This is a genomic window from Pseudomonas sp. 7P_10.2_Bac1, from assembly GCF_025465935.1.
Taxonomy (GTDB): domain Bacteria; phylum Pseudomonadota; class Gammaproteobacteria; order Pseudomonadales; family Pseudomonadaceae; genus Aquipseudomonas.
On record NZ_JANLNV010000078.1, the window covers coordinates 1 to 57,671 of the forward strand.

Consider the following 57,671-nt stretch of genomic DNA (forward strand, 5'->3'; position numbering starts at 1 on the left):
TATTTTAAAAAAAAAAAAACCCCCCCCCCCCCCCCCCCCGCTTCTACAGTCCGTTTAACGTTTAAATCCACTGTCGGGCCGGCTGCACAGATCTACCAGCCAGTCGACAAACACCCGCACCCGCGGTGACAGTTGTCGATGCGGCGGATACAACGCCGTCAATGCCAGACGCGGCGGCAAGCAATCACTTAGTACCTCTTGCAAGCGCCCCTCGCGCACCTGCTGCGCCACGTGATAACGCGGCGTTTGCACCAATCCATAACCGGCCACGCACGCAGCCAGGTAGCCCTCGGCACTGTTGACCGACACCTGTTTGGGCAGGTTGATCAACCGTATGCCATCGCCAAGCTGAAACTCCAAGCCATAGCGCTTGCCCGAGGCGCTGGAAAAATACTCAATCATGCGATGACCGTTCAAGTCGTCCAGCGATTGCGGGACGCCATGGGCACGCAAATAATCCGGGCTGGCGCAGGTCATCTGCTCCATCTGCACCAACGGTCGCGCCACCAGCGAATCATCCAGCGTCAGGCCGCCACGAATCACGCAATCGATGCCCTCGCGAATCAAATCCACGGGGCGATCATTGAGACCGATTTCCAACTCAATCTGCGGATAACGGTCGGTAAACTCCGGCAAAGCCGGAAACACCACCAAACGGCCGACCGCAGCCGGCATTTCGATCCTCAACGTGCCCTTGGGCTGACTCCCCCGGAACAATCCCTCCGACTCTTCAAGGTCTGCCAGCAACCTGACACAGCGCTGGTAGTACGCAGCGCCATCCAGCGTAGGGCTTACCTGGCGTGTGGTGCGATGCAGCAACTGCACACCCAAATGCGATTCCAGTTGTTTGATCAGAACCGTTACCGATGCCCGGGGCATTTGCAGGCTGTCAGCGGCCTTGGCAAAACCACCCAGTTCGACGATACGGGTGAAAACCAGCATCGCGTTAAATCGGTCCATGCCTTACCCCTAATTATTTAGATAATCCGAACAGTGATAGTGGTTCTACCCGGTTTATCCCCCGCGTGTCGAGGTAAAGAATAGTGTCACCCCCACACAGGAGCACCTCATATGTACACTCGCCAACTTGGCACTAATGGCCCGCACGTCAGCGCTATCGGCCTGGGCTGCATGGGCATGACCGATTTTTACACCACCGGCAGCGATACCCGCGAAGCCGTGGCTACCCTGCACCGCGCCCTGGAATTGGGCATCAACCTGCTCGACACCGCCGATATGTACGGCCCTCACACCAACGAAACACTGATCGGCCAGGCCATTCGCGGCAAACGCGACCAGGTTTTTCTGGCGAGCAAATTCGGCATCGTTCGAGACCCGGCCAACCCCGCGGCCCGCGGCATCAGCGGGCGTCCCGAATACATCCGCGAATCGATCGAAGGCAGCTTGAAACGCCTTGGGGTCGACACCCTTGACCTGTATTACCAACACCGCATGGACCCGAACGTACCGATTGAAGAAACCGTCGGCGCCATGGCCGAATTGGTCAAGGCGGGCAAGGTGCGTTATCTGGGTCTGAGCGAAGCCTCGGCAGCAACGCTTGAACGCGCGCACAAGGTGCATCCGATCAGCGCGCTGCAAAGTGAATACTCTCTGTGGAGCCGTGACCCGGAAGAAAACGGCTGCCTGGCCGCTTGCGAGCGCCTGGGTATTGCCTTCGTGCCCTACAGCCCGCTGGGCCGAGGCTTTTTGACCGGCGCGCTGAAAAGCCCGGAGGACTTTGCCGAAGACGACTTCCGGCGCACCAACCCGCGTTTTCAAGGTGAGAACTTTGCCAAGAACCTGCGGCTGGTCGAGCAAATCAAAGCCCTGGCAGCCGAAAAAGGCGTGACCGCCGGGCAATTGGCATTAGCCTGGGTATTGGCTCAGGGCGACTATCTAATCCCGATTCCGGGCACCAAACAACGCAAATACCTGGAAGAGAACGTTGCAGCGTTGGACATCAAACTCAGCGCCAGCGAGTGGGCAGCTTTGGCAGCGATCTTCCCGGCCGGCGCCGTGTCTGGTTTACGTTACACAGAGGAGTCGATGAAGCATCTGAATCGCTGAGTGATGTGACCGACTTTTTGTAGGAACTGCCCCGCCTTAGACGCCACGCTGTCGCGCTGCAAACAGGCCAGCGATAATCGACAGCCCCCCTAACCGGCACCCTCTCCTTTGGGAGAGGGCTAGCCGAGCGCAGCCAGCGGCTGCTCCTACAGAAGATCGGGTTTAAGGTGCTCTAGAAATCCCGTTTATAGAAAACGTCCAGCGAACTCGCCAGGCCGCTGGCCACTTCCACATACACCCGCTTGCTCAGCTTGTAACGCAAAGCAATGGTGCTGGCCGGTTCAAACACCCCATAGCCGTAACGCACACTCAGACGTTCGTTGATCTTGCCACTGGCCACCAGGGCGGTGTTATCGCCACTGCCCTCGGTGTCGAGTTCAAAATCCTTGAGCCCAAGGTGGTTGGCCAAGCTGGTCGTCACGCCCGAACTGCCCATTAACCCCAAGCCCAGCGCGGCCTGCGCCAACATGTTGTCATCTTCCCCCGTGCCCGTCAGTGGACGCCCCAGAATCAGATAAGACAACGCCTGCTCCTGGCTCATGGCCGGCTCGGAGAAAATTTGCGTGGTCGGCTGCTCGGCACTGCCTGTGAGGCGAATCCCGGCGATCACATCGTCGGTTTGGCGAACGGCTTCGATATCCAGGTAAGGCTGGTCAATCGGCCCGGCAAACAACAGGCGGGCCCGGCGAATGGTCAGTTTCTGCCCGTAGGCCCGGTAGCGACCATTGTTCAGACGCAGTTCGCCACGGGTGTCCATGTTGTTGCCGATATGAAACTGGCCCGCCAGATCGGCGTTCAGGCCAAACCCGGAAAAGGTCAGCAACTCCTGCCCCACCACGACGTTGATGTCCATATCGACCACCATCGGCGGCGCTGCGGCTTCATCGCCCGTGTCTTGCCCGACGATCACGGTGTCATCCGACACCTTCACCGTTGAAGGTGGCAACTCGCGCACGGTGATCTCGCCTTTGGGAATGTTTACTGTGCCCGCGATCATCAGGGTGTTATCAGGCTTGAGGGAGATTTTCAGGTCAGGAGCCACATCCAGTTTGGCGTAGGGTTCCACTGTCACCGGCAAGTGATTGCCCTTGAGCAAGACATTCACCGCCGTTGCCTGCCCCCAGGCGACATTACCGGTAATCGTGCCCTGCCCTTGCTTGCCACTGGTCCAGCCACCGTCAAGCTGCATGGCCTCCCCCATGATCTGGGCCTTGAGTTGAAGGTTTTCGAAGCTGGTAGGCAGTTCAGGACCGGAAATTTCGCCACCTGTGAGCGACACATTGCCAGTGATGTATGGCGCGACCAAGGCGCCGGAGATCGACCCCGAGCCGTTCAATTGACCCGTGAGTTTTTCCACCATGGGGGCGAAAGGCCTAACCACTGATATATCCAGGCCAGTCAACCGAAAATCACCGGTAATGGGTTTGTTTTTAGGCAGCGGGTTAATCCGCGCAGACATCATCACCTGGCCCAGCTTTCCACCATCGAAGTCAAACTGCGCATCGACACGACTTGGGGTGAGATTGCTGGTCAACTTGAACGCCTGGTAGGGAAAGTCCACCCATTGGCCCTTGTCCTTGATGCGCAAAGTGCCACCACTGGCGTCCACCACCACTTGGCCTTTAGGCCCGCTGGCGGGCAGGTCGAGTACCAGGTCGGCATTGAGTTGGCCTTGCCACTGGAAGTCCTTGGGGAACCATTCAGCGAGACTGTCGAGCGGGAATTGCTTGAGGTGCAAGCGAAGCTTGGGATCGGGCATCAAGCGCTGTTCTTCACCGCACAAACTGGCCGGCCCAGAGGTCAGGCACAACGCACCGAGATTGATCCGGCCATCAGCCAGGCGTTCAAGCCGCGCCGGGTTTTGCAGTGTCCACTCTTGCGGGCCGTACTTGATGTCGCCACTGAGCAGGCGCCCACGCCAGTTGTCTTTATCGAGGCCGCCGTCCAGTGCCAGAGCAAGCTGCAACATCGGCCCTTGCAGGGCCAATTGAAGTTGCTGGCGCTTGATGTCACCGCTACCGGTGGCCGTCAGCACGCCGAACTGAGTATCACCCGCTTGAATCCCGCTACCCTTGAGATCGAAACGGCCTCGCTGGGCCTTGTCCAGATTCGCCTCCAGGGTGAGGGCTTGCAGGTGATTATCACCAAAAGCCAACTGCTGACCTTGCAACGCAACTTTGCCTTGCGGAGCCTGCAGTGTGCCCGCCACGTCGACGCGCCCTTTGAGCTGGCCACGCAGCTCTGGCCACAGTTGGGCCAAACGCGGCATGTTCAGGTCAAGTTGCGCCTTGATTTGCTGCTGCAGGCTGGCGGTACCGTTTATGCGGTTGTCGCCCAGGCGAATGTCCAGGGCACTGACCGTCCAGGCATCACCATCACCTGTGGCCTTGGCCTGGAGCAAGGCCGGCTGACCCCGCAAGCGTCCTTTAAGGTCGAGGTTGGCGTCCAGTTTAAGGTGTTCGTTCTTGAACTCGCCGGTGCTGCGTAGCGGCCCCGCCAGGGTGCCCGGCAACTCGGCCACCCAGTACGCGGGGTTGATCGCGCTCAAGTCCAGCGCAGTGTCCCATGCCACACCATCGGCAAACTGCACATTGACGTGGCCGCGGGCCTTGCCCTGGCCCGCCACCAGTTCGAGTTGTGGCATGAAGATTTTTTCGAGGTCGCCACTGAACGGGCTGTTGACGCTAAAAGCACCTGCCGGGCCGGAAAGGTCCGCCTTGACGTTGCCCAGGTACTTGCCATCCGTGTACGAAACATCGCCATTGAGCTTGTGCAAGTCCACGTCTGGCTTGGCAATGACCGGGTAGAGATCATGCCAAGGGAACTCCAGCCAGTCGATCTTGGCCTCGGCACTCAAGCCTGAATGCCAATCCACCTGGCCCGACAGTTTCAAATGCTGTTGATCCTTGGCGGTCAGGTCGAGCGTGTTGATCTGCGCGCCTTTGGCGTCAACCCGCCCCTTGAGCATGAGGCTCACCGGGGTGTGTTCGGCAGGCAAACTGGCGCTGCCATTGAGTGCATAACCGCCGGTGAGATCACCTTTGGCCGACAACACCAACTGATTGAGTTGCAAGGTATCCGGCAACTCGCTGCTGGGTTTGAAGTTGGCCGAAGTGATAGTCACCTGCGCCGGCAGGTTTTCGGCCAATGGCTCCAGAGCGCCACTCAGGTGGGCGTTCAGATACCCCGTGCTGTCTGCCGTCAGGTTGAGCGAAGTCCGCGCATGGCCATCGACCTTGAGTGCCAGCGCCCAGGGCTGGTTGTCCTGCTCCGGCAGCTTGACCGTGCCTTGCAAAGTCAGTGGCCAGTCGCCATCGGGTTGCAACAGGCCCGAGAGCTCGACATGCAGGTCTTCACGCTCGATTTGCGCCGAGTCGATCTGCAGTCCCTCGGCCGTCCACTTGGCAGCGACCTCTACGCCTTTGAGTTGCTCGACACCGTCAAACACGATGTTGCCGACTTTAATCACGCCGACTTCAATCGCCAGGGGCAATTTGAGTTCAGGCAGTTCGATCGGACCACTGCTGCTGGCCGCTTCACTCGGCGCAAACTGCAGATCAACTTTGTCTGCCTGCAGTTGGTCGATGCACAGGGTCATACGCGTCAGGCACGCTGGCGACCAGGCGAAAATTGGCTGGTTGACCACAACACGGTCAGCGCCGTTATGCCACACCAGTTGATCGGCACTCCATTGCGCGCCCAGGCGCCCGGCGAAGTTGTCCACCTGCAGGCCCGGCACTTGGGCCAACACCCAGCGACTGCCGGCTTGCGTGCCCAAAATGGCACCCAAGCCAAGGATGACCAGCAACACCAACGCCAACAGCACCAGGCCTAGTATTTTCAAACCACGAATCACAGTTCTGGCCCCATCGCGAAGTGCAAACGAACGCCGCCATCGTCATCCAGCGCATGGGCCAGGTCGAGACGGATGGGGCCGACCGGGGAGATCCAGCGGATCCCCACCCCGACCCCGGTTTTCAGGCTTGGAAAATCGAGAGTCTTGAACGCGTTGCCTTTGTCGACAAAGGCCGCCCAACGCCACTTCTCGGCAAATTGGTACTGGTACTCGACACTGCCGGCCAGCAAGTAGCGCCCACCGATACGGTCACCGTCCGAGTTCCTGGGTGACAGGCTCTGGTAGTCATAACCGCGCACGCTCTGGTCGCCACCGGCGAAGAAGCGCAACGACGGCGGGATGGATTTGTAGCCGTTGGTGGCACTGCCGCCAAACTCGATACGGCCCAGAAAACGGTGTTTGTCCCACAGTGTTTTCAATGCCTTGAACTGCACATCGCCGTGCAGCAGGTTGGTGTCGGACATCAAGCCTTGCTTGGCCACTTGGGTACTGAGGTTCACGCTGTAGCCATGGCTGGGGTCGATCCGGTTATCGCTGCGCAAAACCGTGTAGGCCAGGCCTGGCATCAACAAGGTACTCAAGCCTGAGTCATCACCCAGTCGATATTCCTCGTGCTGCCATCTGAGCGAGACAATCCGCGTCCAGCCGTTATCCAGCTTGCTGTGCCACTCCGGGCCGACCGTGAGCAATTTACTCAAGGTGTCGGTGTTGGCGATTTCTTCATATTGATAGCCCGCGGCAAAACGCAGTTTGTCCGTCAGCGGCGGATCGAGCGGGATGTCGTACCAGGCCCCGATATTTTGCTTGGGCTGGGAAATTTCCGATTCAAAGCCGTAGCTGTCCCCTCGCGCATTGTCCCAATGACGGGTCCAACTGGCTTTGCCGCGCGGGCCGGTATCGGTGGAATAGCCCAGACCCAATGTCATGGTGCGCGGTTTGCGGGTTTCTAGGTCAACGTCTACCGGGATCAACTGCCCCACGGCCGTACTGGGCGCCGCATCCACGCGCACGGTTTCAAAATAACCGCTGGACTGCAGGTTCTGGTTGAGTTCAGCAACCAGTTCAGAGTCGTAAGGGGTGCCGGGCTTGAAGGGCACCAGACGGTCCAGCAGGGTTTGGTCAAAGGGTGCATTGCCGGCAAAGCTGACCTTGCCAAGTGAGTAGCGCGGGCCGCTCTCGTACACCAGGTTTATATCGGCATAGCCGCCTTTGGGGTCGACCAGCAGTTCATGTTTGAGAAACTTGCCGTTGAAAAAGCCATAACGCAGGGCGCGGTTTTGAATCATGCGCTTGGCGTCTTCGTAATTGCCCTGATTGAGCACGACGCCAGGCTTGAGGTCGTCATTGACCGGGATCTGAAAGGCTTTGAGCGAGGCCGCCGGACCTTCTACACGTACGGTCACATTGCGCAGATGCACGGGCTCGCCGGGATCGATGTCCAGCACCAAGCGCGGCGGGTCGCCACCTGTTACATCTGCCTCGATCCTGGGCTGGTAATACCCCAAGGCCTGCAACGCTTTGAGGGCCTGGTCTTCAGCGCCACGCTTGAAGCGCAACAAGGCGGCCTCGTCGCGATCACCGAGGCTGCCTATATAACCTTCCACGTTGGCCTTGAGGGCGTCGTTTGCCGGCTTGACCTTCACTACCAGCTCGCTTTGGGCAAAGGCCGCAAAACTGCTGATCAGCAGGACAACACCACTGGTAAATCTTCCTGGAAACTTCATAGGAGCGGATGCTATCACGGGCTGAGGTGGTCATAGAGCGCGCCAATAGGCAAAAAGTTGCCCATCAAGTCGTTGCTGCTTGTAACACCTGAGGATTGGCGTGGAAGTAAACATGCTCAACGACCGGTCCCAACGGCACATCGCCAATCTCTACATAGCCATGACGCTTGTAAAAATCCTGGTAGCGCGGGTTGCTGCTGTCGAGCACGACACCTTCTGAATGTTCATCCACCGCGCACCAGTTGTGAACCGCCTCCAGCAATTGCTCACCGTAGGACGCTTCTTGATAATCGGGATGAATGGCCAACAGCGGCAACATATGCACCGCATCGCCAGGGACGCAGGCCAAAATGGCTTGATGGTATGCCAGATAACGTTGGGTGCCCCGCAAGCCAGCGGTTAGCACCATACGCAGTTGCCACGCCCAACTTTCAGTAATGCCCAGGCGCCGTTGTGGCGGGGCAATCAGGGCCGCACCGATCAAGCGGTCATCGACCAACAGCCCCAATGCAGGCAACTGCTGAAAAAAATGCTGTTTGACCAACGCCCGTACCGTGGCACGAACCCGTTGTGCGTAACCTTTGCGGTGCGCTTCGAACACATAGCGGAACGTCGGGTCATGCAGGTAGGCCTGATACAGCAAGGCACGGGTTTCTTTGGAGTAGCCACTGTCGAGCATGCGGATCTGGCAGTTGGCATTCGAGGTTTGCGTCATGACGGTCAATCTCCCTGGCGTCGCTTGGGTTGCGGCACTTCTCGTGAGTACGAGCCCGCAAGGGTCGCAACAGTTCCATCTGGCTGAATGCTTCCTACGTTAGCAGTCCATTTGCCCCACTGCACGCTGGCCGCTAACATCGCAGTTTTCCTCAGGACTGCCCGCCCATGAAAATCGTTTCTTTCAACATCAATGGCCTGCGCGCTCGGCCGCATCAGCTGGCAGCGCTGATCGAAAAACACCAGCCGGACGTGATTGGTCTGCAGGAAACCAAGGTCAGCGACGAGCAGTTCCCCTTTGCCGAAATCGAGGCACTGGGCTACCACGTGCATTTCCATGGGCAAAAAGGCCATTACGGTGTTGCCCTGATGTCTCGCCAACCCGCGCTGGAGTTGCACAAAGGTTTTGCCAGCGACGAGGAAGATGCCCAGCGACGCTTCATCTGGGGCACCTACGCTGACCAGAATGGCCAGCCGGTGACCATCATGAACGGTTATTTCCCACAGGGTGAAAACCGTGACCATCCGACAAAATTCCCGGCCAAGCAACGCTTCTACAGCGACCTGCAACAGTTGCTGGAAGGTCAGTTCAGCAACGAAAAGCCGCTGGTGGTGATGGGTGACGTGAATATCTCCCCACAGGATTGCGACATCGGCATTGGTGCGGACAACGCCAAGCGCTGGCTGAAAACCGGCAAATGCAGCTTTCTGCCGGAAGAACGCGAGTGGTTTGAACGCCTCAAGAACTGGGGGCTGGTGGACAGCTTCCGTTACCTGCACCCTGAGGTGGCGGATCGCTTCAGCTGGTTCGACTACCGCAGCCGCGGCTTTGAAGACGAACCTAAACGCGGCCTGCGCATTGACGTGATCCTCGCTTCCCAGGCACTGGTGCCACGCCTCAAGGCTGCCGGGGTGGATTACGACTTGCGTGCCATGGAAAAACCCTCGGACCACGCCCCCATCTGGCTGGAATTGAGCTGATCAAATTGCAGGAGCGAGCTTGCTTCTACAGAGCGTGCGTCATGGTATTGAAACGTTTCTGACTTAAATTGCTGGCAATTCTATGGCTCCAGGAAGGTGCCCGCTGATGCTGCGTTTCAAGTCTTTGATTCTATTGTGTGCTATCACGCAACTGGCCTTGGCCCAGCCGGTTGCTGATTTACACATTCAGGGTTCCAACACCATCGGCGCCAATCTAGGTCCCGCACTGGTGACAGCCATGCTGATTGAGCAAGGCTTTCACGATGTTCACAGCATCCCGGTGACGCCCGCAAATGAATACAGCATCGTTGCCACCAAAACCCTTGGCCAGCAGATTCGCGTTGATGTTTCTGCTCACGGCTCGGGCACCGGCTTTACCAGCCTGAAGGCTGGACAAGCGGATCTGGTGGCCTCCTCACGGCCGATCAAAGACGCTGAACTGGTCGACCTGGAAGCCCTAGGCGATTTAAAAAGCCCTGCTGCCGAACAAGTCATCGCCATCGACGGGCTGGCGATTATCGTGCACCCGGACAACCCGCTCAATCAACTCAACACGGAACAACTGGCCAAGGTATTCAACGGTGAAATCACGACCTGGGAAGCCTTGGGCGGCGTTGGCGGGCCGATTAACTTGTACGCCCGTGATGATCAGTCCGGCACCTGGGACACCTTTGAAGAGTTGGTGTTGAGCCGTGCCCATCATCCGCTGAGCAGCCGGGCACACCGTTTCGAGTCCAGCGAAAAGTTGTCCGATGCTGTCAGTAAAGACCCGCACGCAATTGGCTTTATCGGTCTGCCCTACATCCTCGCCGCCAAACCTCTGGCCATTGTGGATGGCGCGTCGCAACCCATGCTGCCTCTCAATAGCCTGATAGCCAGCGAAGATTACCCACTGTCACGACGTCTGTTTTTTTACCTGCCGCCCACCAGCCAAAACCCATTGGCCAAGGCGCTGGTGACCTTTACTCAAAGCGCCGAAGGCCAGGCCATCGTGGCACAAAACGGCTTTATCGCGCAGACCGTGCAGGCCAGCCGCGTGGAGCCGGGCGCGCACATGCCGGCGGACTATCAAGCCTTGACTCAACAGGCCCAACGATTATCGGTCAATTTTCGCTTTGAAGAAGGCAGCGCGACCCTCGACAACAAGGCCCGCCAGGATCTGCTACGCGTGATCAACTATCTGAAGATTCACGACAAACTCAACAAGCACGTCACGTTGGTAGGCTTTGGTGATGTGAAGGACGATCCAGAGCGCGCCCAGTTGTTGTCAAAACTCAGGGCCATGACCGTGCGCCGCGAACTGGAGAAGTCAGGGGTGGTGCTGCGCGAGATTCGTGCCTATGGCGCACAAATGCCGGTGGCGGCCAACACTGAAGATGAAGGCCGCCTGAAAAACCGCCGGGTGGAAGTATGGGTGGATTAAGACGCTGACTTGGCGTACTTGTCCAACTCAAACTTGCCGACCGCCGCACGGTGTACCTCGTCCGGACCATCCGCCAGGCGCAGGGTGCGCTGCATAGCGTACATGTAGGCCAGCGGGAAATCCTGCGACACCCCTGCCCCGCCGTGAATCTGAATCGCCCGGTCAATCACCTTCAACGCGACGTTGGGGGCGATCACCTTGATTTGCGCAATCTCGCTTTTCGCCACCTTGTTACCCACCGTGTCCATCATGTACGCCGCTTTCAAGGTGAGCAGGCGTGCCATGTCGATCTCCATTCGCGAGTCGGCAATTTTGTCGATATTGCCACCCAGGCGCGCCAGGGGTTTACCAAACGCGGTGCGTTGCAGTGAGCGTTGGCACATCAATTCCAGGGCGCGTTCAGCCATGCCGATGGAGCGCATGCAGTGGTGAATACGCCCCGGTCCAAGGCGGCCCTGGGCAATTTCGAAACCCCGGCCCTCGCCCAGCAGGACGTTTTCGTAGGGCACGCGCACATTGTCGAACAGGACTTCGGCATGCCCGTGCGGCGCATCGTCGTAACCAAACACCGGCAGCGGGCGAACAATCTTCACGCCGGGTGTATCGACCGGCACCAGAATCATCGAGTGCTGTTGATGGCGCGGATTTTCGGGGTTGCTCAAGCCCATAAAGATCATGATTTTGCAGCGCGGATCGCACGCCCCGGAGGTCCACCACTTACGCCCGTTGATCACCCATTCGTCACCGTCACGCACGGCGCGGGCATCCATGTTGGTGGCATCGGACGAGGCCACATCTGGTTCGGTCATGGCGAATGCCGAGCGGATCTCGCCGCGCAATAATGGCTCAAGCCATTGCTGTTTTTGCTGGGCATTGGCATAGCGCACCAGCACTTCCATGTTGCCGGTGTCCGGTGCAGAACAGTTGAACGGTTCAGAACCGAGCATCGAACGGCCCATGATTTCGGCCAAGGGCGCGTACTCAAGATTGCTCAGCCCGGCGCCCAGTTCAGACTCCGGCAAGAACAGGTTCCACAACCCTTCTGCCTGAGCCTTGCGTTTGAGTTCCTCCATGATTGCCGTTGGCTGCCAGCGATCCCCTACTGCCACCTGCTGATCGAAAATCGCCTCGGCCGGATAGACATAAGCTTCCATAAACGCAGTGACGCGTTCGCGCAGCGCCTGTACTTTCGGTGAGTATGCGAAATCCATGGGTGGCTACCTTTTACCGTGAATGTGAGTAGGAGTTGCCGTGATGCTAGTTCAGCCTCCTTTCATTTGCGCCGTCTATTTACGACGTGTATTACCATTCATAAGCAATATATGATTCTGCCATTCGCCTTATCACCCATAACAAGAGCCCAGCGCCATGAACCTGAGCAAAGTCGACCTCAATCTGTTTATCGTCTTTGACGCTATCTACACCGAAGCCAACCTGACTCGCGCCGGGCAAATCATCGGCATTACACAGCCCGCGGTGTCTAACGCGCTGGCCCGCTTGCGGGAAACCTTCAACGACCCGCTGTTCGTGCGTACCGCCCAAGGCATGGTCCCCACCCCCATGGCGCAGAACATCATCAGCCCGGTGCGCAGCGCCCTGGCCCTACTGCGAGTGTCGGTGCAGGAAAGCCGCACCTTCAATCCGCTACAGGCGAGCAAGACGTTTCGGATCAGCATGACCGACCTCACCGAAGCGGTGATTTTGCCGCCGTTGTTTCAGCGCTTGCGCCGTCAGGCTCCGGCAGTGGTGATTGAAAGCTTTTTAGCCCATCGGCGTGAGACCACCAGCGACCTGGCCGCAGGACGCCTGGACTTTGCTGTCGATGCGCCCCTCAATACGGATGCCCAGGTGCGCCATATCAAATTGATGGAAGACCGCTACGTGTGCGCCATGCGCCAGGGCCACCCTTTGGCAGGCAAAGCCAGTATCAGCCTCGATGAATACCTGGCGCTGACCCATATCCATATCTCGACACGCCGCAACGGCCTCGGCCAGGTGGATCTGGCGCTGGGTAAAATCGGCCAGCAACGCAAAATCACGTTGCGCTCACAGCACTACCTGATGGCCTCGAATGTGTTGCAGCAAACAGACATGGTCATGACCGTGCCAGAGCGGTTTGCCCGTCGCCATGGCTTGCATTTTGTCGCACTGCCCATCAGCGAATTGCCCAGCGTGGAAACCCATTTGTACTGGCACGAAAGCACCGAGCAAGATCCGGCCAACCGCTGGATGCGCGAGCAGTTGATCGAGGTGTGCCAGCAGCAACTGGCTCTGGAAAAGAAAGCGGAGGCGCAGCGCTTGCTTGACGTAAACGTCAACCAGCCTTTAGCTTAACGCCATGATCCTTTCCGAGCCCGCCCATGAGCAGCCAGACGTACAGCATTTCCGACCTAGCCCGCGAACTTGATATCACCACCCGTGCCATTCGTTTTTATGAAGAACAGGGCATGCTCGCCCCCGGACGCCGGGGCCAGGAGCGCGTGTATTCGGCGCGAGACAAAGTCAGCCTGAAGCTGATTCTGCGTGGCAAACGCATTGGTTTTTCACTGGCCGAATGCCGTGAGCTGATTGAGTTGTACGACCCAAGTAGCGGCAATCAGAAACAGTTGAACAGCATGCTGGCCAAAATTGCCGAGCGCCGTGAGCAACTCGAGCAACAGTTGCTGGATATCCAGCAGATGCAACTTGAACTGGATACCGCCGAAGAGCGCTGCATTCAAGCACTTGAACACACCATAAAAAGCCAGACGGCCTCCTAAACAAAATAACCCTGGTGAACCCCCCATGACATTTCCCACCCATGTACGGCTGATTGAAGTCGGCCCGCGCGACGGTCTGCAAAATGAAGCCCAACCCATCAGCGTGGCCGACAAGGTGCAGTTGGTTAACGCCCTGACTGACGCCGGGCTGGGCTATATAGAAGTCGGCAGTTTCGTGTCGCCTAAATGGGTGCCGCAAATGGCCGGCTCGGCCGAGGTCTTCGCGCAGATCCGGCAAAAACCAGGCGTGGTCTATGGGGCGCTGGCGCCGAACATGCGCGGTTTTGAAGACGCTGTCGCCGCCGGAGTCAAAGAAGTGGCGGTATTTGCGGCGGCGTCCGAAGCCTTTTCGCAGCGCAATATCAACTGCTCGATCAGTGAAAGCCTGGAGCGTTTCACACCCATCATGGAGGCCGCCCGGCAGCACGGCATCAGCGTGCGGGGTTACGTGTCTTGCGTGCTGGGTTGCCCCTATGAGGGCGAGGTCTCGGCACTGCAAGTCGCCTGCGTGGCCAAAGAACTGTATGCCATGGGCTGTTACGAAGTGTCACTGGGCGACACCATTGGGACCGGCACCCCGAGCGCGACCCGCACCCTGTTCGAAGCCGTCGGCGCTGTGGTCCCGCGCGAAAAACTTGCCGGGCATTTCCATGACACCTATGGCCAGGCCCTGGTCAACATCTACGCCAGCTTGCTGGAAGGCATCAGCGTGTTCGACAGTTCGATAGCAGGCTTGGGTGGCTGCCCATATGCCAAGGGCGCCAGCGGTAACGTGGCCACCGAAGACGTGCTGTACATGCTCAACGGCATGGGGATAGAGACCGGCATCGACATGGACAAGCTGTTACTGGCAGGTCAGCACATCTGCGCTGTACTGGGACGTGTTACCGGGTCACGGGTTGCAAAGGCGCGACAGTGCTAAAAGTGTGGCTGAGTGTTACCTCACCTCAGCCAAACGAGTAACACGGAAACAAACCGGCCCTGCTCCAGGCCGGTTTTTTATTAGCTTATTTTTTAAATCATTGATTTATAAGGTTTTTTAAAAGTTGGCACGGCTCCTGCTATCTCTATGGCATAACAAGAATAAAAATCGCAGCAACATAATAAAAACAATACGAAACGACTCTGACATAACAAAAACAACACGGCAGAGACGCAGCTAACAGATTTTTTTGGAGAAGGTTTACTTTTCCGGGGAGCTAAAGAGCCACCTCGCAACCGGACAGAGAACAATAAAACTACCTTCAGGTAGCACCCGTTCAGGTTGGATCACCGGTTTGATAGCCAGTGATAAAAGTGGATCAGCGCTCAAAAAAATACGTTTGCTCTTGATCCCGGATGGGGATCGCCAAAAACGCAGCAGAGGGTGAGTTCCAAAAACAACAATAGACCACCCTTCAATAATAAGAAAAGAGCACGCAACGACACGTTAAAGGGGAGCCTCGGCTCCCCTTTTTGCTTTCCGGGGGTTGGTAGACCACGCTGGCCGAACGCAGGTTATGTGCATGCAAAGGGTGGCCCGGCAGGACGCCGGGTTAGCCACTTTGCGCTTTTCAAAGTGGCACGCCGTAAGGACAGAACCCTAAGTGGCCGTTGCCGCAGCAATGGATATGTACATAAAAGCCAAAGCCCCCTAGCCCTCTCCCGAAGGAGAGGGAACCGATTGGGGGATGCTGAAGATACTCGGTGGCCTATTGGCTGCGCGACAGCGCGGCGTCGGAGACCGGGCGGTGCCCTACAAGCCCTACACCTCCCTGATCTCCAGAATGCTGATTTCGCGCATTTTGAATTTCTGGATCTTGCCGGTCACGGTCATCGGGAAGGCATCCACAAACTTGAAGTGACGCGGCGTCTTGAAATGAGCGATGCGTGACTTGCACCAGGTTTGCATCTCAAGTTCGTTGGCAGTATGCCCCGGATGGAATTTGATCCAGGCCACAATCTCTTCGCCGTACTTCTCATCGGGTATACCGATGACCTGCACATCCGCCACTGCTGGATGTGTGAAAAAGAACTCCTCCAGCTCTCGTGGGTAAATATTCTCACCGCCGCGAATGATCATGTCCTTGTTACGCCCAACAATGCGCACATAACCCTGTTCATTCATCTCGGCCAAATCGCCGGTGTGCATCCAGCCCTCATTGTCGATGGCTTCAAGGGTCGCCTGCGGGTTGTCCCAGTAACCCAGCATCACGCTGTAGCCGCGGGTACACAGCTCACCCACTTCTCCACGGGCAACGATATTGCCTTGCGCGTCGATCAGCTTGTTCTCCAGATGTGGTTGCGTGCGCCCTACCGTCGTCACGCGCAGTTCCAGTTCATCATCAGGACCGGTCTGCATGGACACCGGGCTGGTTTCTGTCATGCCGTAAGCGATCTGTACCTCGCCCATATGCATTTCGCTGATCACGCGGCGCATCACTTCGATCGGGCACGTCGCTCCGGCCATGATCCCTGTGCGCAAGCTCGACAAATCAAACCCGGCCCGTTGCGGATGGTCGAGCATGGCAATAAACATGGTCGGCACCCCGTAGAGCGCCGTCGCACGCTCTTCGGCAATGGCTTGCAGGGTCAGCGTCGGGTCAAAAGCGTCACCCGGATAAATCATGGTGGTGCCGTGGGTCACACACCCCAGGTTGCCCATCACCATGCCAAAGCAGTGGTACAGCGGCACCGGAATCACCAGCCGGTCTGCGTGCGTCAGCCCCAGGCTTTCGCCGACCATGTAACCGTTATTGAGAATGTTGCGGTGGCTGAGGGTCGCCCCCTTGGGGAAACCGGTGGTTCCGGAGGTGTACTGAATGTTCACCGGCTGGTCAGCGTTAAGGCTGGCCTGACGCTCGTAGAGATCTTGAAGCTCAACGCCATACCCCAAGGTCGCCAGTTGTGGCCAGGGCAAGAAACCTGCAGGCGGCTGCGCGGCGAGGCTGATCACCCCGCGCAGATGCTCGAAACGCGCACTGTTGAGTTGCCCGACTGCCTGCTCACCCAGCTCTGGAAGCAACTCCTGGAGCATGGCGTGATAGTTCGAGGTTTTGAAGGTACTCGCACTGACCAGCCATTGGCAGGCCGATTGTTTCAGCACGTACTCCAGCTCTGACAAGCGATAGGCCGGGTTGATATTGACCAGGACTACGCCAATTTTCGCGCTGGCAAATTGGCAGATAAACCACTCAACACAATTGGGCGACCACACGCCCAGGCGATCCCCCGTCTGCATGCCCAGCGCCAGCATCGCCCTGGCATGCAACTCAACCGCCTGAGCCAATTGCGCCCAGTTGTAACGCTGTTGTTGATGACGGACTACCAACGCCTCGCCTTCAGGATAACGACCAGCGGTTTGATCGAATGCCTGACCGATGGTCATCGCCAGCAACGGCATGTCCAGCGCGCCCTGGCTGTAACTGGGGACGGATTGCGGCTTCATGACAACTCCTCTTGTGATTGTTTTGGGAGCGGGAGTAATGCGCACACCCACGCACACTCACTTTGCAGAATAGCAATTACTCTGAACCAAGTTGACGTTAACGTAAAGGTCATTGACAGCTTTCATTGCCAAGTTTACGTTAACGTAAAGCTTACCCATGGCGATGCAGTTAACCCCTCATAGCCTCCTATAAGAACAACGATCAAGGTGCCCCCATGAGCTACCCGACTTTGAACTTCGCCCTGGGCGAAACCATCGACATGCTGCGCGACCAGGTGCAGTCCTTTGTAGCCCACGAACTGACACCACGCGCGGCGCAAATCGACAAAGACAACCTGTTCCCGGCTGACATGTGGCGCAAATTCGGTGACATGGGCCTGCTTGGGATCACCGTGCCGGAAGAGTACGGCGGTGCCGGCCTGAGCTATCTGGCCCACGTGGTCGCCATGGAAGAAATCAGCCGTGGCTCGGCCTCGGTCGCCCTTTCGTACGGTGCGCATTCCAACCTGTGCGTCAACCAAATCAACCGCAATGGCAATCACGCGCAAAAACTCAAATACCTGCCCAAGCTGATCAGCGGCGAACATATTGGCGCGCTGGCCATGAGCGAGCCGAATGCCGGTTCGGACGTGGTCTCGATGAAGTTGCGCGCCGACAAGCGCGGCGATCATTTTGTCCTCAACGGCAGCAAAACCTGGATCACCAACGGCCCGGACGCCAACACGTATGTGATCTACGCCAAGACCGATGTGGAAAAAGGCCCACACGGCATCAGCGCCTTTATTGTCGAGCGCGACTGGAAAGGCTTCAGCCGCAGCACCCATTTCGACAAGCTCGGTATGCGCGGCTCGAATACCTGCGAACTGTTTTTCGACGACGTTGAAGTCCCGGAAGAGAACCTGCTGGGCACCCTCAACGCGGGCGTAAAAGTCCTGATGAGCGGCCTCGATTACGAGCGCGTCGTGCTGTCGGGCGGCCCGACAGGGATCATGCAGGCATGCATGGACCTGGTAGTGCCTTACATCCATGACCGCAAACAGTTTGGCCAGAGCATCGGTGAGTTCCAACTGATCCAGGGCAAAGTGGCGGACATGTACACCCAGCTCAACGCCAGCAGGGCTTACCTGTACGCGGTCGCTGCCGCCTGCGAGCGCGGCGAAACCACGCGCAAGGACGCCGCCGGGGTCATTCTGTACAGCGCTGAACGCGCCACACAAATGGCCCTCGACGCGATCCAGATTCTAGGGGGCAATGGCTACATCAATGAGTTCCCCGCGGGACGCCTGCTACGTGACGCCAAGCTGTATGAAATCGGTGCGGGCACCAGCGAAATCCGCCGCATGTTGATTGGTCGCGAACTGTTTAACGAAACGAAATGAATTTCGTCAGCGGTCAGCAGCAAGCTGCTAGCTGTCAGTAAGAGCAAGAGCTAGCTGCTCGTTGTTCTCCACTCGCTGCTTGCATCTTGCGGCTTGCCGCTCGTCAACCAAACTTTTCGGAGCAGCTCATGATTTTGAAGACGACCCTCAACCCACGCTCTGCGGAATTCGCGATCAACCGCGAGGCCATGCTCAAACAGGTCGACGCCTTGCACGCTCTGCTTGAGCAGGTGCAGCAAGGTGGCGGCGCCAAGGCACAAGAACGCCACACCTCACGCGGCAAGTTGCTGCCTCGCGAGCGGATTGACCGCTTGTTGGACACCGGCTCGGCCTTCCTGGAGCTCAGTCAGTTGGCGGCCTATGGCGTGTATGGCGAAGACGTTCCTGCAGCAGGAATCATTGCCGGTATCGGTCGGGTCGAGGGGGTTGAATGCATGATTGTGGCGAACGATGCCACGGTCAAAGGCGGCTCTTACTACCCACTGACGGTAAAGAAACACCTGCGCGCGCAAACGATTGCCGAACAAAACCGTTTGCCGTGTATTTATCTGGTGGATTCAGGCGGCGCCAATCTGCCACGTCAGGATGAAGTGTTCCCGGATCGCGAGCACTTTGGCCGGATCTTCTTCAATCAGGCCAATATGAGCGCTGCAGGCATTCCGCAAATTGCCGTGGTCATGGGCTCGTGCACCGCGGGCGGCGCGTATGTGCCAGCCATGGCTGATGAAGCGATTATGGTCCGCCAGCAAGCGACGATTTTCCTCGCCGGGCCGCCCCTGGTAAAAGCGGCCACCGGCGAAGTGGTCAGCGCAGAAGATCTGGGCGGTGCCGATGTGCACTGCAAAGTGTCTGGTGTTGCCGACCATTACGCCGACAGTGACGAGCATGCCCTGGCGCTGGCCCGCCGCAGTGTCGCCAACCTCAACTGGCGCAAGCTGGGCCAATTGCAACAGCGCAGCCCTTTGGCGCCGCTGTATCCCGAGGACGAGCTGTACGGCATCGTCCCGGCCGATGCCAAACAGCCTTTTGATGTGCGCGAAGTCATCGCCCGGCTGGTGGACGGTTCGGTGTTCGATGAGTTCAAAGCCCTGTTCGGCACCACGCTGGTGTGTGGTTTTGCGCACCTTCACGGGCACCCCGTGGCGGTCCTGGCCAACAACGGGATTCTGTTTGCCGAGGCTGCACAAAAAGGCGCGCACTTTATCGAGCTGGCTTGCCAACGTGGCATCCCACTGGTGTTTTTGCAAAACATCACTGGCTTCATGGTCGGGCAAAAGTACGAAGCGGGCGGGATCGCCAAGCACGGCGCCAAACTGGTCACGGCAGTGGCGTGCGCCAAGGTGCCGAAATTCACGGTGATCATCGGCGGCAGCTTTGGCGCTGGCAACTACGGCATGTGCGGGCGCGCCTACGATCCGCGTTTCCTGTGGATGTGGCCCAACGCCCGAATCGGCGTGATGGGTGCCGAACAGGCGGCCGGGGTACTGGTGCAGGTCAAGCGCGAGCAGGCCGAACGCAACGGGCTGGTGTTCAGCCTTGAGGAAGAAGCCGAGATCAAGCAGCCGATCCTCGATCAGTACGAACACCAGGGCCATCCCTACTACTCCAGCGCCCGATTGTGGGATGACGGCGTGATTGATCCTGCGCAAACCCGTGAGGTGTTGGCGCTGGGCTTGTCAGCCGCGTTGAACGCACCCATCGAAGCCACGCGCTTCGGCGTGTTCCGCATGTAACGCGACTAAAGGACTGACGTACATGAACGACTTCAACACCCTTGAACTGCACACCGACCCCCGGGGTTTTGCCACCCTGTGGTTGAGTCGCGAGCACAAAAACAATGCCTTTAACGCCGAAATGATCCAGGAACTGATCATTGCGCTCGATAAGGTTCAGAGCGATACCAGTCTGCGTTTTCTGCTGCTGCGCGGGCGCGGCAAACATTTCAGCGCCGGTGCCGATCTGGCCTGGATGCAGCAATCGGCCGAGCTCGACTACAACACCAACCTGGATGACGCCCGGCATCTGGCCGATCTGATGTACAACCTGGCCAAACTGAAAATCCCGACCCTGGCAGTGGTGCAAGGTGCCGCCTACGGTGGTGCGCTGGGCCTGATCAGCGCCTGCGACATGGCGATTGGTACTGAGGATGCGCAGTTCTGCCTGTCCGAAGTGCGCATCGGCCTGGCTCCGGCCGTCATCAGCCCGTTTGTGGTGCAAGCCATTGGCGAGCGCGCCGCACGCCGATTTGCCCTGACCGCCGAACGTTTCAGCGGGCAACACGCCCGTGAGCTGGGTCTGCTTTCAGAATGCTATCCGTTGGCCGAGCTTGAGCAGCAAGTAGCCCATTGGGTCGACAACCTGCTGCTCAATAGCCCGCAAGCCATGCGCGCCTGCAAGGACTTGCTGCGCGAAGTCAGCCACGGCGCGCCGACGCCCGCCATTCGCCGCTACTGCGAAAACGCGATTGCCCGGATCCGTGTCAGCCCCGAAGGCCAGGAAGGCTTGCGAGCCTTTTTGCAAAAGCGCACACCCCGCTGGCAGACAGACACTTCGACCCAGGAGCCGCGCTCATGAGCACACCTGTGATTACGTCTTTATTGGTGGCCAACCGCGGCGAAATTGCTTGCCGGGTCATGCGTACCGCCAAGGCACTTGGCCTCACAACCGTTGCCGTCCACAGCAGTACTGACCGCGATGCCCGCCATTGCCGTGAGGCCGATGTGTGCGTAGACCTGGGCGGCAGCAAGGCCGCCGACAGCTACCTGAAAATCGACAAGATCATTGCCGCCGCCCACGCCAGTGGCGCGCAAGCGATCCATCCGGGGTACGGCTTTTTGTCCGAGAACGCAGGCTTTGCGCGGGCAATTGAAGCCGCCGGGCTGATTTTCCTGGGCCCGCCCGCCTCGGCCATCGATGCCATGGGCAGCAAGTCCGCCGCCAAGGCCTTGATGGAAACCGCCGGTGTACCATTGGTACCGGGCTATCACGGCGAAGCGCAAGATCTAGACACCTTTCGCGCCGCCGCCGAGCGCATCGGTTACCCGGTGTTGCTCAAAGCTACCGCCGGCGGTGGTGGCAAGGGCATGAAGGTGGTCGAGGACGTAAGCCAATTGGCCGACGCCCTGGCTTCGGCCCAACGTGAAGCACTGTCCTCATTTGGCGACGCGCGGATGCTGGTCGAGAAATACGTGCTGAAACCCCGACACGTCGAAATCCAAGTTTTCGCCGACCAACATGGCAACTGCCTGTACCTCAATGAGCGTGACTGCTCGATCCAGCGTCGCCACCAGAAAGTCGTAGAGGAAGCCCCTGCCCCCGGCCTGAGCGCAGAACAGCGTCGTGCCATGGGTGAAGCGGCGGTTCGTGCTGCGCAGGCCATCGGCTATGTCGGTGCAGGCACCGTGGAGTTTCTGATGGATGCTCGTGGCGAATTCTTCTTTATGGAGATGAACACTCGCCTGCAAGTCGAGCATCCGGTGACCGAAGCCATCACCGGCTTGGACCTGGTGGACTGGCAAATCCGTGTGGCCCGTGGCGAAGCCTTACCGATCACTCAAGACCAGGTGCCACTACGCGGGCACGCGATTGAAGTGCGCCTGTATGCCGAAGACCCAAGCAATGATTTCCTGCCGCAAACCGGGCGCCTCGCCCTGTACCGCGAGTCGGCTGCCGGGCCGGGGCGGCGGGTTGACAGCGGGGTCAGCGAAGGCGATGGAGTGTCACCGTTTTACGACCCGATGCTGGGCAAGCTGATTGCCTGGGGCGAAGACCGCGAGCAGGCCCGCTTGAGGTTGCTCGCCATGCTCGAGGAGTTCGCCATTGGCGGCCTGAAAACCAACCTGAGCTTCTTGCGGCGCATCATCGGGCACCCGGCTTTCGCCGCCGCCGAGCTTGATACGGGTTTCATCCCGCGTTATCAAGCGCAATTGCTGCCGCCGGTTGAGCCGCTGCCAAATGCTTTCTGGGAGGCTGCTGCCCAGGCTTTTCAACTCAGTCTGGCAACTGAGCAGCCCAGCGATGATCCAACCTCACCCTGGTCATCGCGCACGGGCTTTCGCAACGGCCTGCCAGCCAAAACCTTGCTGGTGTTGAGCGCCAATGATGAACGTCGTGTAGTCAGCCTCGGCGTACCCAAGGCCACCCTGCGTAACCAGCAGTTAGTCATCGAACACGACGGGGTCCGTCGTCAACACTTGGCCATCCGCCAAGCCGACAGCCTTTACCTGCGCTGGGAAGGCGATGTGCAACGGGTCTGCCTGCATGATCCGATTGCCGCTGTCAGCGCCAGCCACGGGCAGCAAGGCGGCCTCAGCGCCCCCATGAATGGTAGCGTGGTGCGCGTACTGGTTGAGGTAGGCCAGTCGGTGGAGGCCGGCGCTCAGTTGGTCGTGCTTGAGGCGATGAAAATGGAGCACAGCCTGCGTGCGCCTCAGACGGGTGTGATTAAGGCCTTGTTCTGCGAAGAAGGCGAGATGGTCAGTGAAGGAACCGTATTGATCGAAATGGAATAAAAAAAGCGGATACCGGCAACGGTATCCGCTTTCTTCAGGGCCTCTAAGGCGCCGGGACTCAGAACTTGGTGATGGCCTGCACCACCACACCGATAATCGAGCAACGTTCGTCAAACAGGACCTTCGGATAGGTCGGATTCAGTGGCTTGAGGTACAACTGACCACTCTCTTCGCTGAGTTGCCTGAAGGTTGCCTCTGTGGCCTCAGGCGTGCGGGCAATAACCATTTTGCCGGGCTGCGGCTCAATGTCCGGATCAACCAGAATCATCATCCCAGGCGGGACGCTGATGCCCAGCGGGGCCGTCATCGCATCCCCCGTCACTTGTAACCAGAACGCCGCCCCTTTGGCGTAATGGTCGCTGACCTCAAACAGCGTGCCCGGCTCATAGCCTGGCAGCACTTTCTCGTTGATTTGACCTGCCGTCGCCCAGTCACTGACCGGATAACGGAATGCAGACGTTATGTCGTAGGTGACCTCGTCAACGCCCGACTCATTGGCCGCATCATTGCGATCACGAATCACCAAGGCGACTTCCAGGTGCTCCAACCCCAATGCATGCAGCACTTTGTTCATCGTGAGCAGGTCGGGCTGACGGCGTTTGTTGAGCCAATGCCCAACGCCCCCCTGGGAAGCCCCGACGCGTTCGGCGAGTTTCTCTTGCGTGAGTTTCTGCTCGCGCAATTTGGTTCTGACTAAAGCGATCCATTTATCCATTTGCGGAACAATACGGATTGAATTCGGGGCAACAATACACACTCCGTATTATTTAAATCCATGACCAAAATACCAATTGTACTATTCTGGTGATGACTGATCCTATTAATCTCAGAAACGTAGGTAAATCATGACTTCCATAACAAAAATAACGCCAGACACCGAGCTCGATAATGAGCTCGAAGCGCTCAAAGACGACGCTGCGACTCAACGTGCGCTTGACTATTATTTGAAACCAGCTGTTTCCCAGCCACCTTCCGAGAAAAAAGTGTTCGTTGTGTGCGACGGTTTGAGCCAAGAAGAAGCCTTGGTCTGTGCCAGCGATTACCTAAGATGCGGTCTGAGCATGGTGCATGCCTCTGCCGAAACCCACCAGGGACCTCATCGCGATCAGTTTCTGTCCGTGGCGTTTTTCTTTGAGTCAGCCAAACAACTGCTGGACAAAGCGCTGGATGTGCAAAAACTCTCGAATCGATAACACGCAGGTTTGCAAAAGCATGCAATGACTGTGTGCTGAGTCACCGGGCCAGAGCGTTTGAAGGGGAAGTGGAAAAAAAATTTCCAAAAAGGGCAGGAAAACAATTGACTTGCAAATGATAATGATTATTATTGCAAGCAACTGATCGCGAGATCAGTCGATAATTCACAGGACCTTAGGTCGGTCTTCGAATTATCTCCTCATCAGGCTAATCACGGTTATTTGACCCGGCTTATCGCCGGGTCTTTTTTTACGGCCAGTTATCTGGCTCAGCGTGCTTCAGGCTAATGAAGTCTTGTGTGCGACCGTTTTTTTGGTGGCCGCTACGATGCCGGCGATGATAGCAAATGAACATCGAACAACGGAAGCCTAATGCCCAAGACAATAGGCGTAATAGCAATTTGAAACTTGAGAATCACTCTCAAAAACGCTATTCTCGCCGCGCGTCAAGGATGACGCCCCCCCGTTATCCTCTCCTCCCCCTTCAAATACCGTATTGAGCATCGCTATTGCGATGTAAAGTAGCGACCACAATTATCTGATTCCAGGATTTGGACGATGACCGTGGCGCCTTCCGCTCTGCATATCCGCAGTGACTTTGACAGTGGCAACATCCAGGTGCTGGATGCCAGTAACCCGATGCACGTGCGACTGGCGATAAAGCCCGACACCCAGAGTGCACACTTTCAGTGGTTTCATTTCCACGTCGAAGGTCTGCAGGTTGGCCAGACCCACCGCTTTGAGTTGAGCAACGCCAGCCAGTCTTCCTACAACAAAGCCTGGGATGGTTATCAAGCCGTTGCGTCTTACGACCAGGAGAATTGGTTTCGCGTCCCGACCCAATTCGATGGTAGCGCGCTGACCTTCAGCCTCAAGGCGGAGCAACCGCAAGTCTGGTTTGCCTACTTCGAACCTTATAGCCGTGCGCGCCACGACGATCTGATCAAAAACGCCGTGCAATGGTCCGGCTGTGAAGTATTGGCCGTGGGCAAAAGCGCCGAAGGTCGCGACATCCCGCTGCTACGCAAAGGCAACGGTGCCAGCCGCAAACACAAGCTGTGGATCATTGCTCAACAACACCCGGGCGAACACATGGCCGAATGGTTCATGCAGGGCATTCTGGAACGCCTGGAGCAAGGCAGCGACCCGCAGCTACGCAAGTTGCTGGACTATGCCGATCTGTACCTGATCCCCAACATGAACCCGGATGGTGCCTTCCACGGGCATTTGCGTACCAATGCCAACGGTCAGGACTTGAACCGCGCCTGGCAAAATACCGACCCCGAGACCAGCCCAGAGGTGTTTTTCGCCTTGGAGCAGATGCATAAGTATGGTGTCGACCTGTTCCTGGACATTCACGGCGACGAAGAAATCCCCTATGTGTTCACCGCGGGGTGTGAAGGCAACCCGGGCTACAGCGAACGTCTGGCCACGCTTGAAGAGCGCTTTCGCAGCCACCTCAGCCAGCAGACCCGCGACTTCCAGACTACCCATGGCTACCCACGTGACGCGGCCGGCCAAGCCAATATGACGCTGGCCTGCAACAGCGTCGGCCAACGTTTTGACTGTTTGTCGCTAACCCTCGAGATGCCCTTCAAGGACCACAACGATGCGCCGGACGCGGTCACAGGCTGGTCGGGCAAACGCTCCATGCAACTGGGCAAAGATGTACTGAGCACCTTGTCGAGCATGGTTCGCGAACTGCGTTGACCTCCACCGGTCTGAGCACTTTCCTTTACGTATACGAGTAATCAACGCCTGCTTATGGATACCCTCGCTAAACTGCGCGCTGGCCAATTGGCCGGCCACACACGTCTGGATCTGTCGTGCGGGCTGACTGAGTTCCCACAAGAAATTTTCCAACTGGCTGACACACTGGAAGTCCTCAATCTGAGTGGCAACGCCCTCAACCGCTTGCCGGATGACCTGCACCGACTGACCCGCCTGCGCATTCTGTTTTGCTCCGACAACCAGTTCACCGAGCTGCCCGCTTGCCTGGGGCAATGCGCTCAATTGAGCATGATCGGCTTCAAGGCCAATCAGATCAAAAGCGTCCCTGGCGCAGCGCTACCGCCGTTGCTGCGCTGGTTGATCCTGACAGATAACCGCATCGAGTACCTGCCTGAAGAATTGGGGCAGCGGCCGTTGCTGCAAAAGTTGATGCTCGCCGGCAACCGTCTGCGAACCGTGCCTGCAAGCCTGGCCAACTGCGAGCGCTTGGAACTGATTCGACTGGCAGCCAACCGGTTCACCGAGCTGCCTGAAACGGTGCTGGCATTACCGGGCCTGAGCTGGCTGGCCTACGCCGGCAATCCATTGCGCGACGACGCCAGCGCTCATCTGGAAGCCGACAACACACCCAACATTGAATGGTCACACCTTGAACTGGGGCAAAAGCTCGGTGAAGGCGCTTCGGGGATCATTTACCAAGCGCAATGGGGCGCCCCGGGCAAAGCTGCACAGTCGGTCGCGGTCAAACTGTACAAAGGCAGTATCACCAGCGATGGCTCGCCGCTCAATGAAATGAATGCCTGCATTGCAGCGGGCCAGCATCCTAACCTGATCAAGGTTTTAGGCCGCGTGACGGGCCATCCCGATCACACAGCGGGCCTGGTCATGGAATTGATTGACCCGTCATTCATGAACCTCGCCGCCCTGCCCAGCTTCGACACGTGCAGCCGCGATGTCTATGCACCTACCACCCGTTTCACTTACGCCAGCGCCTTGCGGATTGCCCGCGGCATTGCGTCGGCTGCAGGCCACTTGCACGCACAAGGCATCTGCCATGGCGACTTGTACGGCCACAATATCTTGTACAGCCACGACGGCAACTGCCTGCTCGGCGACTTTGGCGCAGCCTGCTTTCATGCGCTTGATGACAGCCCGCAAACCCGCGCATTACAGCGCATAGAGGTCCGTGCATTCGGGATTTTGCTGGGTGAATTGCTGGAGCGGATAGACTCGGGAATGAGCCATCAACAAAGAGCGCAGTGGGAAGACTTGCAGCAGCGCTGTACCCAACCTGACGTATTGGCGCGGCCAGATTTTACTGCGATAGATAAAGCACTGGCTTGAACCAGCAGGAATGAGGGTGTTTCGCGATCTCTTTAAAAGATCGCGAAACACCCCCGCTCCTGCCAGGGTTACGCGAGGGCTACGAACATGTCCTGAACGTCGTCCTGCTCTTCCAGCTTGGCCAGAAACTCTTGAACTTCAGCCATTTGCTCGTCAGTCAGGCTGGTTACCGGGTTTTTCGACTGATAGCCCAGCTTGGCCGACAGTACGGTGAAACCCTGTTCCGGAAGCGCTTTTTGCACCGCATCCAGGTCTGTGGTTTCAGTGATGAACAAAGTCGTGCCTTCTTCTTCACCTTCTTCAAAATCCTGGGCGCCTGCTTCGATAGCAGCCATTTCAGGGTCAGCGTCTGGGGTGTCAGGCTTGGCTTCGATCAGGCCGACATGATTGAAGTCCCAGGCAACCGAACCTGTAGCGCCCAATTGACCCTTGCGGAATGCCACGCGAATCTCGGCAACAGTACGGTTAATGTTATCGGTCAGGCACTCTACGATCAGCGGGACCTGATGCGGTGCAAAGCCTTCGTAGGTCACGCGGTGGTATTGCACCGCTTCCGTACCAATACCGGCACCTTTGTTGATCGCGCGCTTAATGGTGTCCGCAGGCATCGACGCTTTTTTGGCCTGCTCATAGACCAGACGCAAATGCGAGTTCATGTCCGGGTCTGCGCCGTTGCGGGCTGCAACGGTCAGTTCCTTGGCCAGCTTGCCGAAAACCTTGCCGCGGCTGTTTGCGGCTTCCGCTTTGTGTTTAACCTTCCACTGTGCGCCCATTACTCATTCTCTCAATCGGGTGTGTCGCGGCGGCATGGCCGTCGAATGGCGGCAAGTTTATACGGCTGAAAGTCGTCAATCGACCAAAAAATCCAATTTACGGTGCGAGGTCCATAAACGCTTTGATCAGCCGCAACTCGCCACGCCGCTCCATGCAGCCCAGCATATGGTGGTTGATCAGCCCTGAACCGTTGATCGGTACCGCCCTCACCCGCGGGTCGTGGCTGACTTCGGCCGACGACACAATTCCGATCCCCAACTGCGCCGCAACCGCCTCAGTCACCGCCTCTCGGCTGTCCAGTTCCAGCAACACCCGTGGGCTTACCCCCGCGCTGACGCACGCCTGATCAAAGGTGCGACGGGTAATCGAGCTCGGCTCGCGCAACACCATGATCACCTGATTAAGTTGCACAATATCAACGCCTTGCGCCAACGCCTGCCATGGATGCCCGGCAGGTACCAGAGCGCAGATCCGCGATGTTTGCAGAGCCCGCAAGGTCAGCCCCTTTCGTGGTTCTGCCTCAGTCAGTACGGCCACATCGACATGCTCGGACAACAACGCACTCAAGGTTTCCTGAGCATTACCCAGACGCAGATTAACGGTAATGCCCGGGTAGCGCTCGCGCAGGCTGGCCAGCATCGGCATCACCATGTGCGGCCCATCGGCGGCCACCTCCAGTCGCCCGGTTAGCAGTTGACGGTTAGCCTCGAGCAACACTTGCGCCTCATCCACCAGACCGAACATGGCGCGGGTGATGGCTGCGAGGCGGGTGCCCTCCTCGGTCAACTCCACCCGCCGCGCGGTCCGCCGCAGCAAAGTGATTTGATAATGCTCCTCCAACGCTTTGATATGCCCGGTTACCGCGGGCTGGCTGATAAACAGCCGGGCAGCGGCCCGAGTAAAACTCCCTTCGCGGGCAACGGCGTCAAAGGCGCGCAACTGAAACAAGTTCATAGGTATAAGTCTGACCGATAGCTTGGATAACAATAAACAATTTGATTGATAACAACGCAAACTGCAACGTATGCCCTGTATTCAATGACCATCCCAAGCTTGTGAGGAAACCGCATGACCCTTGCTGCGCCGATCCTGCTGACACCGGGCCCACTGACCACCTCACCGCGTACCCGCCAAGCCATGCTGGTCGACTGGGGCTCATGGGATGAGCGTTTCAATCAGTTGACTGCCAGTGTGTGCAAGCAATTACTGGCAATCATCAACGGCACCGACACGCATCACTGCGTGCCCTTGCAAGGCAGCGGTACGTTCGCAGTGGAAGCGGCAATTGGCACACTGGTACCCCGCGACGGACACGTCCTGGTCCTGATCAACGGCGCCTACGGCAAACGGCTGGCAAAGATCTGCGACGTGCTGGGTCGCCGTTTCAGTACCTTTGAAACGGCCGAAGACCAACCATCCACTGCCGCCGACGTCGAGCGCCTGCTCAAAGCCGATTCGAGTATCAGCCACGTCGCAGTGATTCATTGCGAAACCAGCACCGGGATTCTCAATCCGCTATCAGAAATAGCTGCGGTCATCGCCCAACAGGGTAAACGTCTGATCATCGATGCCATGAGCTCCTTCGGCGCCCTGCCCATCGACGCGCAAGAAGTGCCGTTCGACGCGCTGATCGCCGCCTCGGGTAAATGCCTTGAAGGCGTACCCGGCATGGGCTTCGTTTTCGCCCGCAAAGCCGCGTTGGCCAATGCCGCCGGTAACTCGCACTCTTTGGCCTTGGACCTGCACGATCAGCAGGCCTACATGGCCAAAACCGGGCAATGGCGCTTCACCCCGCCGACCCACGTCGTCGCCGCGTTACACGAAGCCTTGCTGCAATACGACGAAGAAGGCGGTTTGCCTGCACGGCATAAACGTTACGCCAGCAACTGCCAGACGCTGCTCGACGGCATGGCCGGGCTGGGGCTGCGCAGCTTCCTTCCCGATGCCATTCAGGCGCCGATTATCGTGACATTCCACGCCCCCAAAGATCCGCGCTATCAGTTCAAAACGTTCTACGAACGGGTCAAGGCCAAGGGCTTCATCCTGTATCCCGGCAAATTGACCCAGGTTGAAACGTTCCGTGTCGGTTGTATCGGCCATGTCAATTCGATCGATATGCACGCCGCAGTCAACGCCATCGGCCAGGCGCTGCGCGAAATGGAAGTACTGGATATTTAAGCCGGAACAGACCTCATCCCACCTATTTACTTCGTGCAGCCAAGGCTGCTCACACAGGATTGACAGACATGAACTACACCAACCCAAGCAAACTTCAGGGAGCGATTCTCGACTGGGCCGGCACCGTGGTCGACTTTGGCTCTTTCGCGCCGACACAAATCTTTGTCGAGGCCTTTGCTGAGTTCGACGTGCATGTATCCATCGATGAAGCACGTGGACCGATGGGCATGGGCAAGTGGGATCACATCCGGACCCTTTGCGATCAACCCCAGATCGGCGAGCGCTACAAAAAGCTCTTCGGCCGCACGCCGACTGACGACGATGTAACCGCTATTTACCAACGCTTCATGCCATTGCAAATCGAAAAAATCGCCGAACATTCGGCACTGATTCCCGGCGCGCTGGAAACCATCGCCACGCTGCGCGCGCAAGGGTTAAAAATAGGTTCGTGCTCAGGCTACCCGGCGCAAGTGATGGCCAAGGTCATCGAACTGGCCGCCAGCAATGGCTATGTTGCCGACCACGTAGTGGCCACTGACCAAGTCCCGAATGGGCGCCCGTGGCCTGCACAGGCGCTGGCCAATGTAATTGCGCTAGGTATCGACGATGTAGGCGCCTGCGTGAAAGTCGACGACACCGTGCCTGGCATCCTAGAAGGTCGTCGCGCGGGCATGTGGACTGTGGCATTGGTGTGTTCAGGTAACGCGCTGGGCCTGACATATGAGCAATACCGCGGGTTAGACAGCGCCACTCTGGCGAGCGAGCGCAAGCGTATTCACGCTCTGTTTGAAAGTTCGCGCCCCCACTACTTGATCGACACTATCTGCGACCTGCCCGAGGTCGTTGCCGACATTAATCAGCGCCTGAAAAAGGGGGAAATGCCGCAAAACAGCTGATTCAGTGCAGGCAGACGCCCAGATCGGGGCGTCTGCCCACTGTCATGGAGCCCGACAGCCCCATGAGCAGCAATGGCATCACAGATCAGGCTTTTTTCAACTGTTCAACCCATTGGCTGTACGCATCAATAAAAGCCTGCAAGAAGGGTCTGGTCTTTTCAGAAACCGCGCCTGACTCATCAAATACACTGCCCGCGCCGCCCAGATAAGCTTCCGGCTGTTGCAAGCAAGGAACATTCAGAAACACCAGCGACTGACGCAAATGATGGTTGGCGCCAAACCCACCGATCGCCCCAGGCGAAACACTGATGACCGCCCCCGGCTTGCCGCCCCATACGCTCTGACCATAAGGACGGGAACCGACGTCTAGAGCGTTTTTAAGCGCAGCAGGAACCGAGCGATTGTATTCAGGCGTCACGAAAAGCACCGCATCGGCGGCGCGTACTTGATCTCGAAACTTGCTGTAAGCCGCGGGTGGCGGAGTGATCTCAATGTCTTCGTTGTACAAGGGCAGATCACCGATCTCGACAATATTCAGCTTCAGATTAGCCGGTGCCAGCCCTGCCAGGGCATGAGCGACTTTGCGATTGAGTGAATCCTTGCGCAAACTACCGACCAGCACTGCGACGTTGTAGACCTTGCTCATTGAAAACTCCGAGTCTGTGGCTGTAGGAAGATTAGTTATAGATGATCAAACGGGTTTCTTGCAGCCTGGTTTACTTTATTGGCCCTCAAGCCTGTAAAGTAGCCGGACTATTTTTTCCCTATCGTTAAACTTCCCCTGCTGATCAACGGTCTACAGAACCGCAAATTGGGTGTTTATCTCCAGAGGTTCTCTACAAATGGCGGCAGTTCTAGTTGGGCAATTTCATGCAAGAGATGCGGAAGGCCGTGTCTACTCGGTGCATGAGTTTGAAACAGTGGTAGAGGGTCATTCGTTGACCACCTACAAACTGGCTATTGGGGATCGTGTCACAAAGATCAATGACAATGAATTTGAATTGATTCAATCAAAAACGCTGTTGACTCGCGATTCAGAAACCGCAGCGGCGAAAAAAACCGATGCGCTTGTAACGCCTGAATAACAACGCTGCAACGGCATACCGCGCAAGTCACAGGAAGAGACTGGAGGGCCTGGCTTGGCGAAGCCAGAATCTGATCCACAGCATATGGATTTCACGCATGCGTTTACGCCACATCGAAGTGATCCAGGCGATCTTGCAAACCGGCAATCTCGACCATGCTGCCGAGTGGCTGCAACAGCCAGTGGCCACTCTCACAGCCACCCTGCATGAAGCCGAGCAACAGCTCGGCTTCATGCTATTTGCCAGCGTTCGCGGGCGGCTGCAAGCCACGCGCGAAACCCTGGCGCTGCAACCCCTGATCAACCAGCTGTACCTGGATGCCGAGCCCCTTCGCCGGCTGGGCGATGCCTTGCGCCAACATCAGGACCCTACCCTGCGCGTGGTCTGTGGCGAGACAATGGCGCAGTCGTTAGTGCCGCACAGCATTGGCACACTCCGTCGACGTTTTCCTGACACGCCCACAACCCTGAGCAGCCAGCCTTTCCCTGAATTAGTACGCCGCGTTTCTATGGATGAGTGCGACGTAGGCCTGAGCTTGCAGCCTGCCGAACTGCCCGGCATCGACAGCCAGAAATTGGCTCAAGGCAAGGTACAACTGCTTGCACCTCACGGCTGGCTTTCACCCAAGCAAAAATACATCGCCCTCCACGACCTGGCCGGCCAAGCCATGATTGGCCTGCGTCAGCACGACCTGCTGAGCCGCACACTCGACAGCAAATTACATACGCTGAAGCCGGCGCCGGTGGTGCATATTGAGGTTCAAAGCTATCAAATGATGCGTGCCATGGTTGAGGCAGGCGAAGGGCTGGCGCTAGTGGACCCATTTACTGCCATAGGGGCCAAAGACAGTGGGCTGGATGTGTGCCCGTTATCGCCAGCGGTTCCGGTGACCCTGTATGCGCTTACGCGCAAAGGCTCAGAACCAGGCGCTGCACTTAAAGCACTGCTCGAGATAGTCCGTGAAAGAGCCGATGCCTTGCTGGCCGAGCAAGGCGTCGTCACCCTTTAGGCTGCGTCTATTCAAGATCAAAAGACCGCAGCCTACGCCAGTTTCTGGAAGGGTACGGGCTGAACCTTAAATGTGCCCCTCAAACAACAGATACCAGAAGATCGCCACTTCGCAGGTCTGAGGGTCTATACCGCGATAACGCAGGTAATCGATCCCGCCTACCTGATACCCACAACGCTCATACAAACGGCAGGCGCCGATGTTGTTGTTTTGGGTTTCGAGCATGATGCCCTGCAGGTTTTTCTTGTGGCTCCAAAACTTGACCACATCCAGTAACGACTTGGCCACACCGTGGCGACGCGCACAGGCGACCACGGCCAGTTCATCGACATGGGCAAAGCCATTCCAGTTAGTGCTGACAACGACATGCCCCACCGGTTGTTCATCCAGGTAGGCCATGAAAATCGCACTGTCTGGCGCCCCGATAAAACTGGCAAACTCATCCGGATCTATGCCGTAGCACTTGCGGTACGGCGTGATCATGTCCAGTGGCCAGTGCTCGACCTTCTTATGACGGTCAGCACGGGCGTACGCATTGACTTCAAAACTAAAATCATTGCCCCATACATAGGGCGCAAATCCTTCATCAGCCAATCGAACCGAAACAACAGGGTCGTTGGGGTTCAAAACCAGGTGCATGAAAAATCCCTCTTTCTTGCGGTGAAATACCCCTGCAACTCGCCGTCAAACACTGCGACGGCGTTAACATCCTTTAGGGTTTAGTGCTGGGTTTGGGCTTCGATGAGTTGTGCCCACAGCGACGGGCCACCCGCCGACTTGGCAATTGCCTCAAGACGCGCGGCATGTTCGGCCAAGTCACTTTCAGTTGCACGAATAATTCGGCCAGGTTGTCGGTCCGCTGACAAACGGCGAATTTCCGTGGCCTGATTGCCTGAGTTGTCACCAGACTCATGACCGTCGGAGGCATTACCGGCCAGCGACAAGCTGGTCTGCCCACCGGTCATGGCCAGGTAAACGTCAGCCAAAATCTCGGAGTCGAGCAAGGCGCCGTGCAATTCACGACCCGAGTTATCGACACCATAGCGTTTGCACAAAGCGTCCAGGCTATTGCGCTGCCCTGGGTGACGGGCTCGCGCCATCATCAGGGTGTCGAGGATGGTGCAATGTTGAGTAATGTCCGCACGGTCGGTCTGACCGATCAAGGCAAATTCGTTATTCAGGAAGCCGACGTCAAACGCCGCGTTATGAATGATTAACTGTGCGCCTGAAATAAAGTCGAAAAACTCATCGGCTACTTCGCCAAAACGAGGTTTGCCGACCAGGAACTCGTTGGTAATACCGTGGACGCCGATGGCGCCCTCATCACTTTCACGGTCCGGCTGCAGGTACACATGAAAATGCCGGCCGGTCAGACGACGGCCCATTAACTCCACGCAACCGATCTCGATCACCCGGTGACCATCGGTGACGGGCATACCGGTGGTTTCAGTATCGAGTACCACACTACGCATGTTTGTTGCCTCTCATTTGCTCCACTCCACGGTTGGCCAACTGGTCGGCACGCTCATTACCAGGATGGCCAATATGCCCGCGTACCCACTGCCATTTCACCGTGTGGCGATTGACTTGTTCATCCAGCAGTTTCCAGAGATCGGCATTTTTCACGGGCTCCTTGGAGGCGGTTTTCCAGCCGCGCTTTTTCCAGTTGACCATCCACTCGGTGATACCTTTCATCACATATTGAGAGTCGGTTACCAACAAGACTTCACAAGGACGCTTGAGCTCTTCAAGGCCACGAATGGCCGCCATTAATTCCATGCGATTATTGGTTGTATTGGGCTCGCCGCCCCAGAGTTCCTTTTCAACGCCCTGATAGACCAGCAACGCTCCCCAGCCTCCAGGCCCGGGGTTACCCTTGCAGGCACCATCGGTGAACATTTCTACGCTATCGCTCATTGCAAACTATCCAGAAAGGGCTGCTACGGCCTGCCAATCAAGGGGTGATGACAGCACCTGAGGTCGGGTAAACCCGACCCGGCATTAAAAATCAGGGTTCAATATCAGGCCGGTTGACCTTGGCCATCTGCAGAGGGATCAGCTTGCCCTTGGGCTCGCGGCGCATTGGCTTGACGGGGCGTAACCCCACTACCATTTTGCGGGCGACCAAGACATAGAAGCCACCACCGGCCAATTGCCAGCTACCTGCTTTGCGCTCCCAACCCGACAAACGTCCTTGCCAGGCCTTGGAAGCAAGCGGCGGACGATAGCATCCGAAGCGGCGTTTCTCCAGCGCAAAGCCCAGCAGGTTGAGCCAGTCGGCAACGCGCGAGGGCGAAATACAACGTGCCTTGCGCAGCGCATCCTTGGCAAAAACATGCCGAAGCCCCCAACTGCTCCACGGGTTGATACCCACGATCAGCAAATGCCCGCCCGGTCGCACACTGCTGGCCGCTTCGCGCAGCAAGCCGTGAGGGGACAGACAAAAATCCAGACCATGCTGCAACACCACCACATCGGCCGCGTGCTCACATAAAGGCCAGGATTGTTCTTCACAGATAATTTCGACACCGGGCAAGGGCGCACCCATGCGGACATTGCGTTGCACTTGCGGGGCCTTGGGCGGCGTGTCTGCACCAGGGCCGTAATGCACCAGATAGCCGCCGAAATAGCGTCCGAGCTCTTCCTCAAGTACGCGCTGCTCGTCTTCCAGCAATAACTGGCCAAGAGGACCAGACAGCCATTCGCGGGCCGAACTGATCAGTGCCAGCCACTCAGGGTCTGCCTGAGCCAATGGTTTATCGGTCATTGCTCCTCCACCTCGCCATTTACACGACTAACGCTCGGCTGACGCTTCGATGCGGCTCGCATTGGAACGCCAACAGCCCCTAAGATGCGCCATTGTCTCGCACTTGGGAATTGCACCATGTTACAGATCGACGCCCTGCCCGCCTTCAGCGACAACTACATCTGGTTGTTACAGGATACGACCCAAAAACGCTGCGCCGTGGTCGATCCGGGTGACGCTGCCCCTGTTCTGGACTGGCTCAAGCAACATCCCGACTGGTCACTCAGCGATATTCTGGTCACCCATCACCACTTCGATCATGTCGGTGGCGTTGAACAATTGCACCTCATCACGGGTGCGAAGGTTTGGGGGCCGGCACTGGAAAATATTCCTGCACGACAAGTGCCACTTAACGATAACGACCTGATCAACATACTGGGAATTGAATTCAAAGTGTTTCTGGTACCAGGCCATACTTTAGGTCATGTTGCTTATTATCACGCTGATGTTTCAAAGCCACTATTGTTCAGCGGCGATACGCTGTTCGCAGCCGGGTGCGGGCGTTTATTTGAAGGCACTCCCGAACAAATGCATCAGTCCTTGAGCCGGCTGGCCGCATTGCCACCGCAAACGGAGGTGTATTGCACGCATGAATACACTCAAAGCAACTTACGCTTTGCTCAAGCCGTTGAACCGAACAACCCCGATATTGCCGAGCGAGTTGCACAAGTTGCGACCTGGCGAAATGAAGGCAAGATCAGTTTGCCATCAAGTATTGCGCTCGAGCTGCGCACTAATCCTTTTTTAAGGGTTAGTGAAATATCCGTTAAAGAAAAAGCTGACGAATGGAACAAACGCGACAATGACTCGCCCTGCGCGGTCTTTGCCAGCTTGCGCAGCTGGAAAGACAAGTTCTAATCAAGGCCGCGGTTGCCATAAAAACTCTGAATGGTTGACCGCGCCCCACCTGCTTTCTAGAATCGCCCGACATTTTTGCCCGAAACTATCTTTCAGCCAATGTCGTCATTCAAATCTAACGCCCTCAGTTCAGACGCATTGACGCGGTTGGCTAAAGCAATCGCGGTGGTTATATCTGCCACTTTGGCAGGATGCCAAAGCTTCGATCATTCGACCCAGACGGTCGAACGCCCAAACCTGAAGCTCACCAAACGAATTCCTCAGGAGCCGCTCTGGCTCAATGAAAAGCCCGGCCCTGCAGCACCCAAAGATATTTGGGAGCGCATGCGCCAGGGCTTCCAGTTGCAAGAAGGCCTTGGCGTAAACCCACGAATCGAACAACAGCGCTTGTGGTTTGCCAGTAACCCGTCTTTTCTTGAAGGCGCAGGCGAACGCGGCAGTTTGTACATTCATTACATCGTCGAGCGCCTTGAAGAACGAAACATGCCACTGGAGCTGGCGTTATTGCCAGTAATCGAAAGTTCTTACAACCCGATGGCGTATTCCCATGCCAATGCCGTGGGGCTTTGGCAGTTCATTCCTTCGACTGGCCGTTATTTCAATCTACGTCAAACCCGCGCTTACGATGGGCGTCGCGACATTACCGCCTCGACCCTCGCCGCAATGAACTACCTGACGCGCCTGCATGACATGTTCAACGGCGACTGGCTGCTGGCACTGGCCGCCTACAACGCAGGTGAAGGCACGGTCAGCCGGGCCATTGAACGCAACCAGAAACTCGGATTGCCTACCGACTACTGGAACCTGCCCTTGCCGCAGGAAACCAAAGACTACGTGCCCAAGCTGCTCGCACTGTCGCAAGTCGTCATGACACCTGAGGCCTACGGCATCAATTTGAACCCGATTGCCAACGAACCGTACTTCGAGACGGTCGAAATCAAGCAGTCCATGGACCTGTCCCGCGTAGCAGCCCTGGCGGAGATCGACGAAGACGAAATGTTCCAGTTGAACCCCGCTTATAAGCAACGCGCCACCACGGACGGCCCGCAACAACTGCTGGTACCCACGTCCAAGGCGCAGTTGTTGACTGCCAGCCTGTCCAACCTCAAGCCTGAAGAACTGGTGAGCCTGCGCCCGAAGAAGGCCGTCTTCGATACGGTTGCAAGCAACCCGCCTGCCCGACCAACTCGCCAGTACCGGGTTAAACGCGGTGACAACCTGACACTGATCGCCAAGGCCAATAAAGTCAACGTCAAAGACTTGCAGCGCTGGAACAAACTAAGCGGCCATAACCTCAAGGCTGGCCAAACGCTGGTCATGCAGGACACGCGCAAGCCGGCGACTAAAAAGACCACAACTTACACCGTGAAAAAAGGCGATTCCTTATACATTGTTGCCAAGCGTTTCAATGTTGAGATGCAACATCTCAAGCGCTGGAATCCGAACTCAGCCAGGGCTCTCAAGCCTGGTCAAGTCCTGACAGTGTACAAACCGCACTGACACGGCCAGTAAATACATACGGGCAAGTAAACTCCTACTAAATTGCAGGAAGTTGCTTGCCCGTAATGCTTTCTGGGGTGGCCTTTTTCCTACAGATACAAGCTGTTACTGTACGGAATCCTTTAGCCCAATGCCCGGATCGAATATCTGACTTAATGCGTCCCCTACTTTTAGTGCTGATCAACCTGGCCTTAAGCTTTCCGGCAAGCGCAACCCTGACCGAAAGCCACGGGTATGCGCAGTTCGGCACGCTCAAATACCCCGCAACTTTTACTCATTTCGACTGGGTGAATCCTGACGCGCCTAAAGGCGGGACATTGCGGGTCATGGCATTCGGCACGTTTGACACGCTCAACCCTTACTCCTTCAAAGGCACCAGCCCGGTTTCGACCGCTAACTTTCTGCAATATGGTGTCAACGAACTTAACGAAACCCTGATGGCCGGCACCGGCCAGTACGCCCCGTCAGGTGACGAGCCGACCTCCAGTTATGGGTTGATCGCACAATCCGTGGAATACAACGAAGATCGCAGTTGGGTGGTGTTCAACCTACGCCCCGAAGCGCGATTTCATGATGGCAAACCCATCACCGCCTACGACGTAGCGTTTTCTTACAACTTACTGCTCAAAGAAGGTCACCCACAATACCGGACCAACCTTCAGGAAGTTCAGCGCGTCGACATCTTGGGGCCCAAGCGCATTCGCTTTGTCTTCAAGCGCGCGGGCAACCCGCTATTAATTCTGCGTCTGGGTGAATTGCCGGTCCTGCCACAGCACTATTGGGCTAAACGGGACTTTAAAGCGACGACGTTTGAACCCCCGCTGGGCAGCGGTCCCTATCGCATCACCAAGGTCACCCCAGGTCGACAAGTGGTGTTTGAACACGCCAAGAACTGGTGGGGTGCGAACCTGCCGGTCAATCGCGGCAAATACAACTTCGAGCGAGTTGAGGTGGAGTTCTACCGCGACAGCAACGTAGCCTTCGAAGCCTTCAAAGCAGGCGAGTTCGACATTTATATCGAGCATCAGGCCAAGAACTGGGCCAATGGCTATAAGTTTCCAGCGGCGCGGCGCGGTGATGTGATCAAGGCTGAGATCCCCCATCAGATCCCGACCCAGACCCAAGGCCTGTTCATGAACACTCGGCGCAGTACCTTCGCGCAGCCCGCCGTTCGCGAGGCGCTGGGGCAGATGTTCGACTTCCAATGGACCAACCGCGCTCTTTTTTATGGTGCTTATCAACGTGCCGAGAGTTACTACCCCAACAGCGAGTTCTCAGCCAGCGGCATCCCTCAAGGCCACGAATGGCTGATGCTCTCCCCTTGGCGCAGTCAATTGCCCCCCGAGCTGTTCAGCCAGGCATTTGCCCTGCCCAAAACCGAAGGCCGCGGCATACCCCGAGAAACCCTGCGCGGTGCACTGCAATTGCTGGCCAATGCCGGCTGGAAACTCTCAGGGCAGCGTTTGCTCAACAGCGAAGGCACACCGCTAAAGTTCGAAATATTGCTGGTCAACCCTAACCTCGAACGGATTTTGCAGCCTTATGTCGAGAACCTGGCCAGTATCGGTATCGAGGCCCGTCTACGGACGGTGGATCGTGCGCAATACAAACAGCGTCTTGATCAATTCGACTTCGACATGATCCTGATGACACTCGACCAGACCTTAAGCCCCGGCCTTGAGCAGTGGCAGTACTTCCACTCCAGCCAGGCCAACGTCAAAGGCAGTAAGAATTATGCGGGGGTTGCCAACCCGGTCGTCGATCAATTGCTTGAAAAACTGCTTGCTGCCCAGAACCGCGAAGAGCAACTGGCCGCCGGCCGGGCGCTGGATCGCGTTTTGCTGTGGCAGCACTACATCATTCCTAATTGGTACCTGAACTATCACCGCTTGGCGTACCACAACCGGTTCGCCTTTGTGACTACGCCGCCTTATACCTTGGGCCTTAGCGCGTGGTGGCTTAAGCCTACGGAGAAAACCCAATGATGCCTTTGCGTACCTGGCTCAAACCTCTGGCAGCTCTGTTACTGGCCAGCGCGACATGCGTGGCACTGGCCGCCCCGCAACATGCATTGACGCTCTACGATGAACCGCCCAAATACCCGGCCGACTTCAAGCACGTCGATTATGTGAACCCGGATGCGCCCAAGGGCGGGACCTTTCGCAAATCGTCCATGGGCAGCTTTGATAGTCTCAATCCGTTTATCAACAAAGGCGTGCCGGCCGATGGGATTGAAATGACCTTCGATACCCTGACCCGTCAGACTCTGGATGAGCCGTTCACGGCCTATGGCCTGATTGCGCAAAAGATGGAGAAGGCGCCCGATAACAGTTGGGTGCGTTTTTACCTGCGTCCCGAAGCCAAGTTCAACGATGGTCATCCGATTCGGGCTGATGATGTAGTGTTTTCGTTCGATACCTTGATGAACAGCGGGTCCCCGCTGTTCAAGGGCTATTTCAGCGATGTCGACCAGGCCATCGCAGAAAACCCGCTACAAGTGAAGTTCACCTTCAAACAGAACAAGAACCGCGAGTTGCCACTGATTCTGGGGCAACTGCCGGTGCTGCCCAAACATTGGTGGGAAAGCCGAGATTTTAACAAGGGCAACCTCGAAATCCCTGTGGGCAGTGGCCCCTACACCATCACCGACATCAAGCCTGGGCGTTCAATCCGTTACGAGCGCAACAAGGACTATTGGGGCAAAGACCTGCCAATCAATAAGGGCCTGTACAACTTCGACGCGATTACCGTGGATTACTTTCGCGACAACAGCGTTGCCTTTGAAGCGCTCAAGGCCGGGCAGTTTGATTACTGGTATGAGATCAGTGCAAAAAACTGGGCCAGCGGCTATAACGTTCCTGCATTCACCCAGGGCCGCCTGATAAAAGAAGAGATCCGCAACCATAACCCGACCGGCATGCAAGGTTTTGTGTTCAACCTGCGCAAACCCATGTTTCAGGATGCGCGGGTCCGCGAAGCGTTGAGCCTGCTGTTCGACTTTGAATGGGCCAACAAACAACTGTTCAGCGGGGCATATTCGCGCACCGGCAGTTATTTCGAAAACTCGGAGATGGCCGCCAAGGAACTTCCGAACGCGCAAGAGTTGGCGATTCTGGAACCACTGCGCGGACAGATTCCCGACAAGGTATTCACGGACGTCTTCAAGCCCACCGTCACAGACGGCAGCGGCATGATTCGCGACCAGCAACGCCGCGCCTATCAACTGCTGCTAGACGCTGGCTGGAGCATCGTCGACGACAAAATGGTCGACGCCCAAGGCAAACCGGTGAAGATCGAGTTTTTGTTGGCACAATCCGAGTTTGAGCGGATTCTGTTGCCTTACAAACGCAACCTCAGTGACCTGGGTATCGACCTGCAAATTCGTCGTGTCGACCCTTCTCAATACCTGAATCGCCTGCGCTCCAGGGACTTCGACATGATTGTCGGTAGCTTCCCGCAGTCCAACTCGCCCGGCAGTGAACAACGCGAGTACTGGGAATCGCAAAGCTACGACAAACCCGGCAGCCGCAATTTTATCGGGCTCAAAGATCCGGCCATTGATCGCCTGACTGAAGAATTGATCCATGCCGACTCCCGCCAAAGCCTGATCGACCATGCCCGCGCCCTCGATCGCGTGCTGCAATGGGGCTTCTATGTCATCCCCAACTGGCACATCAAAACCTGGCGAGTGGCGTACTCAAACAACATTGGTCACCCGGCGGTGACACCGCTGTATGACATCGGCATAGACACCTGGTGGGCAAAGCCTGATGCAGAGCCAATCACTCCGACCACCCCCACAAGCGAAAGCCTGGAGCCTTAAATGCTGGCGTATATCTTCAGGCGACTGCTGCTGATTATTCCGACTCTATTCGGGATCTTGCTGATTAACTTCATCATTATTCAGGCCGCCCCTGGCGGCCCGGTTGACCAGATGATCGCCAAGCTCGAAGGCTTCGACGGGGCAACGAGCCGTATCGCAGGGGGCGGGTCCGAAGTCTCGGTCGCCGGCTCCAACTACCGCGGCGCGCAAGGTCTGGACCCTGCGCTGATCCAGGAAATCGAAAAGATGTACGGGTTTGACAAGTCAGCCCCGGAACGCCTGTGGATCATGATCAAGAACTACGCCCATCTGGACTTCGGCGAGAGTTTTTTCCGCGATGCCAAGGTGATTGATCTGATCAAGGAAAAAATGCCGGTCTCCATCTCGCTGGGGTTGTGGAGCACGCTGATCATGTATCTGGTGTCGATTCCGCTGGGTATCGCCAAGGCCACGCGCCACGGCAGCCACTTCGACGTCTGGACCAGTTCGGCAATCATCATCGGTTATGCGATCCCGGCCTTCTTGTTTGCCATTCTGCTGATCGTGGTCTTTGCCGGGGGCAGCTATCTGGACTGGTTCCCGCTGCGCGGACTCACCTCCAACAACTTTGACGAACTGAGTCCGGGTGGCAAGGTACTCGATTATTTCTGGCACCTGGCGCTGCCCGTCACCGCCCTGGTCATTGGCAACTTTGCCACCATGACGCTGCTGACCAAAAACAGCTTCCTGGATGAGATAAACAAACAGTACGTGGTCACGGCCAAAGCCAAGGGCCTGACCAACCACCGGGTGCTCTACGGGCACGTCTTTCGCAACGCAATGTTGCTGGTGATTGCCGGTTTCCCGTCGGCCTTTATCGGCATCTTCTTTACCGGCTCTTTGCTGGTTGAAGTGATTTTTTCGCTGGATGGACTAGGGCTGATGAGCTTCGAGGCCGCAATCAACCGCGATTATCCGGTGGTATTTGGCACCCTGTTTATCTTCACGCTGGTCGGACTCGTCGTAAAACTGATCGGCGACCTCTCATACACCCTGGTTGATCCGCGCATCGACTTTGAAAGCCGGGAGCATTGAGATGAAACTATCCCCTCTCAATCGACGACGTTTCGAACGTTTCAAAGCCAACAAACGTGGCTGGTGGTCTTTATGGATTTTCGTCGTGCTCTTTGGCCTCAGCCTGGGCGCCGAACTGATCGCCAATGACAAACCGCTGGTTGTCCACTACGACGGCGAATGGTTTTTCCCGGCGCTCAAGCGCTACCCGGAAACCGACTTTGGTGGTGAGTTCCCGCTCGAAGCCAACTACAAAAGCCCCTACATCCGCGAACTGCTGGCCAAGAAAGATGCTCTGGTTGTGTGGCCTCCGATCCCGTACAGCTATGGCAGCATCAACTATGACCTGAAAGTCCCGGCCCCCGCCCCGCCGTCACTGGACAACTGGCTGGGCACCGACGATCAAGGGCGTGATGTGCTGGCCCGGGTGATCTATGGCTTCAGGATTTCAGTGTTGTTCGCCCTGACATTGACGGTGCTGAGCTCGATTATCGGTGTGATTGCCGGCGCGCTGCAGGGCTTTTATGGCGGCTGGGTCGACTTGGCCGGGCAACGCTTCCTGGAGATCTGGTCCGGATTGCCGGTGCTTTACCTATTGATCATTCTGGCCAGTTTTGTGCAGCCAAATTTTTGGTGGCTACTGGGGATCATGTTGCTGTTTTCCTGGATGAGTCTGGTCGATGTCGTGCGCGCCGAATTCCTGCGCGGGCGAAATCTGGAATATGTTCGTGCTGCACGTGCCCTCGGCATGCAGGACATGGCCATCATGTACCGCCACATCTTGCCCAATGCCATGGTCTCGACCATGACCTTCATGCCGTTTATTTTGACCGGCGCCATCGGTACGCTGACCGCGCTGGACTTCCTGGGTTTTGGCTTGCCGCCGGGCGCCCCTTCTTTGGGCGAACTGGTCGCGCAGGGCAAATCCAATCTGCAGGCACCGTGGCTGGGCATCAGTGCCTTCGCCGTACTGGCAATCATGCTCAGCCTACTTGTCTTTATCGGCGAGTCTGCTCGCGATGCCTTCGATCCGAGGAAATAAGATGACCCAGGACACTCTGATCGAAGTCCGTGATCTATCCGTTGAGTTTGTCACCGGCGAGCAGTCACTGCGCGTCGTGCAAGGTATCAACTTTGATATAAAGCGCGGCGAAACCCTGGCACTGGTTGGCGAAAGCGGCTCGGGCAAATCAGTGACCGCCCACTCGATTCTGCGGCTGCTGCCCTACCCGGTGGCGCGCCATCCGCATGGCAGTATTCATTACGCCGGGCAAGACCTGCTGCAACTGGATGAGAAAAAACTGCGGCACATCCGAGGCAATCGTATTGCCATGATTTTCCAGGAGCCCATGACCTCGTTGAACCCGCTGCACACCATTGAGAAACAAATCAATGAAGTGCTGGGCCTGCACAAGGGCCTGACCGGCAAAGAAGCGACACAACGCACTCTGGAGCTGCTTGAGCTGGTAGGTATCCCGGAGCCTCTCAAACGACTCAAAGCGCTGCCACACGAGCTGTCAGGTGGCCAGCGCCAGCGCGTCATGATCGCCATGGCCCTAGCCAATGAACCTGAACTGTTAATTGCCGACGAACCCACCACCGCCTTGGACGTCACTGTTCAGTTGAAAATCCTGGATTTGTTGAAGGATTTACAGGCCCGCCTGGGTATGTCGCTGTTACTGATCAGTCACGATTTGAACCTGGTTCGACGAATTGCGCATCGAGTATGTGTCATGCAGCGCGGTTGCATCGTCGAACAAGCAACGTGTGAACAATTGTTTCGTTCGCCACAGCATCCATACACCCGGGAACTGCTTAGCGCAGAGCCCAGCGGAGGCCCTGCCAACACGGTTGCCGGGGCGCCGTTATTGGAAGTCGAGAACCTCAAGGTGTGGTTCCCGATCAAAAAAGGCCTGATGCGCAAAACGGTTGATTACGTGAAAGCCGTCAACGGGATCAACTTCAGCCTGCCTCAGGGCCAGACCCTGGGTATTGTGGGAGAAAGCGGATCCGGAAAATCCACCCTGGGCCTGGCGATTTTGCGATTGATTGCCAGCGAAGGATTGATCCGTTTTGAAGGTAAACGGTTAGACTGCCTGTCGCGTCAGGAAATCAGACCCCTGCGCCGGGAAATGCAGGTGGTGTTCCAGGACCCATTTGGCAGTCTCAGCCCGCGTATGAGCGTGAGCGAAATCGTCGGTGAGGGTTTGCGTATTCACCGAATGGGCTCACCTGAAGAGCAGGAACAGGCAATTATTGAAGCCTTGCGAGAAGTAGGTCTGGATCCGGAAACCCGGCACCGCTACCCTCACGAGTTTTCTGGCGGGCAACGGCAACGAATAGCCATTGCCCGGGCACTGGTATTAAAACCGGCATTGATTCTGCTGGACGAACCAACCTCTGCGTTGGACCGTACAGTACAACGCCAGGTAGTCGAGTTGTTACGCTCGCTGCAAACCAAGTACAACCTGACTTATTTGTTTATCAGCCATGACCTGGCGGTAGTCAAAGCGCTGAGCCACCAACTGATGGTGGTCAAGCATGGCCAAGTGGTCGAACAGGGTGATGCGCAAAGTCTCTTTGCCTCACCGCAACATCCATATACACAACAGCTGCTGGAAGCTGCCTTTTTGGCACCAGTGGCTGTCGATTAACCTGATAGAGGAACAACACATGGGTTTTCTCGCCGGTAAGCGCGTCCTGATCGTCGGTGTCGCCAGCAAATTGTCCATCGCGTCTGGCATTGCTGCCGCCATGCACCGTGAAGGCGCCGAACTCGCTTTCACTTATCAGAACGAAAAGCTTAAAGGCCGCGTTGAAGAGTTCGCTGCAGGCTGGGGCTCAGGCCCTGAACTGTGCTTCCCTTGCGACGTTGCCAGCGATGAAGAAATCGCCAAGGTTTTCGAAGACCTGAGCAAGAAGTGGGACGGCCTGGACTGCATCGTTCACTCCGTAGGCTTCGCTCCTGGCGACCAACTGGACGGCGACTTCACCGAGGCCACCACCCGTGAAGGCTTCCGCATCGCTCACGACATCAGCGCCTACAGCTTCGTGGCCCTGGCCAAAGCCGGCCGCCCGATGATGAAAGGCCGCAATGGCAGCCTGCTGACCCTGTCCTACCTGGGTGCCGAGCGCACCATGCCTAACTACAACGTGATGGGTATGGCAAAAGCCAGCCTGGAAGCCGGTGTACGTTACCTGGCAGGCAGCCTGGGCCCGGAAGGCACTCGCGTTAACTGCGTATCGGCCGGCCCGATTCGTACCCTGGCCGCTTCGGGCATCAAGAACTTCCGCAAAATGCTGGCAGCCAACGAAGCCCAAACCCCGCTGCGCCGTAACGTGACCATCGAAGAAGTCGGCAACGCCGGTGCCTTCCTGTGCTCCGACCTGGCCTCGGGCATCAGCGGCGAAATCATGTACGTGGACGGCGGCTTCAACACCACCGCCATGGGCAGCCTCGAAGAGTAATTGCTTCGGCGCAACCGCCACTAAAAACGCCCGGTGCAGAGTCTGCACCGGGCGTTTTTTGTTTGGCGCTTCATAATCAGTTGCAGGCCGTGCGGCTCCAGATGGACAGCACGACACAACATTCGCTCATTAAGATATTTCTACTCGCATATCAGCACCCAAAGTGGTTAAAAGCCGCTCGGACGCTTCAGTCTCGACCTCCCCTTGGTCGCCGCCCATATCAAAGACAGAGCATGTCGCTAAATTAGGGCCACTGGTGCGGTGATACACCGCGATCACACTGCCCGGCCCCATACCTGTATGTCCGGTCAGCAGGTGCCCGCTTTTAGTGCCTCCGATCATCAAGCCAAGCCCATAGCCTGGCGTGGCCCAGGGCCGTCCCGGCATCGCCGCGCCAAGCACTATTGCATCTTGCATTTCTTGTAGCAAAAAAGGAGGGAGAAACTGTCCGGTCATCAAGTGATTCAGCAAAATAGTCGATTCCGAAAGCGGACCAACCAACAAACCGTGATAGACCCAGCCAGGGTGGTACAAAGAGCCTTGTGCTGAATACGCCTCACCCAAATCTTCTGGCGCCGTGGCAAGTCGAACATGTGTCAAGCCGAGGGGCAAGAAAACAAGATGGGCCAATGCTTTTTCGATGCGTAACCCGGTCACTCGCTCGATAAGCTTGCTAACCAGCAGGTAGCCCACATTGGAGTATCGCCAGGCAGCACCTGGCTCGTAGCGCAATCGTGTCCCGTCGAGACGCTCCATCATTTCGGCAACTGACCATGGGGCGTGGTGTGCGGCAACTGCAGCGTGATACTCCTCAAGCTCAGAGTAGTCAGCAAGCCCCGCCTGGTGTTTAAGCATCTGTCGAAGAGTAAATGGGCCTTCTGGTACCGGGTCGTCAAGCTGGATCAGACCGTCTCGGACAAGGGCAAGAGCCGCAGCAGCAAGGACTGTCTTAGTGAAGCTCCACCAAGGGACAACCGCATCGGATTGCTCTGTTGGCACATGCTTACCGTTCAAAATGACAGAACAAAGCATGAGTAGATATCCTTGTTGGGCGGTCAGAGTAAGGGCTTGAAAGAATACCTTAGCTGGCAGATCAGCACCAAGATCGCGTTAGATCTGTACTTTCGGTCAAGACGGCTTAACAGGATGCTTGCACCATGGACACGCCAAGCCCCAGGCTTTTGACCTCACAACCGCAAAAAAAATGGCCGCTCAATGAGCGGCCATTTTGGTGAAGCGATGCTAAGAGCTTAGTAGCGCTCAACCTTGGCTTCGTTTTCCAGCTGTTTGCGGTAGGCAGCAAAGTCTTGCTGACCCGCACGCGAGGCCAGGAAGCGACGGTAAGAGGCTTTCTCTTCGTCGGTTGGCTTCGCATCATCGTTTACGCCATTCAAGCGCAATACCACCACTGTGCCATCTGCCAGGCTCACGCTACCAAAGGTCGGTTTGTCCTTGGACGCCGGCTTAGGCATGCGGAACACAGCTTGCAGGACCACAGGATCGATACCGTCCTGACCACGGGCAACGGCTTCATCCACTTTCCACGATTGACCGTCAACAGGCTGGTTCAACGCCAGCTTGCCATCGCGAAGACCTTTGATGATTTCGTCAGCCTTGGCTTTGGCGGCTGCACCTGCTTGCTCTTTGACCAATTGCGCATGAATGCTGGAGGCAACGGCTTCCAGAGGCAGTTGCTCTGGCTTGCGGTGCTCTTTGACACGCAGAACTACAACGGTCTCAGGATCAAGTTCAAGCGCGGTGCTGTTCGCCCCTTCATCCATCACTTCAGTGCTGAATGCGGCTTGAACCACAGCGCGGTTGGCTGCGATACCCTCACCACCTTCACGACCAAACGGTGCAGAGGTATGAACGGTCAGGTTCAGCTCCTGTGCTGGCTGAGCCAGGTCGGACGCTTCGAAGGCAGAGTCTTCCAACTGTTTGGTTGCATCAACGAAGCGACGCTCAACCTGTTGGGTTTTCAGGTCACGGGTCAGCTTGTCTTTAAGGCTGGCAAAACTCGGCACTTCAGGTGCTTCAACACCCAGCAGCTTGATCAAGTGGTAACCGAAACTGGTACGAACCGGCTCCGAGACCTGATCCTTTTTCAGCGCATACAAAGCGGTCTCAAACGTAGGGTCGTAGACACCCGGGCCTGCGTAGCCGAGATCACCGCCGTTGGCAGCCGAACCTGGGTCCTGGGAGAACTCTTTAGCCAGGGCTTCAAAGCTTTCGCCTTTGGCCAGACGCTGCTGAATCTCTTCAATCTTGGCTTTGGCCTGTGCGTCGCTGACCTTGTCGTTGACTTCGATCAGAATGTGCGCAGCACGGCGTTGTTCGGCCAGGTTGGCGATTTCTTTCTGATAAAGCGCCTGCAGCTCATCATCTTTGACGGCTACCTGATCAAAGAATGCGGACTTCTTCAACTCGATATAGTCAATCACCACTTGGTCAGGGGTCATGAACTCTTTGGCGCGCTTGTCGTAGTAAGCCTTGACCTCATCTTCACTGACTTTAACCGCAGCTGGATCAGCCTTGATGTTCAGCGTGGCGAAATCACGGGTTTGCTTCTCGAGGCGGGCAAACGCGTTCACTTCTTCATCGGTCACGAAACCACTGCCTGCCAAACCGGCGCGCAGTTGGCCAATCAACATTTCCTCACCCAGCATTTCGCGGAATTGCAGACGGCCATAACCCAACTGACGAATCACTTGGTCGAAACGTTCAGGACTGAACTGACCGTTGTCCTGGAACTCCGGCGTTTGCAGGATCACTTGATCCAAAGCGGCTTCCGAGAAGGAGAACTTGGCCTGATTGGCGCCTTGCAGCAACAGCTTACGGTCGATCAACCCCTTGAGGGCTGCATCGTGCAGCATCTTTTCGTCCAGCAACGAAGGGTCGAAATCCTTGCCCAGCTGTTGCATCAACTGACGACGTTGCATGTCGACAGCCTGACTGAGCTCAACTTGGGTGATTTCATCACCGTTTACTTTGGCCGCATCCTTGCTGTGAGAGGTGGCTTGAAAAATCGCATCGAAACCGGTCAACGCCATTAACGCGACGATGACACCGATGATGGTCTTGGCAATCCAGCCTTGTGAATTGTCCCTGATATTTTGCAGCATGCTTCCCCCAGAAACGGTCTTGCACAATGAGCAACCGTGGAGCGTGGGTAGAGTCCGGATAGAAGAAAGGCGCATCCGAGGATGCGCCTTCTCGTAACTGGCGGAGCGGACCGGGCTCGAACCCGCGACCCCCGGTGTAACGCGTCAATACATCCTTCGACGCTACTACCGCTCCGCTGCCAAGCCTGGCGTGAGCCTGACCCGGTTGGGTAAAAGGTGTTACAGAAACTTAGTTAACCGCTTCTTTCAGCGCTTTGCCGGCTTTGAAGCCTGGCTTTTTAGCGGCAGGAATTTCCAGCGTTTTACCAGTCTGTGGGTTACGACCAGTGCGAGCAGGACGATCGGTTACAGAAAAAGTACCAAAACCAACCAGTACCACAGAGTCGCCGGCCTTAAGAGCGCCAGTGACGGATTCGATTACTGCGTCCAGCGCACGGCCAGCTGCAGCTTTCGGGATATCAGCAGATGCAGCGATAGCATCAATCAGTTCCGACTTGTTCACTCTAAGTCCCCTTATATCTATCTGAGTATGTTTCTAAAGTTTTTTGGTGAAGCTAAACGTTTGCCTGAGTACTGCGGACACTTATAGAGCCGCTTTATAACAAGGGCTCTAAACAGCGTCAAGAAAGCCCCTCAGGCAAATTCGTATTAATGCGTGCTAATTCTTTCCTTAGAGTCAGACTCGCGCTTCTCATCCTTGGCAACAATCTCAGGAGCCACATCTGGCAAGGGCTCCGGGGCGTATTGCAGCGCAATTTGCAGGACCTCGTCAATCCATTTAACCGGTTTAATCTGCAGATCCTGCTTGATGTTGTCAGGAATTTCCTTCAGATCGCGGACGTTTTCTTCAGGAATAATTACGGTTTTGATTCCACCACGATGGGCCGCCAGCAATTTTTCCTTGAGCCCGCCGATCGCCAGCACCTGACCACGCAAGGTAATTTCACCAGTCATTGCAACATCAGCTCGCACAGGAATCAGCGTAAGAGCCGACACCAATGCAGTGCACATTCCTACACCTGCGCTCGGACCATCTTTCGGCGTAGCGCCTTCCGGCATGTGAATGTGAATGTCTCGTTTTTCGTGAAAATCCAATGGGATACCGAGGCTCTTGGCGCGGCTGCGAACCACTGTCAACGCTGCGGTAATCGACTCGACCATCACATCACCGAGCGAACCGGTCTTAATCAACTGCCCCTTGCCAGGCACTACCGCGGACTCAATAGTGAGCAATTCGCCCCCCACTTGCGTCCAGGCCAGCCCGGTCACTTGACCGATTTGATCCTCCTGCTCAGCCAGGCCATAGCTGAATTTTCTGACCCCAAGGAAGTGCTCAAGAAGGTCAGGCGTCACTGTGACGGAGAAGCGTTTTTCCAGCGCATGTTCTTTGACCGCCTTGCGGCAAATTTTCGCTATTTGACGCTCAAGACCTCGAACACCGGCTTCACGGGTATAAAAACGGATGATGTCGCGGATGGCGGCGTTATCAAATGCCAGCTCACCTTTCTTCAAACCATTTGCTTCAATTTGTTTCGGAGCGAGGTATTTGACCGCGATATTGATTTTTTCGTCTTCGGTGTAGCCCGGCAGACGAATCACTTCCATCCGATCCAGCAGTGCTGGCGGGATGTTCATGGAGTTTGAGGTGCACAGGAACATCACATCTGACAGGTCGTAATCAACCTCCAGGTAATGGTCGTTGAAATTGTGGTTTTGCTCCGGATCCAGAACCTCAAGCAAGGCAGAAGCCGGGTCGCCACGCATGTCGCTGCCCATCTTGTCGATTTCATCGAGCAGGAACAGCGGGTTACGCACACCCACCTTGGTCATCTTCTGGATCAAACGGCCCGGCATGGAGCCGATGTAGGTACGGCGGTGACCGCGAATTTCAGCTTCATCACGCACGCCACCCAGTGCCATGCGCACAAACTTGCGGTTTGTAGCGTGGGCAATGGATTCTGCAAGCGAGGTTTTACCCACGCCAGGAGGTCCTACCAGGCACAGCACAGGGCCACGAATCTTCTTCACGCGTTTTTGCACTGCGAGGTATTCGAGGATTCGCTCTTTGACTTCTTCCAGGCCGTAGTGGTCAGCATCCAGAATGTCTTCAGCGCGCTTGAGATCCAGGCGTACCTTGCTTTGCGCCTTCCACGGCACCTGCACCAACCAGTCGATGTAGGAACGCACCACAGTGGCTTCTGCCGACATTGGCGACATCTGCTTGAGCTTGTTCAACTCAGCATGGGCCTTGGTCATCGCATCTTTGGGCAGGCCGGCTTCATCAATACGTTTTTTAAGCTCTTCGATTTCATTGTGACCTTCGTCACCGTCACCGAGCTCTTTCTGAATGGCCTTCATTTGCTCATTCAGGTAGTACTCGCGCTGGCTGCGCTCCATCTGCTTTTTGACGCGGCCACGAATACGCTTTTCAACTTGTAGCAAGTCGATTTCAGCATCCAGCAAAGCCAGGACATGCTCAACCCGATCCTGCAGGTTGATGATTTCGAGGATTTCCTGCTTCTGCTCGATCTTGAGTGCCATGTGCGCCGACATGGTGTCGACCAGACGGCTTGGCTCATCAATGCTGTTGAGCGAGGACAGGACCTCGGCCGGCACTTTTTTGCCCAACTGCACGTACTGCTCAAACTGTGAGAGCAGGCTGCGCACAAAGACTTCGGACTCACGCTCTGGAACAGCCACCTCGTCAATCAAGGAGACTTCAGCGCTCAGGTAGCCGTCTGCCTGGCCGAAATGCTCCACAGCACCACGCTGCTCGCCTTCAACGAGCACTTTAACCGTGCCATCCGGCAGCTTGAGCAGCTGCAGGACGGTCGCAATAGTACCTACACGATAGAGGGCATCTTCGCCTGGATCATCGTCTGCAGGGTTTTTCTGAGCCAACAGCAGGATCTGCTTGTCGCCCGTCATCGCAGCCTCAAGGGCCTCGATTGATTTCTCACGTCCCACGAACAGTGGAATAACCATGTGCGGATAAACAACGACATCGCGCAATGGCAGGAGAGGCAATTCGATGGTTGTCTTCATGATTTCGCCTCTACGGCGGCCATAAGGCCGTAATCAGATGGAAGTAAGCTTGAAGCCAAGATGGGGGCTGCCTCGAAAAAAAACAAGCGTTGGCCGACAGGAAAAACAAAGGGGCCCGAAGGCCCCTTCTTTAACACGCAATATGTCATATGCAGCAATACATTTACGCGTCAGGTGCAGCCTTGGCAGCCACTTCGTTGCTTTCGTAAATGAACAACGGCTGAGACTTACCTTCTATAACGCTTTCATCGATGACCACTTTACTCACCTCGGTTTGCGAGGGGATTTCATACATGGTATCGAGCAGTACGCTTTCTAGAATCGAGCGCAGACCACGAGCACCGGTCTTGCGTTCCAGTGCGCGCTTGGCAACAGCCTTGAGGGCATCGGCACGGAACTCAAGATCAACACCTTCCATCTCGAACAACTTGCCGTATTGCTTGGTCAGCGCGTTCTTCGGTTCAGTCAGGATCTGGATCAGTGCAGCTTCATCCAGCTCGTCCAGTGTTGCCAGAACAGGCAGACGGCCGACAAACTCCGGGATCAGACCGAACTTGACCAGATCGTCAGGCTCGACTTCACGCAGGGATTCGCCAACTTTCTTGCCCTCTTCCTTGCTGCGCACTTCGGCACTGAAGCCGATGCCGCCGCGGGTCGAGCGCGCCTGGACAACTTTCTCAAGACCAGAAAATGCACCGCCGCAGATGAACAGAATGTTGCGGGTATCAACCTGCAAGAATTCCTGCTGCGGGTGTTTGCGACCCCCTTGAGGAGGTACGGAAGCCACTGTGCCTTCGATCAGTTTCAGCAATGCTTGCTGCACACCTTCGCCGGATACATCACGGGTAATCGAAGGGTTGTCCGATTTGCGCGAAATCTTGTCGATTTCATCGATGTAGACGATACCCATCTGGGCTTTCTCTACGTCGTAATCGCATTTCTGGAGCAACTTCTGAATGATGTTTTCAACATCTTCACCCACATAACCGGCTTCGGTCAGTGTGGTGGCATCTGCGATGGTGAAAGGTACGTTCAACAGACGAGCCAGGGTTTCGGCCAGCAGGGTTTTACCCGAACCGGTCGGTCCGATCAGCAGGATGTTGCTCTTGCCGAGTTCGACTTCGTCATTCTTTTTGTCACGCTGATTCAGGCGCTTGTAGTGGTTGTACACCGCTACAGCCAAAACCTTTTTGGCACGTTCCTGACCAATGACGTATTGATCAAGGATGCCGCTGATTTCTTTTGGCGAAGGTAATTTATGCGCGCTGCTCTCGGCTTGGGCTTCCTGCACCTCCTCGCGGATGATGTCGTTGCACAAGTCGACGCATTCGTCGCAGATAAACACCGAGGGGCCGGCAATCAATTTGCGCACTTCATGCTGGCTTTTGCCACAGAAGGAGCAATAGAGCAATTTGCCGTTGTCCTCGCCGTTGCGGGTGTCAGTCATTCGATCGATCCAAATCCGATAGGCTTGCAACACAAGATGAAGGCAACTGCGGGCTTTTTCAAGCCCGCAGGTGGTCGGTGATCCCAACCACCTCCACTTGGGCTACTTAAGCGGGCATTTGACGCTTACTGAACACAGAGTCGATCAAACCGTATTCGGCTGCACGCTCAGCGCTCATGAAATTGTCACGCTCAGTGTCACGCTCGATGGTTTCCAGCGACTGACCGGTGTGGTGGGCCAGCAGCGAGTTCAAGCGATGACGGATGTTGAGGATTTCCTTGGCATGAATGTCGATATCCGACGCCTGCCCCTGGAAGCCGCCCAATGGCTGGTGAATCATCATGCGCGAGTTAGGCAGGCAGTGACGCTTGCCCGGTGCACCACCGGCCAGCAGGAAAGCCCCCATGCTGCAGGCTTGACCAATGCAGATGGTCGATACGTCTGGCTTGATGAACTGCATGGTGTCGTAGATCGACATGCCTGCAGTCACCGAGCCGCCTGGAGAGTTGATATACAGATGGATGTCCTTGTCCGGATTTTCGGCTTCAAGGAACAGCAGTTGCGCAGCTACCAGATTAGCCATGTAGTCTTCTACAGGGCCGACCAGGAAGATGATTCGCTCCTTCAACAGGCGCGAATAGATGTCGTAGGCGCGTTCGCCACGAGCAGACTGCTCAACAACCATCGGGACCAGACCACCTGCGGCCTGGATGTCAGAGTTCTGCTGAATATAAGAATTGCGGGACATGTCCGGCAGTCACTCCCAAAAAGTCTTGTCTGGAATACGCATAAGCCAGCTCGAGGCTGGCTTATGGTTGTGTTTTCTAACGAATCAGAAATCAGTCGGCTTGTGGAGCTTCCACCGGTTTGACCGCTTCTTCGTAAGAGACCGCTTTATCGGTCACCTTAGCCTTCTGCAGAACAGTATCCACAACTTGTTCTTCCAGCACAACAGAACGAACCTCGTTCAATTGCTGATCATTTTTGTAGTACCACGCTACAACCTGCTCTGGCTCCTGGTAAGCGGAAGCCATTTCCTGAATCATGTCGCGAACGCGAGCTTCGTCAGGCTTGAGGTCGAATTGCTTGACCACTTCAGCAACGATCAGACCCAACACAACGCGGCGCTTGGCTTGCTCTTCGAACAGCTCGGCAGGCAGTTGGTCTGGCTTGATGTTGCCGCCAAACTGTTGAACAGCCTGAACGCGCAGACGGTCCACTTCGTTGGACAGCAGTGCTTTTGGCACTTCGATCGGGTTGGCAGCCAGCAGGCCGTCCATTACCTGATTTTTAACCTTGGATTTGATCGCCTGACGCAGCTCACGCTCCATGTTCTTACGAACTTCGGCGCGGAAGCCTTCGATGCCGGTTTCCTTGATGCCGAATTGAGCGAAGAACTCTTCGTTCAGCTCTGGCAGCTTAGGCTCCGACACAGTGTTCACGGTCACGGTGAACTCAGCTGCTTTGCCAGCCAGATCCAGGTTCTGGTAGTCCTCAGGGAAAGTCAGGGTCAGAACGCGCTCTTCGCCTGCTTTAGCGCCAACCAGGCCTTCTTCGAAGCCAGGGATCATGCGGCCAGAGCCCAGCACCAGTTGAGTACCTTTGGCCGAACCACCAGCGAATACTTCGCCATCAACCTTGCCAACGAAATCGATGTTCAGTTGGTCTTCGTTCTGAGCAGCACGCTCAGTCACTTCAAAGCGGGTGTTCTGCTTGCGCAGTACGTCCAGCATCTTGTCCAGGTCAGCTTCAGCCACTTCGGCGCTCAGGCGCTCGACAGCGATAGTGTCCAGACCGGTCACTTCGAATTCTGGGAACACTTCGAACGTCGCGATGTATTCCAGGTCTTTGCCTTTTTCGAAAACTTTAGGCTCAACCGACGGTGCGCCAGCCGGGTTCAGCTTTTGCTCAACCACTGCTTCGTAGAAAGAAGCCTGGATCACGTTACCCAGAGCTTCTTGACGCGCATCAGCTTCGTAACGCTGACGGATCACGCTCATTGGCACTTTGCCTGGACGGAAGCCCGGGATTTTGGCCTTTTGGGCAGTCTGTTGCAGACGCTTGTTGACTTCAGCCTCAATACGCTCAGCTGGCACGCCAATGGTCATGCGACGCTCAAGAGCGGAAGTATTTTCAACAGAAACTTGCATGGATATTCCTCGTTGCACAGACATTAGCCGGCCGTTTCCGACCCCATAATCAAGGGCATGCATTCTAGTGGGTCAAACTCAAGAAGTCACCCTACCCTAATCGCACAGGGAAACAGCCGGTACATTATTAAGCACAGGCGATGATTTGCTAAACCTGCTTGAAACACACAATCCTTTACACACAGCCCAGTTCAGAGCCTTCTATATAGAAGCGCACATCGAACAACGGCTCGACCAAGCGCCTGTCGCATGAAGGCAAATGGCTTGCATCTTCCAGCAACACAAGGCTTTCTTCTGGGCACTCAATCGCCTGGACCAAAAAAAAGCGCATTCCTTTTCAGGCTCTGCGCTTTTCTGGATGAACAGGTAACCACCCGCTCTGATGCAGTGAATAGACTTAAACATCAATGCCTTAACACGACATGATCTTTGCCCTGACTTAACCTGCACCGGCCTTTCGAACTTCAAAAACAAAAACGCCAGACGATTGGTCTGGCGCTTTTTTAAATATGGGGTGGACGAAGGGGATCGAACCCTCGACAACGGGAGTCACAATCCCGTGCTCTACCAACTGAGCTACGCCCACCATCTAGCATTTACCACCCTTACAGATCAAAGCCACTAAAAAGCCTGTTCATCAGTAAAGGCATTAGCACATCACCCATTTCGCACGGAACTAGAGATGCACCTAACAGACAACAAGTTGCTAACTAAGCGCCCTGCTGCTAAATAAAAAAGCCGCTTTTGGCGGCCTTTTCAATGATTTCGCACTATAAAGCGATACATTGCGAAACCTTATTTGGTGCGGACGGAGAGACTCGAACTCTCACACCTTGCGGCGCTGGAACCTAAATCCAGTGTGTCTACCAATTCCACCACATCCGCATTTCAAACTTTTCAAGCAAAGACGCCAGACTATTAATCTGGCGCCTTTCTAAATATGGGGTGGACGAAGGGGATCGAACCCTCGACAACGGGAGTCACAATCCCGTGCTCTACCAACTGAGCTACGCCCACCATATTGCCGTTACTGCCTTACTTGTGCCAAAGCTGCCTAATGGCGCACCCGGCAGGACTCGAACCTGCGACCATCCGCTTAGAAGGCGGATGCTCTATCCAGCTGAGCTACGGGCGCCTTATTAATCTGCTCTCTGTGACGATTACAAACTAATTGCTTTCAGTATCACCAAGCTGGACAACAACTTCGCTCTACCTTCTTAACCAGTGCTAGGCTGTGCCCGACAAGTGCGACGAATCTTATAGACGACCCGGAAAGTCGTCAACTCTTTTTTCTAAAAAGTTTAGATATATAAAGGAGTTAGGGGAATAAGCAGACCAAGCGCCTTTG

47 protein-coding genes and 4 tRNA genes are annotated in these 57,671 nt (G+C 56.3%); 25 read left to right on the forward strand and 26 right to left on the reverse strand.

Annotation, left to right across the window (positions count from 1 at the left end):
• Window positions 1-54: 54 nt before the first annotated feature.
• Window positions 55-960: a LysR family transcriptional regulator gene (locus NTD86_RS16020; protein WP_262203625.1), complete on the reverse strand. Its 906-nt coding sequence runs from the start codon at window positions 958-960 to the stop codon at window positions 55-57.
• Window positions 961-1,071: 111 nt separating this feature from the next.
• Between NTD86_RS16020 and NTD86_RS16025 the strand changes: the two genes are divergently transcribed.
• Window positions 1,072-2,067, forward strand: a complete 996-nt coding sequence (locus NTD86_RS16025; protein WP_262203626.1) for an aldo/keto reductase — start codon at window positions 1,072-1,074, stop codon at window positions 2,065-2,067.
• Window positions 2,068-2,239: 172 nt separating this feature from the next.
• On the opposite strand, the gene NTD86_RS16030 is transcribed toward NTD86_RS16025, so the two are convergent.
• From NTD86_RS16030 to NTD86_RS16040, 3 genes are all read right to left on the reverse strand, one after another.
• A complete protein-coding gene (locus NTD86_RS16030; RefSeq protein ID WP_262203628.1) occupies window positions 2,240-5,923 on the reverse strand; it encodes a translocation/assembly module TamB domain-containing protein in 3,684 nt (1,227 codons plus the stop codon).
• Window positions 5,920-7,647 (reverse strand): autotransporter assembly complex protein TamA, encoded by a 1,728-nt coding sequence (locus NTD86_RS16035; protein WP_262203630.1) that lies wholly within the window; start codon window positions 7,645-7,647, stop codon window positions 5,920-5,922. Before NTD86_RS16035 ends, NTD86_RS16030 begins: the two co-directional genes overlap by 4 nt.
• Before the next feature lie 64 nt (window positions 7,648-7,711).
• Entirely contained in the window at window positions 7,712-8,362 is a 651-nt protein-coding gene (locus NTD86_RS16040) for a GNAT family N-acetyltransferase (protein ID WP_262203631.1), read from the reverse strand.
• 167 nt (window positions 8,363-8,529) lie between these two features.
• Between NTD86_RS16040 and xthA the strand changes: the two genes are divergently transcribed.
• Window positions 8,530-9,342 (forward strand): exodeoxyribonuclease III, encoded by an 813-nt coding sequence (xthA, locus tag NTD86_RS16045; protein WP_262203633.1) that lies wholly within the window; start codon window positions 8,530-8,532, stop codon window positions 9,340-9,342.
• A 106-nt stretch (window positions 9,343-9,448) separates the two neighbouring features.
• Window positions 9,449-10,765, forward strand: coding sequence for a phosphate ABC transporter substrate-binding/OmpA family protein (locus tag NTD86_RS16050; RefSeq protein ID WP_262203634.1), 1,317 nt, complete (start codon window positions 9,449-9,451; stop codon window positions 10,763-10,765).
• Here NTD86_RS16050 and NTD86_RS16055 read toward each other — a convergent pair.
• A complete protein-coding gene (locus tag NTD86_RS16055; protein ID WP_262203635.1) occupies window positions 10,762-11,976 on the reverse strand; it encodes an acyl-CoA dehydrogenase in 1,215 nt (404 codons plus the stop codon). The genes NTD86_RS16050 and NTD86_RS16055 overlap by 4 nt on opposite strands.
• A 157-nt stretch (window positions 11,977-12,133) precedes the next feature.
• Between NTD86_RS16055 and NTD86_RS16060 the strand changes: the two genes are divergently transcribed.
• Genes NTD86_RS16060 through NTD86_RS16070 form a run of 3 tightly spaced genes read left to right on the forward strand, consistent with a single transcriptional unit; the run spans window position 12,134 to window position 14,446 of the window.
• Window positions 12,134-13,099 carry a LysR family transcriptional regulator gene (locus NTD86_RS16060; protein WP_262203637.1) on the forward strand — a complete coding sequence of 322 codons (966 nt, stop codon included), beginning with the start codon at window positions 12,134-12,136 and terminating at the stop codon, window positions 13,097-13,099.
• 26 nt (window positions 13,100-13,125) lie between these two features.
• Window positions 13,126-13,524, forward strand: a complete 399-nt coding sequence (locus NTD86_RS16065; protein ID WP_262203639.1) for a MerR family transcriptional regulator — start codon at window positions 13,126-13,128, stop codon at window positions 13,522-13,524.
• A 25-nt stretch (window positions 13,525-13,549) separates the two neighbouring features.
• Window positions 13,550-14,446, forward strand: a complete 897-nt coding sequence (locus NTD86_RS16070; protein ID WP_262203640.1) for a hydroxymethylglutaryl-CoA lyase — start codon at window positions 13,550-13,552, stop codon at window positions 14,444-14,446.
• Window positions 14,447-15,268: 822 nt separating this feature from the next.
• On the opposite strand, the gene NTD86_RS16075 is transcribed toward NTD86_RS16070, so the two are convergent.
• Window positions 15,269-16,951: an AMP-binding protein gene (locus tag NTD86_RS16075; RefSeq protein WP_262203641.1), complete on the reverse strand. Its 1,683-nt coding sequence runs from the start codon at window positions 16,949-16,951 to the stop codon at window positions 15,269-15,271.
• Between the two features lie 215 nt (window positions 16,952-17,166).
• Between NTD86_RS16075 and NTD86_RS16080 the strand changes: the two genes are divergently transcribed.
• From NTD86_RS16080 to NTD86_RS16095, 4 genes are all read left to right on the forward strand, one after another.
• A complete protein-coding gene (locus NTD86_RS16080) occupies window positions 17,167-18,330 on the forward strand; it encodes an isovaleryl-CoA dehydrogenase (RefSeq protein WP_262203643.1) in 1,164 nt (387 codons plus the stop codon).
• A gap of 128 nt (window positions 18,331-18,458) precedes the next feature.
• On the forward strand, window positions 18,459-20,063 hold the full coding sequence (locus tag NTD86_RS16085; protein WP_262203644.1) for a carboxyl transferase domain-containing protein: 1,605 nt from the start codon (window positions 18,459-18,461) through the stop codon (window positions 20,061-20,063).
• Between the two features lie 22 nt (window positions 20,064-20,085).
• Window positions 20,086-20,904, forward strand: a complete 819-nt coding sequence (locus tag NTD86_RS16090; RefSeq protein WP_262203646.1) for a gamma-carboxygeranoyl-CoA hydratase — start codon at window positions 20,086-20,088, stop codon at window positions 20,902-20,904.
• Window positions 20,901-22,841 (forward strand): acetyl/propionyl/methylcrotonyl-CoA carboxylase subunit alpha, encoded by a 1,941-nt coding sequence (locus NTD86_RS16095; protein WP_262203647.1) that lies wholly within the window; start codon window positions 20,901-20,903, stop codon window positions 22,839-22,841. Before NTD86_RS16090 ends, NTD86_RS16095 begins: the two co-directional genes overlap by 4 nt.
• A 58-nt stretch (window positions 22,842-22,899) precedes the next feature.
• On the opposite strand, the gene NTD86_RS16100 is transcribed toward NTD86_RS16095, so the two are convergent.
• On the reverse strand, window positions 22,900-23,556 hold the full coding sequence (locus tag NTD86_RS16100; RefSeq protein ID WP_262203648.1) for a LexA family protein: 657 nt from the start codon (window positions 23,554-23,556) through the stop codon (window positions 22,900-22,902).
• Between the two features lie 130 nt (window positions 23,557-23,686).
• Between NTD86_RS16100 and NTD86_RS16105 the strand changes: the two genes are divergently transcribed.
• From NTD86_RS16105 to NTD86_RS16115, 3 genes are all read left to right on the forward strand, one after another.
• Window positions 23,687-24,034 (forward strand): DUF6124 family protein, encoded by a 348-nt coding sequence (locus NTD86_RS16105; protein WP_262203650.1) that lies wholly within the window; start codon window positions 23,687-23,689, stop codon window positions 24,032-24,034.
• 558 nt (window positions 24,035-24,592) lie between these two features.
• The gene (locus tag NTD86_RS16110; RefSeq protein WP_262203652.1) at window positions 24,593-25,744 is read left to right on the forward strand and encodes a M14-type cytosolic carboxypeptidase; all 1,152 of its coding nucleotides are present in this window, start codon (window positions 24,593-24,595) and stop codon (window positions 25,742-25,744) included.
• Window positions 25,745-25,798: 54 nt separating this feature from the next.
• Entirely contained in the window at window positions 25,799-27,109 is a 1,311-nt protein-coding gene (locus tag NTD86_RS16115) for a leucine-rich repeat-containing protein kinase family protein (RefSeq protein ID WP_262203654.1), read from the forward strand.
• A gap of 68 nt (window positions 27,110-27,177) precedes the next feature.
• On the opposite strand, the gene NTD86_RS16120 is transcribed toward NTD86_RS16115, so the two are convergent.
• Together NTD86_RS16120 and NTD86_RS16125 are read right to left on the reverse strand one after the other, a co-directional pair.
• Entirely contained in the window at window positions 27,178-27,882 is a 705-nt protein-coding gene (locus NTD86_RS16120; protein ID WP_262203655.1) for a YebC/PmpR family DNA-binding transcriptional regulator, read from the reverse strand.
• A 97-nt stretch (window positions 27,883-27,979) separates the two neighbouring features.
• Window positions 27,980-28,837 carry a LysR substrate-binding domain-containing protein gene (locus tag NTD86_RS16125; RefSeq protein WP_262203656.1) on the reverse strand — a complete coding sequence of 286 codons (858 nt, stop codon included), beginning with the start codon at window positions 28,835-28,837 and terminating at the stop codon, window positions 27,980-27,982.
• Window positions 28,838-28,951: 114 nt separating this feature from the next.
• Here NTD86_RS16125 and NTD86_RS16130 point away from each other — a divergent pair, with 114 nt between their 5' ends.
• Complete coding sequence (locus NTD86_RS16130; RefSeq protein WP_262203657.1) at window positions 28,952-30,061, forward strand: 2-aminoethylphosphonate--pyruvate transaminase; 1,110 nt, start codon at window positions 28,952-28,954, stop codon at window positions 30,059-30,061.
• Window positions 30,062-30,129: 68 nt separating this feature from the next.
• Window positions 30,130-30,957, forward strand: a complete 828-nt coding sequence (phnX, locus tag NTD86_RS16135; protein WP_262203658.1) for a phosphonoacetaldehyde hydrolase — start codon at window positions 30,130-30,132, stop codon at window positions 30,955-30,957.
• A gap of 85 nt (window positions 30,958-31,042) precedes the next feature.
• On the opposite strand, the gene NTD86_RS16140 is transcribed toward phnX, so the two are convergent.
• Window positions 31,043-31,603, reverse strand: a complete 561-nt coding sequence (locus NTD86_RS16140) for an NADPH-dependent FMN reductase (protein WP_262203660.1) — start codon at window positions 31,601-31,603, stop codon at window positions 31,043-31,045.
• Window positions 31,604-31,799: 196 nt separating this feature from the next.
• Between NTD86_RS16140 and NTD86_RS16145 the strand changes: the two genes are divergently transcribed.
• Entirely contained in the window at window positions 31,800-32,042 is a 243-nt protein-coding gene (locus tag NTD86_RS16145) for a hypothetical protein (RefSeq protein ID WP_262203661.1), read from the forward strand.
• Between the two features lie 97 nt (window positions 32,043-32,139).
• Window positions 32,140-33,051: a LysR substrate-binding domain-containing protein gene (locus tag NTD86_RS16150; protein WP_262203663.1), complete on the forward strand. Its 912-nt coding sequence runs from the start codon at window positions 32,140-32,142 to the stop codon at window positions 33,049-33,051.
• 66 nt (window positions 33,052-33,117) lie between these two features.
• On the opposite strand, the gene NTD86_RS16155 is transcribed toward NTD86_RS16150, so the two are convergent.
• The 4 genes from NTD86_RS16155 to NTD86_RS16170 form a co-directional block, all read right to left on the reverse strand.
• Window positions 33,118-33,690, reverse strand: a complete 573-nt coding sequence (locus NTD86_RS16155) for a GNAT family N-acetyltransferase (protein ID WP_262203664.1) — start codon at window positions 33,688-33,690, stop codon at window positions 33,118-33,120.
• Between the two features lie 80 nt (window positions 33,691-33,770).
• Window positions 33,771-34,523 (reverse strand): DNA polymerase III subunit epsilon, encoded by a 753-nt coding sequence (gene dnaQ, locus NTD86_RS16160; protein ID WP_262203666.1) that lies wholly within the window; start codon window positions 34,521-34,523, stop codon window positions 33,771-33,773.
• The gene (gene rnhA / locus NTD86_RS16165; RefSeq protein WP_262203668.1) at window positions 34,516-34,968 is read right to left on the reverse strand and encodes a ribonuclease HI; all 453 of its coding nucleotides are present in this window, start codon (window positions 34,966-34,968) and stop codon (window positions 34,516-34,518) included. The genes dnaQ and rnhA overlap by 8 nt, the downstream gene beginning before the upstream one ends.
• 91 nt (window positions 34,969-35,059) lie before the next feature.
• Window positions 35,060-35,818, reverse strand: a complete 759-nt coding sequence (locus NTD86_RS16170) for a class I SAM-dependent methyltransferase (protein WP_262203669.1) — start codon at window positions 35,816-35,818, stop codon at window positions 35,060-35,062.
• 117 nt (window positions 35,819-35,935) lie between these two features.
• On the opposite strand from NTD86_RS16170, the gene gloB reads away from it, so the two are divergent.
• From gloB to fabI, 8 genes are all read left to right on the forward strand, one after another.
• Window positions 35,936-36,715 carry a hydroxyacylglutathione hydrolase gene (gene gloB / locus NTD86_RS16175; RefSeq protein WP_262203671.1) on the forward strand — a complete coding sequence of 260 codons (780 nt, stop codon included), beginning with the start codon at window positions 35,936-35,938 and terminating at the stop codon, window positions 36,713-36,715.
• 99 nt (window positions 36,716-36,814) lie between these two features.
• The gene (locus NTD86_RS16180) at window positions 36,815-38,215 is read left to right on the forward strand and encodes a LysM peptidoglycan-binding domain-containing protein (RefSeq protein ID WP_262203672.1); all 1,401 of its coding nucleotides are present in this window, start codon (window positions 36,815-36,817) and stop codon (window positions 38,213-38,215) included.
• Window positions 38,216-38,370: 155 nt separating this feature from the next.
• Window positions 38,371-40,200, forward strand: coding sequence for an extracellular solute-binding protein (locus tag NTD86_RS16185; RefSeq protein WP_262203673.1), 1,830 nt, complete (start codon window positions 38,371-38,373; stop codon window positions 40,198-40,200).
• Complete coding sequence (locus NTD86_RS16190) at window positions 40,197-42,038, forward strand: extracellular solute-binding protein (protein WP_262203675.1); 1,842 nt, start codon at window positions 40,197-40,199, stop codon at window positions 42,036-42,038. The genes NTD86_RS16185 and NTD86_RS16190 overlap by 4 nt, the downstream gene beginning before the upstream one ends.
• Window positions 42,039-43,112, forward strand: a complete 1,074-nt coding sequence (locus tag NTD86_RS16195) for a microcin C ABC transporter permease YejB (RefSeq protein WP_262203677.1) — start codon at window positions 42,039-42,041, stop codon at window positions 43,110-43,112. It begins immediately after the preceding gene.
• Between the two features lies 1 nt (window position 43,113).
• Window positions 43,114-44,133: an ABC transporter permease gene (locus NTD86_RS16200; RefSeq protein WP_262203679.1), complete on the forward strand. Its 1,020-nt coding sequence runs from the start codon at window positions 43,114-43,116 to the stop codon at window positions 44,131-44,133.
• 1 nt (window position 44,134) lies between these two features.
• Entirely contained in the window at window positions 44,135-45,745 is a 1,611-nt protein-coding gene (locus NTD86_RS16205) for an ABC transporter ATP-binding protein (protein WP_262203681.1), read from the forward strand.
• A gap of 19 nt (window positions 45,746-45,764) precedes the next feature.
• The gene (gene fabI / locus NTD86_RS16210; RefSeq protein ID WP_262203683.1) at window positions 45,765-46,559 is read left to right on the forward strand and encodes an enoyl-ACP reductase FabI; all 795 of its coding nucleotides are present in this window, start codon (window positions 45,765-45,767) and stop codon (window positions 46,557-46,559) included.
• 129 nt (window positions 46,560-46,688) lie between these two features.
• On the opposite strand, the gene NTD86_RS16215 is transcribed toward fabI, so the two are convergent.
• The 12 genes from NTD86_RS16215 to NTD86_RS16270 form a co-directional block, all read right to left on the reverse strand.
• Window positions 46,689-47,591, reverse strand: a complete 903-nt coding sequence (locus NTD86_RS16215; RefSeq protein WP_262203684.1) for a serine hydrolase domain-containing protein — start codon at window positions 47,589-47,591, stop codon at window positions 46,689-46,691.
• A 218-nt stretch (window positions 47,592-47,809) separates the two neighbouring features.
• Window positions 47,810-49,681, reverse strand: coding sequence for a SurA N-terminal domain-containing protein (locus NTD86_RS16220; RefSeq protein WP_262203686.1), 1,872 nt, complete (start codon window positions 49,679-49,681; stop codon window positions 47,810-47,812).
• Window positions 49,682-49,910: 229 nt separating this feature from the next.
• Window positions 49,911-50,183, reverse strand: a complete 273-nt coding sequence (locus tag NTD86_RS16225) for an HU family DNA-binding protein (RefSeq protein WP_003183171.1) — start codon at window positions 50,181-50,183, stop codon at window positions 49,911-49,913.
• A gap of 146 nt (window positions 50,184-50,329) precedes the next feature.
• On the reverse strand, window positions 50,330-52,726 hold the full coding sequence (gene lon, locus NTD86_RS16230; protein WP_262203687.1) for an endopeptidase La: 2,397 nt from the start codon (window positions 52,724-52,726) through the stop codon (window positions 50,330-50,332).
• A gap of 163 nt (window positions 52,727-52,889) precedes the next feature.
• On the reverse strand, window positions 52,890-54,173 hold the full coding sequence (gene clpX, locus NTD86_RS16235) for an ATP-dependent Clp protease ATP-binding subunit ClpX (protein WP_262203690.1): 1,284 nt from the start codon (window positions 54,171-54,173) through the stop codon (window positions 52,890-52,892).
• Between the two features lie 106 nt (window positions 54,174-54,279).
• Window positions 54,280-54,921, reverse strand: coding sequence for an ATP-dependent Clp endopeptidase proteolytic subunit ClpP (gene clpP, locus NTD86_RS16240; protein WP_048373031.1), 642 nt, complete (start codon window positions 54,919-54,921; stop codon window positions 54,280-54,282).
• Window positions 54,922-55,012: 91 nt separating this feature from the next.
• Window positions 55,013-56,323 carry a trigger factor gene (gene tig, locus NTD86_RS16245; protein ID WP_262203692.1) on the reverse strand — a complete coding sequence of 437 codons (1,311 nt, stop codon included), beginning with the start codon at window positions 56,321-56,323 and terminating at the stop codon, window positions 55,013-55,015.
• A 175-nt stretch (window positions 56,324-56,498) separates the two neighbouring features.
• Complete coding sequence (locus tag NTD86_RS16250) at window positions 56,499-56,654, reverse strand: hypothetical protein (protein WP_262203694.1); 156 nt, start codon at window positions 56,652-56,654, stop codon at window positions 56,499-56,501.
• 179 nt (window positions 56,655-56,833) lie between these two features.
• Window positions 56,834-56,909: transfer RNA gene (locus NTD86_RS16255), tRNA-His, on the reverse strand.
• Window positions 56,910-57,123: 214 nt separating this feature from the next.
• Window positions 57,124-57,208: transfer RNA gene (locus NTD86_RS16260), tRNA-Leu, on the reverse strand.
• A gap of 56 nt (window positions 57,209-57,264) precedes the next feature.
• A tRNA-His gene (locus tag NTD86_RS16265) sits at window positions 57,265-57,340 on the reverse strand.
• 41 nt (window positions 57,341-57,381) lie between these two features.
• Window positions 57,382-57,458: transfer RNA gene (locus NTD86_RS16270), tRNA-Arg, on the reverse strand.
• Window positions 57,459-57,671: the final 213 nt, after the last annotated feature.

What these genes read in the sequence shown, in the direction of transcription:
- NTD86_RS16040 (WP_262203631.1), bottom strand. Translation starts at nt 8,362, where the DNA reads ATGACGCAAACCTCGAATGCCAACTGCCAGATCCGCATGCTCGACAGT.
- NTD86_RS16215 (WP_262203684.1), bottom strand. Translation starts at nt 47,591, where the DNA reads ATGCTTTGTTCTGTCATTTTGAACGGTAAGCATGTGCCAACAGAGCAA.
- NTD86_RS16050 (WP_262203634.1), top strand. Translation starts at nt 9,449, where the DNA reads ATGCTGCGTTTCAAGTCTTTGATTCTATTGTGTGCTATCACGCAACTG.
- clpX (WP_262203690.1), bottom strand. Translation starts at nt 54,173, where the DNA reads ATGACTGACACCCGCAACGGCGAGGACAACGGCAAATTGCTCTATTGC.
- NTD86_RS16060 (WP_262203637.1), top strand. Translation starts at nt 12,134, where the DNA reads ATGAACCTGAGCAAAGTCGACCTCAATCTGTTTATCGTCTTTGACGCT.
- NTD86_RS16155 (WP_262203664.1), bottom strand. Translation starts at nt 33,690, where the DNA reads ATGCACCTGGTTTTGAACCCCAACGACCCTGTTGTTTCGGTTCGATTG.
- tig (WP_262203692.1), bottom strand. Translation starts at nt 56,323, where the DNA reads ATGCAAGTTTCTGTTGAAAATACTTCCGCTCTTGAGCGTCGCATGACC.
- NTD86_RS16205 (WP_262203681.1), top strand. Translation starts at nt 44,135, where the DNA reads ATGACCCAGGACACTCTGATCGAAGTCCGTGATCTATCCGTTGAGTTT.
- NTD86_RS16195 (WP_262203677.1), top strand. Translation starts at nt 42,039, where the DNA reads ATGCTGGCGTATATCTTCAGGCGACTGCTGCTGATTATTCCGACTCTA.
- NTD86_RS16140 (WP_262203660.1), bottom strand. Translation starts at nt 31,603, where the DNA reads ATGAGCAAGGTCTACAACGTCGCAGTGCTGGTCGGTAGTTTGCGCAAG.
- phnX (WP_262203658.1), top strand. Translation starts at nt 30,130, where the DNA reads ATGAACTACACCAACCCAAGCAAACTTCAGGGAGCGATTCTCGACTGG.
- NTD86_RS16185 (WP_262203673.1), top strand. Translation starts at nt 38,371, where the DNA reads ATGCGTCCCCTACTTTTAGTGCTGATCAACCTGGCCTTAAGCTTTCCG.
- NTD86_RS16190 (WP_262203675.1), top strand. Translation starts at nt 40,197, where the DNA reads ATGATGCCTTTGCGTACCTGGCTCAAACCTCTGGCAGCTCTGTTACTG.
- lon (WP_262203687.1), bottom strand. Translation starts at nt 52,726, where the DNA reads ATGAAGACAACCATCGAATTGCCTCTCCTGCCATTGCGCGATGTCGTT.
- NTD86_RS16065 (WP_262203639.1), top strand. Translation starts at nt 13,126, where the DNA reads ATGAGCAGCCAGACGTACAGCATTTCCGACCTAGCCCGCGAACTTGAT.
- NTD86_RS16090 (WP_262203646.1), top strand. Translation starts at nt 20,086, where the DNA reads ATGAACGACTTCAACACCCTTGAACTGCACACCGACCCCCGGGGTTTT.
- clpP (WP_048373031.1), bottom strand. Translation starts at nt 54,921, where the DNA reads ATGTCCCGCAATTCTTATATTCAGCAGAACTCTGACATCCAGGCCGCA.
- NTD86_RS16035 (WP_262203630.1), bottom strand. Translation starts at nt 7,647, where the DNA reads ATGAAGTTTCCAGGAAGATTTACCAGTGGTGTTGTCCTGCTGATCAGC.
- NTD86_RS16085 (WP_262203644.1), top strand. Translation starts at nt 18,459, where the DNA reads ATGATTTTGAAGACGACCCTCAACCCACGCTCTGCGGAATTCGCGATC.
- dnaQ (WP_262203666.1), bottom strand. Translation starts at nt 34,523, where the DNA reads ATGCGTAGTGTGGTACTCGATACTGAAACCACCGGTATGCCCGTCACC.
- NTD86_RS16180 (WP_262203672.1), top strand. Translation starts at nt 36,815, where the DNA reads ATGTCGTCATTCAAATCTAACGCCCTCAGTTCAGACGCATTGACGCGG.
- rnhA (WP_262203668.1), bottom strand. Translation starts at nt 34,968, where the DNA reads ATGAGCGATAGCGTAGAAATGTTCACCGATGGTGCCTGCAAGGGTAAC.
- NTD86_RS16100 (WP_262203648.1), bottom strand. Translation starts at nt 23,556, where the DNA reads ATGGATAAATGGATCGCTTTAGTCAGAACCAAATTGCGCGAGCAGAAA.
- NTD86_RS16070 (WP_262203640.1), top strand. Translation starts at nt 13,550, where the DNA reads ATGACATTTCCCACCCATGTACGGCTGATTGAAGTCGGCCCGCGCGAC.
- NTD86_RS16250 (WP_262203694.1), bottom strand. Translation starts at nt 56,654, where the DNA reads ATGCGCTTTTTTTTGGTCCAGGCGATTGAGTGCCCAGAAGAAAGCCTT.
- NTD86_RS16080 (WP_262203643.1), top strand. Translation starts at nt 17,167, where the DNA reads ATGAGCTACCCGACTTTGAACTTCGCCCTGGGCGAAACCATCGACATG.
- xthA (WP_262203633.1), top strand. Translation starts at nt 8,530, where the DNA reads ATGAAAATCGTTTCTTTCAACATCAATGGCCTGCGCGCTCGGCCGCAT.
- NTD86_RS16150 (WP_262203663.1), top strand. Translation starts at nt 32,140, where the DNA reads ATGCGTTTACGCCACATCGAAGTGATCCAGGCGATCTTGCAAACCGGC.
- NTD86_RS16025 (WP_262203626.1), top strand. Translation starts at nt 1,072, where the DNA reads ATGTACACTCGCCAACTTGGCACTAATGGCCCGCACGTCAGCGCTATC.
- NTD86_RS16020 (WP_262203625.1), bottom strand. Translation starts at nt 960, where the DNA reads ATGGACCGATTTAACGCGATGCTGGTTTTCACCCGTATCGTCGAACTG.
- NTD86_RS16110 (WP_262203652.1), top strand. Translation starts at nt 24,593, where the DNA reads ATGACCGTGGCGCCTTCCGCTCTGCATATCCGCAGTGACTTTGACAGT.
- NTD86_RS16055 (WP_262203635.1), bottom strand. Translation starts at nt 11,976, where the DNA reads ATGGATTTCGCATACTCACCGAAAGTACAGGCGCTGCGCGAACGCGTC.
- NTD86_RS16115 (WP_262203654.1), top strand. Translation starts at nt 25,799, where the DNA reads ATGGATACCCTCGCTAAACTGCGCGCTGGCCAATTGGCCGGCCACACA.
- NTD86_RS16200 (WP_262203679.1), top strand. Translation starts at nt 43,114, where the DNA reads ATGAAACTATCCCCTCTCAATCGACGACGTTTCGAACGTTTCAAAGCC.
- NTD86_RS16170 (WP_262203669.1), bottom strand. Translation starts at nt 35,818, where the DNA reads ATGACCGATAAACCATTGGCTCAGGCAGACCCTGAGTGGCTGGCACTG.
- NTD86_RS16145 (WP_262203661.1), top strand. Translation starts at nt 31,800, where the DNA reads ATGGCGGCAGTTCTAGTTGGGCAATTTCATGCAAGAGATGCGGAAGGC.
- NTD86_RS16120 (WP_262203655.1), bottom strand. Translation starts at nt 27,882, where the DNA reads ATGGGCGCACAGTGGAAGGTTAAACACAAAGCGGAAGCCGCAAACAGC.
- gloB (WP_262203671.1), top strand. Translation starts at nt 35,936, where the DNA reads ATGTTACAGATCGACGCCCTGCCCGCCTTCAGCGACAACTACATCTGG.
- fabI (WP_262203683.1), top strand. Translation starts at nt 45,765, where the DNA reads ATGGGTTTTCTCGCCGGTAAGCGCGTCCTGATCGTCGGTGTCGCCAGC.
- NTD86_RS16075 (WP_262203641.1), bottom strand. Translation starts at nt 16,951, where the DNA reads ATGAAGCCGCAATCCGTCCCCAGTTACAGCCAGGGCGCGCTGGACATG.
- NTD86_RS16095 (WP_262203647.1), top strand. Translation starts at nt 20,901, where the DNA reads ATGAGCACACCTGTGATTACGTCTTTATTGGTGGCCAACCGCGGCGAA.
- NTD86_RS16105 (WP_262203650.1), top strand. Translation starts at nt 23,687, where the DNA reads ATGACTTCCATAACAAAAATAACGCCAGACACCGAGCTCGATAATGAG.
- NTD86_RS16220 (WP_262203686.1), bottom strand. Translation starts at nt 49,681, where the DNA reads ATGCTGCAAAATATCAGGGACAATTCACAAGGCTGGATTGCCAAGACC.
- NTD86_RS16130 (WP_262203657.1), top strand. Translation starts at nt 28,952, where the DNA reads ATGACCCTTGCTGCGCCGATCCTGCTGACACCGGGCCCACTGACCACC.
- NTD86_RS16125 (WP_262203656.1), bottom strand. Translation starts at nt 28,837, where the DNA reads ATGAACTTGTTTCAGTTGCGCGCCTTTGACGCCGTTGCCCGCGAAGGG.